Annotated in this window: 37 protein-coding genes (1 of these 37 cut by a window edge); 34 read left to right on the top strand and 3 right to left on the bottom strand. The window is 54.2% G+C overall.

Annotation, left to right across the window (positions count from 1 at the left end; all coding sequences use genetic code 11):
• On the top strand, positions 1–486 hold a 486-nt coding region (locus tag SPV1_RS13840; RefSeq protein WP_009851859.1), incomplete at its 5' end, for a hypothetical protein.
• Between the two features lie 50 nt (positions 487–536).
• Here the strand turns inward: SPV1_RS13840 and SPV1_RS13835 are convergent.
• Entirely contained in the window at positions 537–974 is a 438-nt protein-coding gene (locus tag SPV1_RS13835; protein WP_009851858.1) for a YchJ family protein, read from the bottom strand.
• Positions 958–1,398: a YcgN family cysteine cluster protein gene (locus tag SPV1_RS13830; protein ID WP_009851857.1), complete on the bottom strand. Its 441-nt coding sequence runs from the start codon at positions 1,396–1,398 to the stop codon at positions 958–960. The genes SPV1_RS13835 and SPV1_RS13830 overlap by 17 nt, the downstream gene beginning before the upstream one ends.
• A gap of 329 nt (positions 1,399–1,727) precedes the next feature.
• Here SPV1_RS13830 and SPV1_RS13825 point away from each other — a divergent pair, with 329 nt between their 5' ends.
• From SPV1_RS13825 to SPV1_RS13720, 21 genes are all read left to right on the top strand, one after another.
• The gene (locus SPV1_RS13825) at positions 1,728–2,156 is read left to right on the top strand and encodes a division/cell wall cluster transcriptional repressor MraZ (protein ID WP_009851856.1); all 429 of its coding nucleotides are present in this window, start codon (positions 1,728–1,730) and stop codon (positions 2,154–2,156) included.
• 1 nt (position 2,157) lies between these two features.
• Positions 2,158–3,153, top strand: a complete 996-nt coding sequence (rsmH, locus tag SPV1_RS13820; protein WP_009851855.1) for a 16S rRNA (cytosine(1402)-N(4))-methyltransferase RsmH — start codon at positions 2,158–2,160, stop codon at positions 3,151–3,153.
• Positions 3,150–3,410 (top strand): cell division protein FtsL, encoded by a 261-nt coding sequence (gene ftsL, locus SPV1_RS13815; protein WP_009851854.1) that lies wholly within the window; start codon positions 3,150–3,152, stop codon positions 3,408–3,410. Before rsmH ends, ftsL begins: the two co-directional genes overlap by 4 nt.
• Complete coding sequence (locus SPV1_RS13810; protein ID WP_009851853.1) at positions 3,407–5,275, top strand: penicillin-binding transpeptidase domain-containing protein; 1,869 nt, start codon at positions 3,407–3,409, stop codon at positions 5,273–5,275. Before ftsL ends, SPV1_RS13810 begins: the two co-directional genes overlap by 4 nt.
• Positions 5,268–6,788: a Mur ligase family protein gene (locus SPV1_RS13805; RefSeq protein ID WP_018294299.1), complete on the top strand. Its 1,521-nt coding sequence runs from the start codon at positions 5,268–5,270 to the stop codon at positions 6,786–6,788. The genes SPV1_RS13810 and SPV1_RS13805 overlap by 8 nt, the downstream gene beginning before the upstream one ends.
• Positions 6,779–8,137 (top strand): UDP-N-acetylmuramoyl-tripeptide--D-alanyl-D-alanine ligase, encoded by a 1,359-nt coding sequence (locus SPV1_RS13800; RefSeq protein WP_009851851.1) that lies wholly within the window; start codon positions 6,779–6,781, stop codon positions 8,135–8,137. Before SPV1_RS13805 ends, SPV1_RS13800 begins: the two co-directional genes overlap by 10 nt.
• Positions 8,127–9,197, top strand: coding sequence for a phospho-N-acetylmuramoyl-pentapeptide-transferase (gene mraY, locus SPV1_RS13795; RefSeq protein WP_009851850.1), 1,071 nt, complete (start codon positions 8,127–8,129; stop codon positions 9,195–9,197). The genes SPV1_RS13800 and mraY overlap by 11 nt, the downstream gene beginning before the upstream one ends.
• Entirely contained in the window at positions 9,194–10,561 is a 1,368-nt protein-coding gene (gene murD / locus SPV1_RS13790; protein ID WP_009851849.1) for a UDP-N-acetylmuramoyl-L-alanine--D-glutamate ligase, read from the top strand. Before mraY ends, murD begins: the two co-directional genes overlap by 4 nt.
• Positions 10,558–11,808, top strand: coding sequence for a putative lipid II flippase FtsW (ftsW, locus tag SPV1_RS13785; protein WP_009851848.1), 1,251 nt, complete (start codon positions 10,558–10,560; stop codon positions 11,806–11,808). The genes murD and ftsW overlap by 4 nt, the downstream gene beginning before the upstream one ends.
• Positions 11,805–12,935, top strand: coding sequence for an undecaprenyldiphospho-muramoylpentapeptide beta-N-acetylglucosaminyltransferase (gene murG, locus SPV1_RS13780; protein ID WP_009851847.1), 1,131 nt, complete (start codon positions 11,805–11,807; stop codon positions 12,933–12,935). Before ftsW ends, murG begins: the two co-directional genes overlap by 4 nt.
• Positions 12,932–14,302: a UDP-N-acetylmuramate--L-alanine ligase gene (gene murC / locus SPV1_RS13775; RefSeq protein WP_018294301.1), complete on the top strand. Its 1,371-nt coding sequence runs from the start codon at positions 12,932–12,934 to the stop codon at positions 14,300–14,302. The genes murG and murC overlap by 4 nt, the downstream gene beginning before the upstream one ends.
• Positions 14,299–15,210 (top strand): UDP-N-acetylmuramate dehydrogenase, encoded by a 912-nt coding sequence (gene murB / locus SPV1_RS13770; protein WP_009851845.1) that lies wholly within the window; start codon positions 14,299–14,301, stop codon positions 15,208–15,210. Before murC ends, murB begins: the two co-directional genes overlap by 4 nt.
• Positions 15,201–16,124 (top strand): D-alanine--D-alanine ligase, encoded by a 924-nt coding sequence (locus SPV1_RS13765; RefSeq protein ID WP_009851844.1) that lies wholly within the window; start codon positions 15,201–15,203, stop codon positions 16,122–16,124. Before murB ends, SPV1_RS13765 begins: the two co-directional genes overlap by 10 nt.
• Positions 16,125–16,413: 289 nt before the next feature.
• The gene (locus SPV1_RS13760) at positions 16,414–17,169 is read left to right on the top strand and encodes a cell division protein FtsQ/DivIB (protein WP_009851843.1); all 756 of its coding nucleotides are present in this window, start codon (positions 16,414–16,416) and stop codon (positions 17,167–17,169) included.
• Positions 17,169–18,401 carry a cell division protein FtsA gene (gene ftsA, locus SPV1_RS13755; RefSeq protein WP_009851842.1) on the top strand — a complete coding sequence of 411 codons (1,233 nt, stop codon included), beginning with the start codon at positions 17,169–17,171 and terminating at the stop codon, positions 18,399–18,401. The genes SPV1_RS13760 and ftsA overlap by 1 nt, the downstream gene beginning before the upstream one ends.
• A 70-nt stretch (positions 18,402–18,471) precedes the next feature.
• Positions 18,472–19,647 (top strand): cell division protein FtsZ, encoded by a 1,176-nt coding sequence (gene ftsZ / locus SPV1_RS13750; RefSeq protein ID WP_018294303.1) that lies wholly within the window; start codon positions 18,472–18,474, stop codon positions 19,645–19,647.
• 237 nt (positions 19,648–19,884) lie between these two features.
• Positions 19,885–20,787, top strand: a complete 903-nt coding sequence (gene lpxC, locus SPV1_RS13740) for a UDP-3-O-acyl-N-acetylglucosamine deacetylase (RefSeq protein ID WP_009851839.1) — start codon at positions 19,885–19,887, stop codon at positions 20,785–20,787.
• 215 nt (positions 20,788–21,002) lie between these two features.
• Positions 21,003–22,859 (top strand): HD domain-containing phosphohydrolase, encoded by a 1,857-nt coding sequence (locus tag SPV1_RS13735; RefSeq protein WP_009851838.1) that lies wholly within the window; start codon positions 21,003–21,005, stop codon positions 22,857–22,859.
• Positions 22,860–22,934: 75 nt separating this feature from the next.
• Positions 22,935–23,381, top strand: a complete 447-nt coding sequence (locus SPV1_RS13730; protein ID WP_009851837.1) for an STAS/SEC14 domain-containing protein — start codon at positions 22,935–22,937, stop codon at positions 23,379–23,381.
• Between the two features lie 35 nt (positions 23,382–23,416).
• The gene (locus SPV1_RS13725) at positions 23,417–26,200 is read left to right on the top strand and encodes a cation-translocating P-type ATPase (RefSeq protein WP_009851836.1); all 2,784 of its coding nucleotides are present in this window, start codon (positions 23,417–23,419) and stop codon (positions 26,198–26,200) included.
• A 133-nt stretch (positions 26,201–26,333) separates the two neighbouring features.
• Entirely contained in the window at positions 26,334–28,736 is a 2,403-nt protein-coding gene (locus tag SPV1_RS13720) for a diguanylate cyclase domain-containing protein (RefSeq protein ID WP_009851835.1), read from the top strand.
• 32 nt (positions 28,737–28,768) lie between these two features.
• Here SPV1_RS13720 and SPV1_RS13715 read toward each other — a convergent pair whose 3' ends face one another.
• Positions 28,769–29,491 carry a YebC/PmpR family DNA-binding transcriptional regulator gene (locus SPV1_RS13715; protein WP_009851834.1) on the bottom strand — a complete coding sequence of 241 codons (723 nt, stop codon included), beginning with the start codon at positions 29,489–29,491 and terminating at the stop codon, positions 28,769–28,771.
• 383 nt (positions 29,492–29,874) lie between these two features.
• Between SPV1_RS13715 and rfbF the strand changes: the two genes are divergently transcribed.
• From rfbF to SPV1_RS13655, 12 genes are all read left to right on the top strand, one after another.
• Positions 29,875–30,642: a glucose-1-phosphate cytidylyltransferase gene (gene rfbF, locus SPV1_RS13710; RefSeq protein ID WP_009851833.1), complete on the top strand. Its 768-nt coding sequence runs from the start codon at positions 29,875–29,877 to the stop codon at positions 30,640–30,642.
• Positions 30,642–31,703, top strand: coding sequence for a CDP-glucose 4,6-dehydratase (gene rfbG / locus SPV1_RS13705; protein WP_009851832.1), 1,062 nt, complete (start codon positions 30,642–30,644; stop codon positions 31,701–31,703). The genes rfbF and rfbG overlap by 1 nt, the downstream gene beginning before the upstream one ends.
• A gap of 58 nt (positions 31,704–31,761) precedes the next feature.
• A complete protein-coding gene (rfbC, locus tag SPV1_RS13700) occupies positions 31,762–32,313 on the top strand; it encodes a dTDP-4-dehydrorhamnose 3,5-epimerase (protein ID WP_009851831.1) in 552 nt (183 codons plus the stop codon).
• On the top strand, positions 32,310–33,533 hold the full coding sequence (locus SPV1_RS13695; protein WP_009851830.1) for a class I SAM-dependent methyltransferase: 1,224 nt from the start codon (positions 32,310–32,312) through the stop codon (positions 33,531–33,533). The genes rfbC and SPV1_RS13695 overlap by 4 nt, the downstream gene beginning before the upstream one ends.
• Positions 33,534–33,587: 54 nt before the next feature.
• Positions 33,588–34,511: an NAD-dependent epimerase/dehydratase family protein gene (locus SPV1_RS13690; protein WP_009851829.1), complete on the top strand. Its 924-nt coding sequence runs from the start codon at positions 33,588–33,590 to the stop codon at positions 34,509–34,511.
• Between the two features lie 79 nt (positions 34,512–34,590).
• Positions 34,591–35,652, top strand: coding sequence for a class I SAM-dependent methyltransferase (locus SPV1_RS13685; RefSeq protein WP_196795149.1), 1,062 nt, complete (start codon positions 34,591–34,593; stop codon positions 35,650–35,652).
• Between the two features lie 6 nt (positions 35,653–35,658).
• On the top strand, positions 35,659–36,423 hold the full coding sequence (locus SPV1_RS13680) for a cephalosporin hydroxylase family protein (RefSeq protein WP_009851827.1): 765 nt from the start codon (positions 35,659–35,661) through the stop codon (positions 36,421–36,423).
• Between the two features lie 9 nt (positions 36,424–36,432).
• Positions 36,433–37,929, top strand: coding sequence for an oligosaccharide flippase family protein (locus tag SPV1_RS13675; RefSeq protein WP_009851826.1), 1,497 nt, complete (start codon positions 36,433–36,435; stop codon positions 37,927–37,929).
• 57 nt (positions 37,930–37,986) lie between these two features.
• On the top strand, positions 37,987–38,826 hold the full coding sequence (locus SPV1_RS14050; protein WP_009851825.1) for a glycosyltransferase family 2 protein: 840 nt from the start codon (positions 37,987–37,989) through the stop codon (positions 38,824–38,826).
• 9 nt (positions 38,827–38,835) lie between these two features.
• Entirely contained in the window at positions 38,836–39,657 is an 822-nt protein-coding gene (locus SPV1_RS13665; RefSeq protein ID WP_009851821.1) for an FkbM family methyltransferase, read from the top strand.
• A 3-nt stretch (positions 39,658–39,660) separates the two neighbouring features.
• The gene (locus SPV1_RS13660) at positions 39,661–40,386 is read left to right on the top strand and encodes a class I SAM-dependent methyltransferase (protein ID WP_009851824.1); all 726 of its coding nucleotides are present in this window, start codon (positions 39,661–39,663) and stop codon (positions 40,384–40,386) included.
• Positions 40,387–40,630: 244 nt separating this feature from the next.
• A protein-coding gene (locus SPV1_RS13655; protein WP_040882034.1) for an O-antigen ligase family protein crosses the window boundary here: on the top strand, positions 40,631–41,397 show its 5' portion. Its footprint extends 544 nt past the window's final position; the window shows 767 of its 1,311 coding nt (coding positions 1–767); the start codon lies at positions 40,631–40,633; the stop codon falls past the right edge of the window.

Below are 41,397 nucleotides of genomic sequence, written 5' to 3'. Positions count from 1 at the left end.
ATAGCAGCACACCGCCAGCATGTTGAAGTGCGCCGCTCATTTTATATCGGGCTGCCGCTGCGGTATGACCGGTCGCGGCATTACTATCGGGTGCCGCGCAACCGCTATTTCCGCGGCATCCATGTCTATCGTCTCTACGGTTATCGTTATCCGGGCTTTGGATTTTTCTACAGCGATAACGATGCCTTCCGCTGGCTGGCTCTTACAGCATTGACGCTGAGCATTGTTGATCACCTGGATGAGCACCAGCAGCGCTTGCATGAGCAGGCTCTGATTCGTGCGACCTCGGGCGATATCGGAGACGTCAGCTATTGGCGGGATGGTCGCAGTTTCGGTTCGGTTACCGTTACCGATATCTGGATAGGTAACCTGGGGCGGGAGTGTCGTGAGATTGAGCAGCGTATCACCACGGGTGGCCGGACAGAAACGAGTTTCAGAACTGTGTGCGAAAAACGTGGTGGTGTATGGAAAGTGATGCCTGACTAATCAGGGGATTCACTTACAATGCAGCACAAGCCCCGGTTTTTACCGGGGCTTTAAGTTTGGCTGCAGCAGCGTTTGACTTTTTTGCCGCTGCCGCATGGACAGGGCGCATTTCGACCTGCCTCGTGGACATCGCAAACACCATCGAGATAGCGCCAGTGATTACCGCTCCGGGCAAAACGGCTGGTTTCGTGCAGGGTCATGATCTTGCCGTTTTCGCGGAAGCCGGCAATGAACTCGACGCTGTCGGTTGTGGCCCGGACAATGGTTAGCCCCAGCCATTGGCAGCCGGTTGGGGAGACGCGTGAGGGGCGCGTGTCCGGATGCCAGCTCTCACGCAGATAGTCCCAGCGTCCGAGGGTATAGGCGGAGTAACGGGAGCGCATCAGGGCCTCGGCTGATGGCGCGGCAGCGCCGAGAATGATCGGCTCGCAGCAGCCGGCAAACAGAGAGCCGCTGCCGCACGGGCAAAGCTCAGCCACGAGGGTCATCCGGATCAATAATGTGGCGAATAATATCCTCTTCGGTGATGCCTTCCGGGCTGGTGGTTTTGTGGCGCAGTGAGATGCCTGCCTCGTGCACACTCTGTCGGTCACCGCTGATTAGCGGGTGCCAGTCGAACAGGGGCTTGCCCTCATGCAGCAGGCGATAGGCGCAGGTCTCCGGCAGCCAGGCGAACTGTTTATCCTTGAGCGTACGGATATCCATGCAGTCCGGGATCAGCGTGGTGCGCTGCGGATAATCGGTGCAGCGGCAGGTTGATTCGTTGAATTGTCGGCAGCGTATATCCGTATAGAGGATTTCTCCGCTGTCTTCATCCTCGAATTTCCAGACACAGCAGCGGCCGCAACCGTCGCACAGCGACTCCCACTCCTCATCGGTCATTTCCTGCAGTGATTTGTTTTTCCAGAACATGGGCTCTCCTGTGTGCGGCGACAATCCTACCCACATTCCCCCACAGCGAACCAGTTTCGCAACAGTTGCGTCGAACAGGCCCGATATCAATCGGCTCCGGTATCAGCGGTCACGCTCTTTTTTTCATGCAAAATTGTGCGAAATTGTGATTTATTGCTGCCGGGTTAGGAACGGTTGTGGAAGTGCTACATGCGTGCCTAAACGCCTCGCCTTATAGAATATTGTATTAACAGGGGTTGACACATGTGGATAAGTGGACACTATTGGGGTTAAGTGGGGATTTGTGGGTAACTGCTCCACGTACAGCAGCGGGTGAGGGTCGGAAACGTATGTTTCAAGGCGAATTCAGCAATAACATGGATGACAAGGGGCGCGTCAGTGTTCCCGCCGCATTCCGCGACGTGCTGAATACCTGCCATGCCGATGGAAAGATCGTTATTACCCGCTCTCACAATACGCCGTGCCTGATCGCCTATCCGACACGTGAATGGAATCGTCTGCAGGCTGCGATCAAGGATATGCCTGCCAATCTCAAGCGTAACTTTATCCGTGCTGTGATTACGCCCTCACAGGTGTTTACGCCTGACAAGCAGGGGCGAGTGCTGCTGGCCGGTGTGCTTAGAGAGCATGCCTCACTCTCCCGTTCCGTACATTTTGCAGGCACGGGCGAAACATTCGAAATCTGGGACAAGGAGAGCTGGGACAAGCAGCTGGAAGCGGATCTGCTTGCCTTGCAGGATTTCGAGTTGGACATGTAATGTGGCTACGGATGTGGAATATTCCGAGCATATCCCTGTTCTCAGGGATGCCTTCATTGACGCTATCTTCTCGGACCCTGACGGCTGCTATGTGGACTGCACCTTCGGCCGGGGCGGCCACAGTCGTCAGTTACTTGCAAGACTTTCGGAAAAGGGGCGTCTGCTTGCCTTTGATCGGGATCCGGACGCGGTTGCTGCAGGCGAAGAGTTGGCACAGCAGGATGCGCGTTTTGCCATCGAACATGCTGATTTCGCACGTCTGGGCGAAGTGCTTGATGCAAGGGGATGGTGTCAGGTGACCGGTATCGGGTTTGATCTGGGTGTTTCTTCACCTCAGGTGGACCAGGCGCAGCGCGGTTTTTCATTCAGGCAGGATGGTCCACTGGATATGCGTATGGATACCACGCAGGGGCAGCCGCTCTCGCGCAGACTGGAGCATGTCTCCGAGCGCGAGCTAATCGATATTCTGCGCCGTTTTGGTGACGAGCGTTATGCTCAGCGCATTGCGCGAGCGATCCTCAAAGCCATGCACGATGGCGCATTAACAACGACATCCGACCTGGAAAATGCTTGTTTTCATGCCGTCCCCAAACAGGCTCGCTACGGTTCGACACACCCGGCAACGCGTACGTTTCAGGCGCTGCGTATCTGGGTAAATGACGAGATGCAACAGATTGACGACGGCATATCTGCGGCCGTCGATCATCTGCAGCCAGGCGGGCGTCTGGCTGTTATCTCCTTTCACTCCGGCGAAGATCGCCGTATCCGCGACCTGATTGAGGCGCGGGTGCATGCCTGCACCTGTCCGCCGCAAATGCCTGTATGTGTATGCGGAAAAAAACCGACCATGCGCTGGCTACAGAAGAAGCCGGTTCGTCCTGATGAGGGAGAGGTGGCGGCCAATCCGCGCAGCCGCTCCTCAATGCTACGCGTTGCGCAGCGCTTGACGGATGCCGAAGCTGTCAAGCTGGCCGGCTATGCCGGAGGAGTACATTGATCGCCCCGCGTGCATGGATGTTGCTGGTTCCGGTAATCGCCGTGCTGGCCGGGGGGCAGGTATGGCTGTCGCACCTGCGTTATGAGCTGTCGCTCGATTCCCAGCGTCTGATTGCGGAAAAGGAGTCACTAAAGCTGGAGTCGAGCACGTTGCGGCTGGAGGTTGCCAGCCTGACGCGTCCGGATCGTCTGCGTGAATATGCTCGCAACAAGCTGGGCATGGCGCCGCCAAGTCCTATGCAGGTGCTGCACCCATGAGCGGCAAGGAGCAGGTGTTTATTCGCCGCCGCATCGAATTTGTGGCCGGCCTGCTGGCTTTGGGCGTGCTGTTGCTGGCTGTTCGGGTGGTGGATCTGCAATGGTTGCAGAGCGATCGCCTGAGCGATATGGCGGAGAAACAGCGTTACAGGGAGTACACCACTCAGGCACCGCGCGGCCCAATTCTGGACCATAAAGGTCGTGTGTTGGCCGAGAGCGTTGAGACACCGTCTATCGCCGCCATCGGAGATGAGGTGCCTGCTGCCAGTATCCCTGGCCTGGCGCGTGCGCTTGGCATGTCATCACATCGTCTGAAAAAGAAACTGCACGGACGCAAGGGTTTTGTCTGGTTGGCCAGGCAGATATCGCCAGCCCGGGCGGAAAAAGTTATGGCGATGAATATTCCCGGTGTACGCAGGGAAACAGAATGGCGCCGTTATCAGCCGCTTGGACCGGTTACCGGGCATTTGCTCGGTTTTGTCGGTATTGATGGCAAGGGGTTGGAAGGCATTGAGCGCAGCTGGAATACGCAGTTGAGCGGAGAGGCTGGCATTCGTCAGGTGCGTCGGGATGCGCGCGGTCACTCTCTGCCAGGTGGCGTGTGGCTGCGTGAGCCTACGCCGGGTAAGGCATTCAGGCTGACGCTGGATGCATCAATCCAGAGTATCGCCTATGCCGCATTGGCCGAGGGTGTAAAGGAACAGCAGGCCAAGGGCGGTTCCGTTGTGGTGATGCGACCATCTGACGGAGCGGTGCTGGCGATGGTGAACTGGCCGGGTTATAACCCCAATAACTTCCGTGACTTTCATCCGGGTGAGTGGCGCAACCGGGCGATCACCGATGTGTTTGAGCCGGGCTCAACGATGAAGCCGTTTACAATTGCTGCGGCCCTGCAGTCGGGTCGCTGGCAACCTGATTCACGCGTGTTCTGTGAAAATGGTGCGATGCGTGTAGCCGATTACACGATACATGATGATCATAAGGAAGGCTGGCTGGATTTGACCGGGATTCTGGCGCATTCAAGTAATATCGGTGCGGCCAAACTGGCGATGGATGTTGGTGCTGCTGATATGTATAACATGTTATCACGGGTTGGCTTCGGTAGCAGGACAGGCTCGGGCTTGAGTGGGGAGTCTCCGGGCATTGTGCTCAGCCCCGAACGCTGGGGCCCTGTTGAGACAGCCAATATCGCATTCGGACAGGGGATCGCTGTTACGCCGTTGCAACTTGCAGCGGCATTTTCCGTTATTGCCAACAAGGGTGTTTATACGGCCCCTCGCCTGGTTGCCGATCAGGCCAAAAAGCAAAAACGTGTGATGCCGGCTTCGATTGCAGCCGAGGTCTTGACGATGCTCGAATTTGCGACCAGTTCCGATGGTACGGGCAAGTACGCCGTTCCCGCAGGTTATCGGATTGGCGGTAAAACCGGCACGGCACAGAAGCCCGGGCCGCATGGTAGCTACAGCAAGCACAAGTATATGGCGGTGTTTGCGGGCATTGCGCCGATTAACGATCCGCAAGTGGTGATTGTTGTCATGGTGGATGAGCCACAGAAGAGCATTTATGGCGGCCAGGTGGCGGCTCCGATCTTTCGTCATATTGCCGAAAGTGCGTTGCCTTATCTAGGCGTATCCGCGCGCATTGAGGATCAGACGGCGTGGCGGAAGATGGCCATAGCTGCCGAAGAACCGGTTTTTGACGGAACCTCGCTCAGCGGCATGTCCATGCGAGAGGTCAGGCGTTTTGCGGCGCAGCGCGGCCTTCGTCTGCATGTGCATGGTTCAGGCTGGGTGCAACGCTATAAGCCGGCTGCACCACTGGCATTGCAGCAGGGTGACGCACTGGAGGTGTGGCTCAATGACTAACGCGCAGACAAGAGCGGCAGAATTGGAGTCCGGGTTTTCACTACGGTTGCTGGCGGAAGGGCTGGGTCAGCTGCATGCCGAGAGCAGTGACGATGTACTGATCATGGGCATTTGTGATGACTCACGTTACGTTAAACCGGGTTACGCAATGATCTGTTTGCCGCGTAGTCGCGCGCATGTGGCAGATTATGTGGAAGCCGCGGGTAAGCAGGGTGCGACAGCGATTATTGCTGTGGGTGTCAGTGTGACATCGGATTTGCCGGTATTGCATCTGGCATCGATGCAGCAGGCTGGCCTTTTACTGCGTCGGCTGTTCCGGACCGAGGAGGCTCGCACCCATTTTTATGGTATCACGGGTACGGATGGAAAAACGAGTGTGGCCTGGATGCTGCGTGAAGCGCTTACCCGGTATCAGCCGAAGCCGGTGTGGAGCTGCGGTACGCTGGGTTGGTTGCGCGCTCCCGATGATATTCTTGATATTGGCAACACCACCCCGTCCATGCTCACCATGCATGCCATGCTCTCTTCCGCCAACCTGGGCGGGGTGCATAGCGTTGCCTGTGAAATATCCTCGCATGGTATTGCTCAGGAGCGTATCGCAGGTATCGACTTTCATACGGCCATCTGGACCAATATGGGGCACGACCACCTGCAGGATCACGGCGGCTATGAAACCTATCTGAAGACCAAGGCTGGTTTTGTGCAGGCAACTGCTGCACATGGCGGCAATGTGGTGGCCAACGCCGATCATGCGGATATCCGTGAGCATGCACCGGAACACGCATGTTGGTACGGGCATGGGTTGTATCGTGATGATGTGGATCTGGCGTGGGAGCAGGAGTTGCCCGGGTTGCTGCGACTGAAAAGTGCTGAGGGCGAAGTGGTAATCGAGGACATTCCGCTGGGCGATTTTCATGCCGAGAACGTGGCATGTGTGGCCCTGACACTGATGGTTTCGATGGCGATACCGCTGGCAGACCTGCCGAAGCTGCTGGGCCGTATCAGTGCCCCTCCGGGCCGCATGCAGGAAGTGACAGCAGGTTACGGACAGGTTTATATCGATTATGCACATACGCCTGAGGCGTTGGATCGTTGTCTGCAGGCTGCCCGCAAGCTGACGCGCGCCCGTTTGATGGTTGTCTTCGGATGTGGTGGTGAGCGGGATCGTGAAAAGCGGCCTCAGATGGGGGCGATTGCGGTGGAGCAGGCTGATCTGGTATGGATTACCTCGGATAATCCGCGCGGCGAGATGCCGGCAGTGATCGCTTCAGAGATCGAACAGGGCATGAGTCAGCCCTATGCGGCCGAGGTGCGCCTGCAGCTGGACCGTGACAAGGCTATAGGCGAAGCGATTGCCACTCTGGCTGAAGGGGATCTGTTGATCATTGCAGGCAAGGGACACGAAGCCTATATGGATGTTTGTGGTCAGCGTCTGCCGTGGAGTGATGAGCAGGTGGCGGAAAAATATCTGCATCAGAAGCACAGCCTTGCAGGGGAGGAGATGTGCGCCTGAGCGGAGCGGATATCCAGTGCGCTACCGGCGGCGAGTGGCTGCACGGCATGCCTGAGTGGGTAAGCGAGATTGCTACCGATACGCGCGGCTTCAAGTCCGGTCAGTGCTTTCTGGCATTGCGAGGCCCGCATTTTGACGGCCACCGGTTTGCCGCGCCGATAGCGGACGCGGCTTGCGCTCTGATTGGTGATGCCCGGGGGATGCGTTATTGGGAGTCATTGCCGGTGCCGCAATTGCAGGTAGAGGATACACTGCGCGCACTGGGCGATATTGCCCATGCATGGCGTATGCAGTTGAAGCAGACGACGGTAGTGGCAATTTCCGGCTCCTTTGGTAAAACCAGTCTGCGCTCACTGCTGCAACATGGCTTTTCTGCACTGGGCTTGCATGTTTCTGCAACTACAGCCAATTTGAATAATCTGATCGGCGTGCCGAAAACATTGCTGGCCGTGCCGGCAGATGCGACGCTGGCATTGATTGAGTGCGGTATCTCCGAGGTTGGCGAGATGGAGCGGCTTTCGGCTATTGTGCAGCCGGATGTAGCGGTGCTGACCGGCATTACGAATGCGCATGGTGAAGGGCTTGGTGGACTGGCAGGCGTGGTTGAGGAGAAGGCGGCCCTGTTTAGTCATCTGAATACGGGCGCATGGTGTGCGCTGGGTGAAGGCGTGGCCGACCAGCTGGGGCGGCATCATATTTCGCAGCCAGCGGATCTGCTGGATGTCGAACAGTCAGAACTGAGCTGGCGACTGGATGGACAGTGTCTGCATTTTCAGCGTGGCGATGAACAGTCGCAGATTGAGCTCTCCCTGCCGGCTCGTCACTGGGCGACCAATATGCATTTGGCGGCCTGCATCATCATGCGGCTGATGCCAGAGGCGCGGCTGAACGATGTGGCGCAGGCGCTGGCCTCCTGGCAGGCACCTGCGGGGCGCATGCAGGTTCGCACGGGCTCCGGCGGCTGCAAGGTGCTGGACGACAGCTACAACGCCAATCCGGTATCGATGCAGGCGGCTATTGATACGCTTGTCGCAATGCCCGGATGTCGGATAGCGGTGCTTGGCGATATGGCAGAGTTGGGTGAGGCGAGCCTGGGTGCACACACCGGACTGGATGTCAGCGGTATCGACAAGCTCTATCTGGTGGGGCCGAAGATGCATGCATTGGCCGCCGGTTCGGGTACTGCGCGCTGGTATCCGGATCACCGTGCTGCGGCAGCATCGCTGAGTCGCGAGTCATTTGGTCCGGACGCTACGGTGCTGGTCAAGGGGTCGCGCAGCATGGCACTGGAGACAGTGGTGAACGTGCTTTGTGCCAGTCAGGCCGCGGAGGTGCAGCATGCTGTATAATCTGCTCTATCCGCTGCACGAGGAATACTCCTTTTTCAATCTGTTCCAGTACATCACCTTCCGCACGGTGTATGCGCTGATTACCTCGCTGGTCATCTGCTGGTTGCTCGGTCCATGGTTTATCCGCTGGCTGAAGACGGCACAGGGTAAGGGTCAGCCGATCAGGGATGACGGACCTCAAACGCATCTGATCAAGCAGGGCACACCGACGATGGGCGGGCTGCTGATTCTGCTGTCGCTGACGGTAGCTACGCTGTTGTGGGCTGATCTGACCAGCGGGTTTATATGGTTGGCACTGCTGGTGACACTGGGTTACGGGCTGGTGGGATGGCTGGACGATTACCTGAAGATTATGCGCGGCAACCCGAAAGGTCTTGCCGGGCGCTATAAACTGTTATTGCAGGTCCTCTTTGGTGGCATAGCCGCAGCGGGTTTGATGCTGATGACCGAACCGCTGGTTGATATCCCGTTCTTTAACATGCAGTGGAACATGGGCTGGTTCTATGTGGTGTTTGTGCTGTTTGTGCTGGTAGGTACATCCAACGCGGTGAATCTGACCGATGGTCTGGACGGTTTGGCTGTGGCGCCAACCTTTATGGTGGGATCATCGCTGGCGGTTGTGGTTTATCTGGCCGGGCATGCCAAATTCTCGGCTTACCTGATGATTCCATTTGTGCCCGGAGCCGGCGAGCTGGCTATTTTCTGCGGTGCACTGGTCGGCGGCTGTCTCGGTTTTCTCTGGTTCAACACCTATCCTGCGCAGGTATTTATGGGCGATGTCGGTGCGCTGTCACTGGGCGGTGCCCTGGGTTTTGTGGCGTGCGCGGTGCATCAGCAGCTGCTGTTGGCGATTGCCGGCGGCCTGTTTGTGCTGGAGGCCGTATCGGTCATGGTGCAGGTGGCCAGTTTCAAGCTGACGGGCAAACGCGTGTTCCGCATGGCGCCAATTCATCACCATTATGAACTCAAGGGATGGCCTGAGCCAAAGGTCATTGTCCGTTTCTGGATTATATCGATTCTGCTTGCGCTGGTGGCGCTCTCCACCCTGAAGATCCGATGAGTGCGATGAATATCGGCAATGAAGCCATACGCACGGCTGTGGTCGGGACGGGGCGTACAGGGGTTTCGGTCATCCGCTTTCTGCTGGCAAACGGAATGGCCTGCGATGCATTTGATGAATCGCCGGTTACCTTGCCGGATGGTGTACATGTTCCTCTGCATATCGGAGCACTGGATGGTGCGCGGCTGCAGCAATTTGACCGCGTCATTGTCAGTCCCGGCATCAGCTGGCGCCACCCGGCGCTGGTTCAGGTCCGCGAGGCAGGCATTCCGGTATATGGGGATCTGCAGCTGTTCGGTGAACACTTTCATGGTGACATCATTGCCGTTACCGGTACCAATGGTAAAACCACAACAGTCTCCCTGATCAGTACAATGCTGGATACTCTGCCCGGTGGTATTGAGGCCGGCGGCAATATCGGCAAGCCAATGCTGGAGTTGATCGCCGATGGTGATGTGCCTGAGCGTGTCGTGCTCGAGTTATCCAGCTTTCAGCTCGAACGCGCCGAGCCGATTCACCCGCGCTGGGCGGTACTGCTGAATGTGCAGCCCGATCACGCTGATATGCACGTCGATATGCAGGCTTATCGGGCAGCCAAGTTGCGACTGTTCGCCCGACAGGGTGAGGGAGACAAGGCCACGTTGCCGGGCGATGCCGAGTGGGATGATCTGGCCGCCGAGTTGCGCGGGCGGGGCGCCTATGTACGACGCTTCGGCGTGGGTTCGGCGGAGAGTCTCGACTGCGGTGTACAGATGACTGAGCAGGGGGCATGGGAGCTGTTCTGGCACCATTTCGATACCGTTTACACGATTGATGCGAGCCAGCTGCAGACCAGAGGGCGCCACCAGCACCTGAATCTGGCTGTGGCCGGACAGGCTGCAGCAGACTTCGGCCTCTCTCCGGCCGTGATCAGACAGTCACTGACCTCATTTCGTGGTTTGCAACACCGCTTGCAGTCGTTGGGCGAAGTACAGGGACGGCAGTGGTTTAATGATTCGAAAGCAACCAATCCGGATGCAGCCAGAGCAGCACTGGAGTCATTCGAGCAGGTGATCTGGGTATGCGGCGGCTTGCGCAAGGGGCTGGATGTCAGCGAGCTTAAGGATGCAGTGGCGGCTCACGTGGCGCTGATGCTGGTGACCGGTAGTGATACCACGGCCTTTATTGAGCTGGCCAGACTGGCAGGGGTGAAGGCTCAGACGGTAGGCAGTATTGAACAGGCTGTGGCTGCTGCTGCTGCCGCTCCTGCAGGACTGCCCGTGCTGTTATCCCCTGCAGCAGCCAGTCAGGATCAGTTTCGTGATTACGCCGAGCGGGGCCGTTGTTTTGCCGATGCCGTAACCGCACTGGAGTCGGACGCATGAGCCGGGCAATGAAAAAAGCGACAGGCCGGCTGCTGCCGCCGGACGCCGTGCTACTGGCTTGTGTGCTGGTGTTGCTGTCGTTCAGTGTGCTGATGGTTTACAGCACCAGCGTCAGCGTGGCCGAAGTGCGCTATCACGATCCGCTACGAATTATCGGCCACTGGCTGTTCTATATTCCTGTCGGCCTGGGCATTATGTGGACGCTTTCGCGTATTGATGTGAACTGGTGGCGTGTGATTGCACTGCCTGTGCTCGGTCTGGGTATGGCTTTAATGGTGGCTGTGCTGATTCCGGGGGTAGGACGCGAGATTAACGGCGCACAGCGCTGGTTCTCCCTGTTCGGGCTGACGCTGCAGCCGGTGGAGCTGCTAAAGCCGGCCGTAATTATTTATATGGCCTACTATATGGGTTCATTTCCTGAGCGTTTACAACACTTTTCTTCCGGGCTGGCGCCGATGCTGGTAGTGCTCGGTACAGCGCTGGGGTTGTTGCTGTTGCAGCCGGATTTTGGCAGCGCAGTGCTGTTGTCTGCTGCCTGTTTCAGCATGTGGTTTGTCGGCGGTGTGCCGATCAAGCATTTGCTGATGATGATCGGTACATTTATACCGCTGGCGACACTGGCGGTGATATTCGAGCCCTATCGCATGCAACGTATGGTCAGCTTTCTGGAGCCGTGGCAGGACCCCTATGGCAGTGGTTACCAACTGATTCAATCAATGATTGCTTTCGGCAGTGGCGGCCTGTTTGGTGCAGGTCTGGGACAGGGTGTACAGAAGCTGTTCTATCTGCCTGAGGTGTTTACCGACTTTATTTCCGCCAGCATCGGTGAGGAGCTGGGCATGATGGGCATGCTGTTGATGCTGAGCGTGTTTGCTGTATTGCTCGGGCGCGGTATCTGGATGGCTATTGTGCAGGAAGATATGTTTTCCCGCCTGATTATTCTCGGTTGCATGATGTGCATTGGCGTCGCCCTGTTTATCAACCTGGGCGCGGCCATGGGTATGCTACCTACCAAAGGCATGCCGCTGCCATTTGTCTCTTATGGCGGTAGCGCCCTGATTGGTGAAAGCATGTTGATCGGACTGGTTCTGTCGATACAGCGTCATGGTGCCGGCAATGTGCGGTTGAAGAAGCAGTCGGGCCGCAGGCAGACAGGTCGCGCAGGGAAGAAAAAACATGAGGCGAACACTGTGCCGGCCATGCGCTCAGCGCAGCCTGCGCATGACGGCCTGGAGCATCTGTTTTGAGCCGTACACCTGTTCTCTGTATTGCCGGCGGCGGCACCGGCGGGCATGTGATGCCGGCACTGGCACTGGCCGATGCTGCGCGTGAGCGTTGGTCGGATCTTAATGTGCGCTTTATCGGCGCGGAGCGCGGCCTGGAAGCAAAATTGTTGCCCGAGCGCGGCGAGTCGGTATTGCTGCTGGCCATGCACGGCATCAAGGGAGCCGGCCTGTGGCAGAAGCTGCGTGTGTTGATATGGGAGTTGCCGAAGTCGGTATGGACGATTCGTCGCCACTGGCAACGCGAGGAGCGGCCTGACCTGCTGGTCGGCGTCGGCGGCTATGCCAGTGTGTCGGCGGTGGCGGCAGCACTGCTGGCGCGGGTGCCGGTGATCTTGTATGAACAGAATGCCATGCCTGGTTTGGTTAATCGGACCCTTGGTCGCTTTTGCCAGCGCATGATGCTCGGTTTTGCAGCGGCATCGGAACATCTTGGCGGCGGCGTGAAGAGTGAGGTGACCGGTAATATCGTGCGTGAAGCGATTGTGCGCACGCAGTGGCAGCCACACCAGCCGCCACGCCTGCTGGTTCTGGGTGGCTCCCAGGGCGCACGCATCCTGAATCAGAGCGTGCCGGAAGCTTGTGCCATGCTGGCCAGAGAGGGGCGCGTGTTCACGGTGACGCATGTTGCCGGCAGTGATAAGGCGGCGCGGGAAGCTGCTGTTGATACCTACGCTCAGGCTGGAATCAATGCCGATGTGTTGCCGTTTTGTGATGATATGCCTTCATTTTATGCGGCAGGCGATCTGATGATTGCGCGCTCCGGAGCCATGACCGTCAGTGAGGCTGCCGTATGTGGCATGCCATGTATTTTTGTGCCGCTGCCGCATGCCGCAGATGATCATCAGCGCCATAATGCCCGCGCACTGGCCGACTGCGGTGGGGCGCTACTGATAGATCAGCAACAGATGACAGCGGATTCTCTGGCAGCACAGATAGATTCCTGCCTGTTTGACGCGGACCTGTTGACGACGATGAGCCGCGCGACCGAAGCTGCCGCACCGCTTAATGCGCGTGACAGGCAGCTGGATGTGCTGGCGGCGTTTTTGCCAGCAGCCCGGAGTCTTCAAGGCCGGGAGGTATGCTCATGAAGGCGCGTGTGAATCATATTCACCTGGTCGGCATCGGTGGCATCGGCATGAGCGGGATAGCTGAGTTGTTGCATAATCAGGGCTTTATTGTGACCGGCAGCGATGCTGCGGAGGGGCCGAACGTGGTTCGTCTGCGCTCTCTCGGTATCACGGTTACCATTGGCCATGCCGCCGCTAATGTCAGGGATGCGCAGGTTGTTGTATTGTCTTCCGCAATCAATCCGGCCAATCCGGAAATTGCTGCTGCTGAAAAGCGTGGTATTCCGGTGATTCCGCGTGCCGAGATGCTGGCTGAGCTGATGCGCATGAAACAGGGCGTGGCAGTGGCCGGTTCGCACGGTAAAACGACGATGACCTCGCTGATTGCGCATGGCATGGAAGCTGCCGGCATGGATCCGACCTATATTATCGGCGGGCGTCTGACCGCAACCGGCAGCAACGCCCGACTTGGCGCCAGTCCCTGGCTGGTGGCCGAAGCGGATGAGAGCGACGGATCATTCCTGCGCCTGTCGCCTACCATTGCTGTGGTCAGCAATATCGATCCTGAACATCTGGATCATTATGGTGATTTCGCGACCCTGCAGGAGGCATTCAGGACCTTTGTCAATCTGGTGCCCTTTTATGGACGAGTCGTCTTGCATCACGAACACCCGCATGTGGCAGCACTGCGACTGGGCCTGCATAAGCCTGTGACAACTTACGGCAGCTCCTTGCAGGCAGACCTGCATCTGTTGGAAAGCCGTGCGGGCAGCGAGGGGCAGTGCTTTACCGCAGCAAGTCGTGAGCATGGCAATCTGGGTGAGTTCCATCTGCCCATGCCGGGTCGCCATAATGCCGAAAATGCATTGGCCGCGATGGCTGTGCTGATGGATCTGGGCATTGATATTGAAACTATCCGCAGCGCGCTGGCCTCATTTGAGGGGATTCAGCGGCGCTTCCAGCGCACAAGCTGTGGTACGGGGGTGATGGTTGATGATTATGCCCATCATCCACGCGAGGTTCTGGCAACGCTGGTGGCCGCGCGCGACTGCTGGCCGGAGCGCCATATCAGCGTGATATTTCAACCGCATCGCTTTACTCGTACGCGCGATCTGATGGACGATTTTATGGGAGCCTTCGATACCGCCAATGAAGTATCGCTGCTGCCGATTTACGCGGCCAGCGAAGCGGCCATAGAGGGTGTTAACAGCCAGGCGCTCTGCCAGGGAATGCTGGCACGCGGCCACCGGCATGTATCACTGCTCGAGAATCTGGACGAAGCAGCGGCAGCCGTGCGCGAACAACTGGCGGCGGGTCATATCGTCCTGCTGATGGGGGCCGGCTCCATCGGCGCTCTGGCAGCCCGGTTGCGCGAGGAGATGGCATGAGCGCGCTGAGACAGAAAACTCCATGGCAGATCGCGCTGGGCGAGCTGGGTGCACTGCGCGAGCAGGAGCCGATGTCCCGTCATACGACACTGGCTGTAGGCGGGCCAGCGCGCTGGTTCTTCCGGCCGACCGACCGACAGGCGCTGCTGACAGCTGTCAGCCTCTGTCCTCCGGACCTGTCGATACTGCCACTGGGGCGGGGCAGTAATATGCTGATACCCGACGGTGGTCTGGACAGTCTGGTCGTGGATTTAAGTGATTTGAATGAGCTTACATTTGATGGATATAACGTGCGCGCAGGAGCAGGCGTACGCATGAGCAGGTTTGCCCGCTTGTGTGCCGAGCACGGTCTCTCCGGCTGTGAATTTCTGGCCACGGTGCCCGGCAGCATTGGCGGCGGGGTCATGATGAATGCCGGCGCATTTGCACAGCAGTTGTCCGATACGCTGGTGACGGTGGAAGTGTTGATGCGCAGCGGCGAAGTGAGAGAGATGAAGGCTGTTGAGCTGGGTATGTCTTATCGTCACAGTCAGTTGCCCGAGCAGAGTATTGTGCTTGTGGCCGAGTTCGTTCTGCATCCGGATCACCCCGACCATGTGCGTGAGCGCATGCGCACCATGCGCAGACGTCGCTCGGCCACACAGCCGCTGACGCTGCCTAACTGCGGCTCCGTATTTAAAAACCCGCCGGGTGATCATGCCGCCCGCCTGATTGAGGCGGCCGGGCTGAAAGGTTTGGCCATTGGTGGAGCACGTATCTCCGAGCAGCACGCAAATTTTATTGTCAATGAAGGCGAAGCCAGCAGTGCTGATATTGTTGCCCTGATCGGGCGTATCAGGCGCGAGGTGAAAGAGCGTTTTGACATCGAGCTGGAGCCGGAAGTACGCATGCTGGGGGAATGGTTGTGAGCGGCATCAATATGCAACGCTTCGGTCGTACAGGGGTACTGATGGGAGGTACCTCCGCCGAGCGCGAGGTCTCCCTGCGCTCCGGCGCGGCTGTGCTGGATGCGCTGCGCGCAGCAGGCGTGGATGCCGTCGGTATTGATCTGCAACAAAACTGGGCCGATCAGATCGCCAAGGCTGCCATTGATACAGCCTTTATCGCCCTGCACGGGACGCTGGGTGAAGATGGTTGCGTACAGGGTCTGCTGGAAATTATGGGCATTCCCTATACCGGCTCCCATGTGATGGCGTCGGCACTGTGCATGAACAAGCGGTTGTGCAAACAGGTGTTGGGTCAGGCCGGCCTGAGTACGCCGATGGATATTCGCATCGAGGTGACCGGCCCCGAGCGCTATCCGGTATTTGTTAAACCGGTGGCGGAAGGCTCGAGTGTCGGCCTGCACAGGATTAGCTCGCAGCAGGAGTGGCAGGCGCTGAATATTCAGTCACCGGCTGCGTGGATGGCTGAAATGCCGGTGAACGGGGTGGAGATTGCTGTATCCGTACTGGCAGGTGTTGCGTTAATGCCGGTTGAGGTGGCGCCGAAATCCGGCGTTTATGACTACGCTTCCAAATATACTGTCGGAGCGACCGAATATTTTTGTCCTGCCCGGCTGCCGATGGAAACCGTACGCTATTGCATGGATTGTGCCGAGAAGGCGGTTGCCGCGTGCGGATGCACCGGCGCACCGAGGGTGGATATGATTGTCGGTAGCGGTGGTGAGGCTGTGATTCTCGAGATCAATACCTTGCCGGGAATGACGGCAACAAGCCTGCTGCCCAAGGCTGCCGCTGTGGCAGGGATAGATTTTCAGACACTTTGCCTGCGCATCCTGGAGACAGCCTCGCTTGAGTACGGACAGGGGGTGAGTAAGTGATAATTTTGCAGGATAGCAAAATTACACCTGCGCCCGTACGCCCGAGGGGTGGAGCACAAAAAGGCAGGAGCACTTTTTGGACGGCTGAAAGCCGCCTGCAGGGTGAGGGGCATGGATGCTCCGAATCACATGGAGATTGCGGCATGACAATGATGCAGGAGAGCATCATTACACGTACGAACGTACGCCCGAAGGGTGGAGCACAAAAAGACAGGAGCATTTTTTGGACGGCTGAAAGCCGCCTGCAAGGTGAGGAGCATGGATGCTCCAAAGCACATGGGGGTGCGACATGACTCGCGGTAATCAACACCGTACCGATCCAGCCGTGAAGCGGGCTGAGCAGCGTCGGATGCTGGCCCGCATCGCTCGCATTCTGGTCACTGTGCTGTTGTTTGCCGGGGTTGTCGGAGGCGGGTGGTGGCTGAACCGGACACTGACTGTGAGCGAATGGACGGTAACGGCGCCTGAACCGATCAAACAGGCCATCGAAAGCCGTTTGCAGGCGATGAATAACCGTGACTTTCTGCATACCCGACCGGCTGCTCTGCGCGAGCAGTGGCTGGTAGAGATTCCGGATATGGAAGATGTGCAAATTGTGCGTCACCTGCCGCATGCCATGCAGATCACGGCGGTTGCGCGCAAGCCGGCCGCGTTGTGGCAGGACGAGCAGAACAGGTTGCATCTGTTCGACAGCCGGGGTCACGTGTACCGCCTGCTCGGCAAGGATGAGTCGCCTGACCTGCCACTGTTGCGTGTGCGTGAAGAGCAGTTGCCGGCGATGCACCGTCTGTTGCAGGCGTTGGCCGGGCAGCAGGTGCACAAGCTTAGTGACCTGAGCGAAATTCATGCCGGTAGCAGTGACTGGAAACTCTACTTCTCGCGGGGCTCGGCATGGATCCTGTCGCAACAGGATGCATCGGGCACGATCAAATCGGTAGCGCTGCTGTTGAAACAGCCGCGCTGGCGTCAGGGGCAATGGACTGTGGATACACGAATACCGTCCCGCTGGTTTATCCGACCAGCCGGACACGGAGGCATAATCTGATGGCGAAACATGACCAGGTACTGGTCGGGCTCGATATTGGTACAAGCAAGATTGCCTGTATTGTAGCCGAGGCCGGGCCGGACGGAAAAGTAGATATCATCGGCATCGGTACGCATCCGTCCAGAGGCTTACGCAAGGGCGTAGTGGTGAATATCGAATCGACAGTGGAGTCGATACGACTGGCTGTGGAAGAAGCCGAGCTAATGGCTGGTGTGGATATCCAGTCTGTCTTTACCGGCATCGCCGGCTCTCATATCCGGGGCTATAACAGTCATGGTGTGGTTGCCACGCAGAACAATGAGGTGACGCAGGAGGATGTCGACCGCGTGATCGATGCTGCGCGGGCGATGAACATCCCGGCCGACCAGAAGGTGCTGCACATTCTGCCGCAGGAATACATTATCGATAATCAGGATGGCATCCGCGAACCGATCGGCATGTCCGGCGTGCGTCTGGAGGCCAAGGTGCATGTGATCACCGGCGCCGTCTCCTCGGCGCAGAATATCGTCAAGTGCTGCAACCGCTGTGACCTGGATGTGTCCGATATGGTGCTGGAGCAGGTGGCATCAAGCGAAGCTGTTCTGATGCAGGATGAACGGGATATTGGTGTTGTGCTGGTCGATATCGGCGGTGGAACGACCGATATCGCAGTGTTTCTCAATGGTTCAATTCGCCATACGCATGTGATTCCGATCGGTGGCGATCACCTGACCAATGATCTGGTAATCGGCCTGCGCACCTCCGCCCGCGAAGCGGATCAGTTAAAGCGCAAATATGGTGCTTGTTTGACCTCGCTGGTGCCGCCCGAAGACCAGATTGAAATCCCCAGCGTGGGTGGCCGTGCGCCGCGCCCGATGCCGCGTCAGGTGATGGCCCAGATTCTCGAACCGCGCGTGGAAGAGCTGTTTGAGATGATACGCGACGAGTTGCAACGCTCCGGTTATCAGGAGCTGGTTGCTGCGGGGATGGTGTTGACCGGTGGCTCATCCTTGCTTGACGGCATGGTGGATCTGGCGGAAGAGATATTTGACATGCCTGTGCGGCTTGGTCGACCGCAAGGTGTGGGCGGGTTGGTGGATGTTGTATCCAGCCCTATGTATGCCACCGGGGTAGGGCTGATTCTGTATGGCCAGCGTTACCGTCAGAACCCGATGAAGATGAAGTCAACCGATCATAATCTGTTTGCACGCGTATGGATGCGCATGCGGGGCTGGTTTGGAGATACCACGTAAGATGAATCAGAAAATAACTACACACGTAATAACTGAAAACAAAATAAAAAAAGAGCAGGAGGAGGGTACCATGGCACTATTTACATTTGAGGATACAGCAGGACTTTCAGCCAGAATCAAGGTGATCGGCGTTGGCGGCGGCGGTGGCAATGCGCTGAACAATATGATTACTCAGAAACTGCGCGGGGTAGAGTTTATCGTCGCCAATACCGACGCACAGGCGATTGAGCGCAATCATGCGGAAACCAAGCTGCAACTGGGCGCGGATATTACCCGCGGTTTGGGTGCAGGTGCGAACCCGGGTATTGGTCGTGAAGCGGCGGAAGCCGAACGCGAACGTATTCGTGAATTTCTGCACGATACGGATATGGTGTTTATTACTGCAGGCATGGGCGGCGGTACCGGTACGGGTGCGGCACCGGTGATTGCAGAAACAGCCAAGGATATGGGCGTATTGACGGTGGCTGTGGTGACCAAGCCGTTCAGTTTTGAAGGCAAACGTCGCATGCGTCAGGCTGAAGCCGGAATTGCCGAACTGCGCAAATCCGTTGATACGCTGATCACCATTCCAAACCAGAAACTGATTGGTGCAGTCGGCAAAAATACCAGCATGCTGGAAGCTTTCCGCAAGGCAGATGATGTACTGTTGCAGGCAGTGCGTGGTATTGCCGAGCTGATTACCCACACCGGCTACATGAATGTCGACTTTGCCGATGTGAAAGCGGTGATGAGTGAAACACGCGGTGTGGCCATGATGGGTTCAGGGTCCGCTTCGGGTGAGAGCCGTGCCATTGAAGCGGCAGAGCGGGCTATTTCATCTCCGCTGCTGGAAGATATCGATATACACGGCGCTCAGGGTATTCTGGTCAATGTCACCGGTAATGAGGATATGACACTGGCTGAATACGATGAAGCGGTATCCATTATTCACAATATGGCGGATGAGGATGCCAACATCATTTGCGGTATGGTGTACGACCAGGATGCGGCCGAAGAGATCCGCGTAACGGTTGTAGCTACCGGTCTTTCCGGTGATTCGACGATGCGCCTGGCCGCATCCACGCATGATCTGGAAGCAGCACAAGCACCGCGTATGCCTAATATTCAGACCGGAGCGATTCCGATGCAGAAGAGTGCCAATCAGCAGCCATCGCCGCAGAAAGCGCCGCCGATGCCGTTTGATCAGCCAGGTTTCAATGATGATGAATATGCTGTGCCGACCTTTCTGCGCCGCCAGGCTGATTAATGATTGATGGCCTGACGGGACGCTGTTACAGGCTGGAGATACGGGCGAAGGAACGCCTGTCTGCCGGCTATGGCGAACCGCCAGGTGCCAATTAGTTTGTAATATGGCTTTATTGTGGCATCCTTGCGCGTTAGTTTTGCCGGGTGATATCAGTGATGTGGGTCATGGTTGTGATTTTTGTACCCGCAAGTATTGGCAGTCACGATGCTTTTTTGCCAGTCGTGAAAGGAGACATGCATGATAGCACAGAGAACCCTGGATCATTCGATTCGCTGTAGTGGTATAGGTCTGCATTCCGGTCGCAAGATTCAACTGGTGTTGCACCCTGCGCCAGAGAATAGCGGCATCACCTTTGTTCGCTCCGACCTGGGCGTTGAGATTCCGGCCAGAGCAGATTGTGTGACCGATACCCGTTTGTGTACGACGATCGGTCAGGGCAAAGCCAATATCTCTACCGTTGAGCATCTGTTGTCCGCGCTGGCAGGCCTTGGCGTAGATAATGCTCGTATTGAAGTCAGCGGCCCGGAAGTACCGATTATGGATGGCTCATCCGCCCCGTTTGTCTTTCTGATTCAGTGTGCGGGTATTCGCGAGCAGTCGCAGGCCAAAAAAGTAATGCGCATCCTCAAGCGCGTTGAAGTGCAGAATGGAGACAAACGCTGTGCCCTCTACCCCGCCAGCGGATTCAGTGTCTCCTACCTGCTGGATTACGATCATCCACTGCTGCGCAAGCGCAAGGTAAAAATCGATTTCTCACGTCAGGCCTATACACGCGAAATAAGTCGCGCTCGCACATTCGGCTTCCTGCATGAAGTTGAAGCGTTGCAGAAGGCGGGACTTGCTTTGGGCGGTTCACTGGAAAATGCCATTGTGCTGGATACCCACCGGGTTGTGAATGAAGGCGGCCTGCGCTATGAAGATGAATGCGTCCGCCACAAAATTCTTGATACACTGGGCGATCTGTCGCTGTCCGGCTATCCGATTGTCGGGGCATTTGAAGGTGAGTTGACCGGCCACGATATGAATCATCAGCTGGTAATGACACTGCTGGCCGATCCGTCCAGTTACCGGATCGAAGAGTTGCAGGCTGAAAAAGAGTCGTCCGCTGTTATAGCTGCCCAACGGGCACAGACGGCGTAAACCGGGACCATTCTCCCTGTTTTTCTATATCTACAGGCCGGCATTTTGCCGGCCTGTTTGTTTTTTGCTCATCCCCCTCGCCCTGTAATCGGTAAGACGTTGCCGGTTTTTCTGTTTTTCAGCGTGAAGTGGCCCCTGATTTGCTTTGGGCGATCATGAACAAATTTCCCCGGAAACTATATATCTCGAGTGACGCTGTCCGGGAGCAATCAAGCGTGGCTGACTATCCCTTTTCAATTCGCCTGCGCGTGATGCTGATTGTTGCTTTCGCGGTCCCGGGTATTCTGGCCAGCGGTTATTTGCTGACCCGTTACTATCTTCAAAGCGAAATTCAGGAGGTCTCTTACCAGCAACTTAATATCGTCGGAGAGAGTTTGAAAACCATGATCGTCGAGATGATGAAGTCCGGGGCGGATGACCAGGCGCTGGAAGCTGCCTATGCACATGTGGCCGAAAAGCAGCCAGCGGTGCTGTCGTTGCGCGTGTTGCATGGCCATGCAGTGAACCGTCAGTTCGGTGTTCATAAAAACGAGCTGGCTGAAACCGACCTCGAAAGGCGAGGGCTGGAGAGCCGTAACCCTCTGATGGAGGAGCAGAGCAGTGACGGGGGACAGCAGACGGCATTTATCTATCCGTTGTTTGCCGAGCAGGTATGTCTTTCCTGTCACCAGGCCAAAATAGGCGAGTCGCTCGGTATAGTGTCATTGCGGCTGGACAGCAGTGGTGTACATGAAAAAATTGAAGATGAAAAAACTGAACTGCTGTTGCTGAGCCTGCTTGAGACGTTGCTTCTGCTTCTGCTTTTGCTCTGGACGCTGAACCGGCTGGTGTTCTATCCGCTGGTCAGACTCGGCGAGGGTGCAAACACGATGGCATCGGGGGACCTGGGCTCTGACATCGAGGGTGAAGCCCGCACGGAACTGGGCGTTGTCGTACAATCATTCAACCATATGGCAGCCAAGATTCGCTCCCTGCTGGGTGATCAGGAGAAAGTGATCGAAGAGCAGACGCTCGAGCTGACCCACCTGATGGAAACCAGTCAGCATATTGGATCGGAGCAGCCTCTGCCCGAAGTGCTCAGCCAGTTCTCCATTACGCTGACCGATGTGCTGAAGGTTACCACCTGCCGTATTCTGATGCTGGATGACAATGACACTCTGGATATGACCGTAGAACATCCGATCCGGGCGATTTCCGAACAGTCGCCGCCGTCCGGTAACAGGGATAGCTGTCCGCATCTGTGGGAGGTGATCCGGCTTAATGATTACATCCATATCCACAGTGATGACCCTGTCAGTGAGGCTGAACGGGCGCTGCTGCGTCTGGATCAGGCTGAGTCGGCACTATGTATGCCGATTGCAAACAAGGGCAGGGTTTTCGGTGTAGTCGTGCTCAGCGAATTTCGCTCCCATGAGCGTGATCCGATCGATATGCGCAAGATCCAGCTGTGCCGCGCTCTGGTTAGCCAGATGGGCGTGGCTATCGAGATGGCCAAGCTCTATGAGCGACTGGTTGAACAGATGATGGAGACCGTGCTGGCCATGGCCGAATCGGTGGAGAAGAAGTCGCCGTGGACGGCCGGTCACTCAAGGCGTGTGACCGGATATGCGGTGCTGCTGGCGGAGGCGCTGGGCTGGAGCGGAGAGCGGCTTGAAGAGTTGCGCATAGCAGGTCTGCTGCACGATCTGGGTAAAATAGCTGTGCCCGGATCGATACTCAACAAGCAGGGCCGGCTTAGTGAGGAAGAGTACAATATCATCAAGCGACACCCTGAGGACGGGGCGCAGATACTCTCCAAAATCAGGATGCTGCATCCGCATGTGCCGATTATTCGTTATCATCACGAGTGGTTCAATGGCAACGGTTATCCTGCAGGGCTGCGAGGCGACGAGATTCCGATCGGGGCACGCATCATGGCGGTAGCGGATGCGTTCGATGCGATGACAGCAGATCGTCCCTATCGCAAGGGGCTGGTTGCGGAGCAGGCAATCATGCGACTGGAAGAAGCTGCAGGTACCCAGTTTGATCCCGAGCTGGTGAAAGTATTCAAAGGTTGTCATTGCCAGTTGTAACGGCGGACGATACGCGTCAAAAATCAGTGTATTCAGTTTGGTGTATGCAACATCATTGTCTATAATCAGAGGCATTTGAATACAGAGGTTGCCAATGCACCTGTTCGCAAGCATATGAGTGTTGAGCACACCATAGATCATGATGCCCGTCTGATTATCACAGTCTGGAAAGGCGCTGCTTCCGGGCAATCCCTGAGCAATGCTTTGCGCAACTATCAACAGACAATAAAAGTCTCGCCCGAGTGTCAGCATTACAATGAACTGGTGGACTTCAGTCTTATCGGGGGCGTGGATTTGAGCGCCAGAGACATGATGTCGCTGGGCAGAGTTGCGCAACAATCGGATCAGAGCGATGTACGGACAAGGCTGGCGCTGCTTGTCGCTTCGCCGTTGGTGTTCGGATTGGCAAAAATGTATGTGGCATATCGCAGCCTTGTGCCGGGTTCGCATAAGGACCTGGCTGTATTCAGGAACAGAACCGAAGCTCTGGCATGGTTGAGTGCCGATCAAGAGGATAGTTGATACGGAGCGTTGACGGTGCTGCGGGCCGATTCATAATGGATGGGCATGAGTCGCAGGGGGGCAAGATGATTGATCAACGGGAAGACCCTGCGAATATCGGCGAACAGGACATAAACCCGGATCTGTTTGCGCACACGATGCCGGCCGATGCGGTGCTCACAGCTCTGGGCAGTTCGCTGCATGGTCTTTCGCAAGCGGAAGTAGCGGCCAGATTTGTCCGCTTTGGCGCCAATGAACTGCCTAAGCCCGAAACAGCGGGGGTTTCCCGACTGTTTCTCGCCCAGTTCTTAAGCCCCCTGATCTATGTGCTGTTGGCGGCAGCAGCTGTTTCTCTGCTGCTCTCCGAGTTTGCCGATGCAGGGTTTATTTTTTCAGTGCTTGTGCTCAATGCCATCATCGGCACGGTGCAGGAGTTCCACGCCCAGCGCAGTGCCGAGGCGTTGCGTAACATGATTTCCACCGGTGCCATTGTCATGCGTGATGGCGAATCATTCGAGGTGGACGCAGCTGAGCTGGTGCCTGGTGATATCGTCCTGTTGGAGAGTGGCGCCAAAGTGCCTGCCGATATCCGGCTGATACAGGAGTACGATCTGGAAGTAGATGAGTCGCTGCTGACCGGCGAGTCGTTACCGGTAGAGAAGAGTACCAATAACCTGCTGGAGAAGGAGACGCCGCTGGCGGATCGCATAAACATGCTGTATTCCGCGACACTGGTTAATCGCGGGCGCGGGCGCGGCGTGGTGACTGCGACGGGTAGCAGCACACAGGTGGGACGGCTGGCGGCATCCATGCAGTCAGGCGATGTTGCAAAGCCGCCGCTGATCCTGCGCATGGAGCAGTTCACTCTGGGGATTGCCATGGCACTCGGAGCCGCGGTGCTGGCACTGGCTGCTGTTGAGATCTACAACGGCACAGGCTGGCATGAAGTGTTCATGATTTCGGTGGCGCTGGCGGTCTCGGCCATTCCCGAAGGACTGCCTGTTGCGCTGACGGTGGCTCTGGCCATTGGTATGAACCGTATGGCGCGACGCAATGTGATTGTGCGCAGGCTGGTGGCTGTGGAAGCGCTGGGCTCATGCACGGTGATTGCATCGGACAAGACGGGTACGCTGACGATGAATCAGCTCACAGCCAGAGCTGTAGCGTTGCCGGGAATGCCTGCCTGGCAGGTGAGCGGCGATGGCAATTCGCCTGAAGGATCTGTACTGAACAGCGGCAGGCCGCTTGATAGCAACATGATTGCCCGGCTGGATGATATTGTGCGTGCGGCTCTGCTATGTAATGAGGGATTTTTCGGCCGCCGCAATGATGAATGGGTTAGTCATGGCGATGCTGTGGATGTGGCGTTGCTGGTTCTGGCACGCAAGCTTGGCCATTCTCAGAGTGATATGCTGGGAGACTGCCCGCTTATTGCCTCGGTTCCCTACGAATCCGAGTTTGGTTATGCCGCCACGCTGCACAGACTGGATGACAGGTACCTGGTTCTCGTCAAGGGGGCTCTGGAGCGGCTGCTGCCGATGTGTGAGCAGATGGCTGATCAATCGGGGCAGCGCCGGCTTGATGCACCTTTGCTTGAGAGCCAACTGGAGTTGATGGCCGGCGAAGGGTTCCGGACACTGGCTTTTGCCCATGCCTTTCTGCCGGCAGACAGTGATATTGCCGATTTTGGTCGTGAACATCTGCAGGGGCTGACCATGCTCGGCCTTGTCGGTATGATTGATCCGTTGCGTAACGAGGCAAAAGCGGCCGTTGAGGCGTGTCATCAGGCTGGCATCCGTGCCTGCATGATTACCGGCGATCATCCCTCGACAGCCTTTGCCATTGCCCGGGAACTCAATCTTGCGGCGCAGCCCGAGCAGGTTGTGACGGGCGGCCAGATCCGTGACGCGGAAGTGCTGGGTGATGTGGAAGTAGAGTCACTGGTACGGCATGCCAATGTCTTTGCACGTGTGGAGCCGAGCCAGAAGGTGACGATTGTGCGAGCACTGCAACGGGCAGGGCACTTTGTTGCGGTTACCGGAGACGGAGCCAATGATGCGCCGGCGCTGAATGCATCGCATGTCGGTGTTGCCATGGGCATGCGTGGTACGGATGTAGCGAAGGAGAGTGCTGATCTGGTCATTGCCGATGATAACTTCGCCTCGATCGTGGCAGGCGTGGAAGAGGGGCGAATCGCCTATCGCAATATCCGCAAGGTGATCTTTCTGTTGATTTCAACTGGTGCGGCGGAGTTGGTACTCTTCTTCCTGTCGATGGCTTTCGGACTACCGCTGCCGCTGACAGCGGTACAGCTGTTATGGTTGAATCTGGTGACTAACGGCATCCAGGATGTAGCGCTGGCATTTGAGCCGCGCGAAGGTAACGAGATGCAGCTGCCGCCGCGGCGACCAAGCGAGCCGATCTTCAATCGCATGATGGTGGAGCGCACGCTGATTTCGGCACTGGTGATCGGCCTGCTGGCATTTGTTACCTTCCAGACTCTGCTTGCCGGCGGTATGGATGTGGATGGCGCACGCAACAGCACACTGCTGTTGATGGTGCTCTTCGAGAATGTTCATGCCTTTAACTCCCGTTCAGAGAGCAAGTCGGTGCTGACGCATAACCCTCTGGTCAATCCGCTACTGTTTTTCGGCACTATCATTGCGCAGCTGATTCATATTTCGGCGATGTATGTGCCGGGGCTCAATAGCGTGTTGGATATGCAACCGGTTACGTTGCTGCAGTGGCTGCAGTTGGTGCCTGTGGCGCTGACCATTCTGCTGGTGATGGAGCTGCACAAATGGGCGCGCCGCAGCTGGCCAGTCTCTGCTGCTGCCTGATCACTGCTTTCCCCTTTTAAATAGCACCTGTTGCGGAGGCACAGCCAGACATCAGTTGCCGGTTTGTGTTGCTGTTGGTCCGGGGGTAGGGTAATCACAGATACACTTTTCCATTGTTTGCAGAGAGGGAAGCATGCACAAGGTGAGCCTGAAGAAACGCATTTTCCTGCCGCTGATCGTAGTCGGCCTGGTTGTCGCTGTGACCGGCATCTTTTTCGTTAACCATCTGGAAGAGCATCAGAAAAACGATGTCGTATTGCAGGAGGCTGAATCCATACAGAGCCACCTTCAGTCGGCGCTGGACAGCAAGGCTGAAGTGATGGCAGCGAGTCTGGGTTTTATCGTACAGAACAGAGATATTATCGCTGCCCTGCGAGCAGGTGATCGCCAACGACTGCTGAAGCTGGCGGCACCAATATACCAGCGTTTGCATGCACAATATAACATCACGCACTTCTATTTTCACAATGCCCAACGCGTCAATCTGCTGCGCGTGCATAAACCGGAAAAATATGGCGATACGATTAATCGTTTCACAGCACTCGGTGCCGAGAAGAGCGGTGCCCTGTTCTCCGGTATAGAGCTGGGACCGCTGGGGACCTTCACGCTACGTTCGGTACTGCCCGTATTTGATAGCGGGAAGCTGATCGGCTACATGGAGTTGGGGCAGGAGATTGATACTCTTATTCAGCAAACGCGTGCCATGTTCCATGTGGATTTGCTGATGCTCATTGATAAACAGTACCTGGAGCGGGGGGCATGGGAAGAGGGAATGCGTATGCTGGGTCGTCCATTCGACTGGAATATGCTTGCTAGCAAAGTGCTGATCTCACAAAGTCTGAATGAGATCCCTGTCACGACATTGAACAGGGTGGCTGCTGTTCCTGCGCAGGAGGGCATCTCCATAGGGCAGGATATCATATTGCATGGACGAACCTACTGGGCCGGGATCATTCCCGTGCATGATGCCGGAGATCGCCCGGTAGCTACGTTGGTCGTGTTGCGCGATATGACGCAGATCATCGCCCGTTTGCACACAGAGTTTCTGCTCTTTAGCTCTGTTCTTGCCGTCATGGGGCTGTTTGTTTTTTCGCTGTTTTATCTGATTCTGGGGCGTACCGAGCGGGCGCTGAGCGAAAGCGAGGAGCGGTTTGAGAAGATCAGTGAATCGGCTCAGGATGCGATCATCTGCATGGATAATGATGGGAATATTTCCTTCTGGAATCAGGCGGCCGAAACGACTTTCGGTTATGCGCAAGAGGAGGTTATGGGGAAGAACCTGCACACATTGATTGTGCCGGAGCGTTTTCGTGATGCTCACCTCAAGGCATTTCCTCTGTTCCAGTCTACAGGACAGGGGTCGGCTCTCGGTAAAACATTGGAGCTGGCAGCTATTCGCAAGGACGGTACGGAGTTTCCCATTGAAATTGCGCTTTCATCCACCCGTATTGCAGGTAAGTGGAATGCTGTTGCTGTGCTGCGGGATATTACCATCCGTAAGCAGGCTCAGCAGGAGATTGAGTTGACGCTACATGTCCAACGTGTCCTCGATACAATACTGAATATCTCGCTGCCACCCCTTACGCTAACGGAAGTGACGCTTAAGGCGCTTGATGCCATTCTTTCTATTCCTGCCTTTTCACTGTTAAGCCAGGGATCGATTTTTCTTGTTGTTAAAGGTGAGAGAAAGCTGGAAATGGTTGCGCAACGCAACCTGCCAGATTCCCTGTTGCAGTCATGCGGGATGTTGCCATTTGGTCGTTGTTTGTGCGGCAAGGCTGCAGCTACCCGCCAGCTCATTTATGTAAACCATCTGGATGAGCAGCATGAGATAGTCTATGACGGCATTCAGCCACACGGCCACTACTGCATTCCGATTGAGACAGAGGGAGAGCTGTTTGGTGTGTTGAATATCTATGTTGATGTGGAGCATGTCAGTGATGAGAGTGAGAAGAAGTTCCTGAAAACCGTGGCTGACACACTTGCTGTTGTTATTGAGCGCAAGCAGAGCGAGGAGAGGCTGCAGCAGCTGGCCCATAATGATATGTTAACCGGCTTGCCCAATCGAACGCTGTTTTACGACCGTTTGAATCAGGCGCTGGCGCTGGCACAGCGGCACAAGCAGGCGTTTGCGGTGATGTTTCTCGATCTGGATCACTTCAAGGAGATCAATGATACATTGGGTCATGATATGGGTGATCTGCTGCTCAGGGAGGCAGCGACCCGCCTGCGTTCCTGCGTACGCAGTATGGATACGGTTGCGCGTATGGGTGGCGATGAGTTCACCATTATTCTAACCGAGACAGCAGTGCGTGAGGCTGTAGAGAAGGTGGCTGAAAAACTGCTGCGGGAGCTACAGCAGCCGTTCAGCCTCAATGGCGAGATTCGCCATGTCGGCTGCAGTATCGGCATCGCCCTCTATCCGAAGCACGGACTGGATAGTGAAACACTGATCAAACATGCGGATATTGCCATGTACGATGCCAAGCGAGAGCGGAACAGTTATTGTTTCTTCAGCGACAAGCGGTTGTTATAGGTTATCGCTGCAGTATCATTTTTTAGTGCAGTTTAATCATCCAGCTCTGCATTGTGATAGACCTTCTGTACATCGTCACAATCATTGAGTGCATCGAGAAATTGCTCAAATACTACCGCATCATCGCCACTGATATGGGTCAGCGTCTGCGGCTCATAAGAGATCTCCTCGACTTCAAATTCGATCCCCGGCATGGCTTCGTTTAGCGCAGTCTTTACCTTGAAAAATTCGGTGTTGGGGGCAAGCACGGTGATCATGCCATCTTCGCATTCGATGTCGGTGACATCAACGTCGGCCATCATCAGTGTTTCGAGGATCTCATCTTCATCGTCACCCTTGAAGACAAATACAGCCTGATGATCGAACATATGGGCAACAGCACCCGGTCCGCCCAGTTTGCCGTCATTTTTGGTGAAGCACTGGCGCACATCGTTGTATGTGCGGTTATGGTTGTCGGTAAGGCAGTCGACGATGACCATGCAACCGCCGGGTCCGAATCCCTCATAGCGCGCACCGACGTAGTCTTCACCGCCGCCGCCTTTAGCCTTTTCAATGGCGCGTTCAATCACATGGGTCGGAACCTGATCTTTTTTTGCCCGCTCAATCAGGGCGCGCAGCGCAAGGTTGCCATTGGGGTCGAAACCGCCGTTTTTGGCGCACACATAGATTTCCCGACCATACCTGGAGTAGACCTTGGTCTTGGCCCCGGCGGTTTTAGCCATGTCTGCCTTGCGGTTTTGATACGCTCTTCCCATATGAATATCTCTCTCTTTGATTCTGATAACTTTTATCCGGACAAGGGCACAAGAGCCCTGCTCATCAGATGACGGGCGCAATGTTAGTCAAGAATGACACGGGATGGTACCGGTTGATTTTTTTCACCTTTCCCTGTTCGGAGTGCATGCCGATTCCAGCTGGGAAGCAGTAGAGCAGTGGTTAGGTTCTACGCGGCTTTATAGTTATTGAACCTGCCGGGAGGATGCAGGATAAATATGTTGTTTTTTGGCTTATAATTTCGGGGAAGTGTTGAGTTATACTTGCCGTTATCAGGGCAGTTTGTAAGGGTATGCCTTGCTCGTAGTTGCGTGTGTATTTTGGCTGGAAGTACAGAAACGGTAGTTGGACCAAGGGAGTTTTGATGAAAGCTGTGATTCTGGCCGGAGGGTTGGGTACAAGGATCAGTGAGGAGACCCACTTAAAGCCCAAGCCGATGATTGAGGTCGGCGGCAAGCCGATTCTCTGGCATATTATGAAAACCTACAGCGCTCACGGTATCCATGACTTTATCATCTGCTGCGGATATAAAGGGTATATGATCAAGGAGTATTTTGCCAACTACTACCTGCATACCTCTGATGTGACGTTTGATATGGCCAACAACGCGATGGAAGTGATTCAGAATACAACCGAACCGTGGAAGGTGACGCTGGTGGATACGGGTGAGGACTCGATGACTGGCGGGCGCTTGAGGCGGGTGGCCGACTACCTGGGTGATGAGGATTTCTGTTTCACCTATGGTGATGGTGTTTCCGATGTGAATGTGTCTGAGTTGATCCGCTTCCATAAAGCGCAGGGTTGCCTAGCTTCTGTGACTGCTGTGCAGCCACCCGGTCGTTTTGGATCACTGGATATGAGCGGCCATAAAATTGTTGATTTTGAAGAGAAGCCACACGGCGATGGTGGCTGGATCAATGGCGGTTACTTCGTACTCTCACCAAAGGTAATTAAGCGGATCGATGGCGATGCAACCTCATGGGAGCAGGCTCCCTTGAGGGGGCTGGCGGCCGATGGTGAGCTGGCAGCATTCAAGCATGATGGTTTCTGGCAACCGATGGATACCCTGCGCGACAAAACACATCTTGAGGAGCTATGGGCGTCAGGCGAAGCACCCTGGAAGGTTTGGTGATGACACCTGAGTTTTGGAAAGGGAAGCGCGTCTTTGTAACCGGTCACACAGGCTTCAAGGGTAGCTGGCTCTGCCTGTGGCTCGAGTCACTGGGGGCAGAGGTCACCGGTTATGCATTGGCTCCTGCTACTTCTCCCAGCCTGTTTGATGCAGCCAATGTCGGCGACGGTATGGTGTCTGTGATTGGGGATATTCGTGACAGGCATGGCTTGACTCAAGCCATGCAACAAGCCCGTCCTGAGGTGGTTATTCATATGGCGGCTCAGGCGCTGGTGCGCTACTCCTATCACCACCCGGTTGAGACCTATGAAGTGAATGTGATGGGTACCGTCAACCTGCTGGAGGCTGTTCGCGGCTGTGACTCTGTGAAGAGTGTGTTGGTGATTACCAGCGACAAGTGTTATGAAAACAGGGAGCGGGAAGCGGGCTATCGGGAAGATGAAGCCATGGGGGGCTTTGACCCCTACTCGAACAGTAAGGGGTGTGCCGAGCTGGTTGTATCTGCTTACAGGCAGAGTTTTTTTGATGAAGGTAACAACGTGGGGCTGGCAACTGCCCGGGCAGGAAATGTGATTGGTGGCGGAGACTGGTCAGCTGACAGGTTGATTCCCGACATGGTGCGTGCTTTTACTGCAGGTGAGAGTGTTGTGATACGTAACCCCGGTGCAGTTCGTCCTTGGCAGCATGTGTTTGAGGCGTTGCATGGGTATCTGTTGCTGCTGGAGCAGATGGCTGTTCAGCCTTCTGTATTTTCGCAGCCCTGGAATTTCGGGCCGGCTGATGCTGATGCGCGCGATGTGGCCTGGATCGTCGGACAGTTTGTGCATACGTGGGGCAATGCCGAGTGGCGGGTTGAGCCGGATGCGGCCAACTTGCACGAAGCACACCTGCTCAGGCTTGATTGCAGCAAGGCCAGGCGTGAGCTGAACTGGGAGCCGAAACTGCAATTGGAACAGGCGATAGCGGGGATAGCAGAGTGGTATCGAAGTTTTTATGAAGGTTGTGATATGCGTGCGCTCTCTCTGGAACAGTTGAGTGAATTTCAGGGTCGGACTGACTGACGGTGACTGATACTTTCAATATTTCCTCCGTTCCTTTTGACTCTGTGAGTCATTGCATATGAACCTGCTTCCTACAAAGATAGCTGGTGTTCAGGTTGCTGAAACAATCCGGATTGCAGATCAACGTGGAGCATTCGCGCGTTTCTTCTGTGAGAATGAACTGGCGCCTGTTTTGGGTGAGCGGCATATTGTGCAGATCAATCATTCACGAACGAGTCAGCCGGGTGCTCTTCGCGGCATGCACTATCAGCATGCTCCGCATGCCGAAATGAAAATGGTGCGCTGTATTAAGGGGCGGGTGTGGGATGTGGCGGTAGACCTGCGCCGGGATTCACCAACATTTCTGCAGTGGCATGGGGTTGAATTGTCGGCAGAAAATGACCTGATGATGGTCATTCCCGAAGGTTGCGCGCACGGTTTTCAGGTTCTGGAGGCGGAGAGTGAACTGCTCTATCTGCATACGGCCCGTTATACGCCGACATGCGAAGGTGGTATGCGTCATGATGATCCGCTGATTGATATTGCCTGGCCGCTGGCGGTCACTGATATCTCTGATCGGGACCGGTCACACCCGTTGTTAGATGAGCATTATTCCGGAGTTAAATTATGAATTGTCGTCATTGCGGCAAAGTATTGCAGCATCAGTTTCTGGATCTTGGGTTCGCGCCGCCATCCAATGCCTATCTAAACCCGGCGGATCTGCATGCGCCTGAGCTCTATTTTCCGTTGAAGCTGCATGTTTGTGATAGCTGCTGGCTGGTGCAGACCGAGGATTATGCGCGTTCGGATGAGCTGTTTACTGAAGACTACGCCTATTTCTCATCGACCTCTTCCGGCTGGATGCGGCATGCAAAGGAATATTGCGGCATGATCAGCGATCGCCTGCAGCTGAATGAAGAGAGCTTTGTGATCGAAGTGGCATCAAACGATGGCTACCTGCTGCGCAATTTTGTCGAGGCGGGCGTTCCCTGTCTGGGGGTTGAGCCGACAGCCAGTACTGCCGATGCAGCAGAGCAACTGAATATCCCTGTGATGAGGGAGTTTTTCGGTCAGTCACTGGCTGAGAATCTTGTTGCCGAAGATAAGCAGGCTGACCTGATTCTGGGCAATAATGTCTATGCCCATGTCCCTGACATCAATGATTTCACCATGGGGCTAAAAACTGCGTTGAAGCCGGGCGGCACAATCACACTGGAATTTCCACACCTGCTCAATCTGATTCAGCTTAACCAGTTCGATACGGTTTACCATGAACATTACTCCTATCTGTCGCTGTATAGCGTACAGCGCATTTTTGAGCGCGCAGGTTTGGTTGTATATGATGTGGAGCAGCTGCCTACCCACGGTGGCAGTCTGCGGATTTACGGTTGCCATGCTGATGCCGGTTTCGAGGTCCGTGCTGCCGTGCATGCCGTTCTGGCTGCAGAGCTTGCTGCCGGCATGCGTGATCTGGATGTCTACCTGGCTTTCCAGCCGAAGGCTGATCGTGTGAAAAACGATTTGTTGTCGTTTTTGATTGAGCAGAAGCGCTCGGGGAAAACGGTCGCCGCTTATGGTGCTGCGGCCAAGGGTAACACATTGCTTAATTATGCCGGTGTGAAGCCGGATTTGTTGTCATTTGTCTGTGATGCGGCTGCCGCTAAGCAGGGTAAGTACATGCCAGGCAGTCACATTCCTATCCTGTCCCCCGTAGCGATGGCTGATTATAGACCAGATTTTGTTGTCATCTTGCCGTGGAATATCAGTGAAGAGGTCATGCGCAATAATGCCTTTGTGCGTGAGTGGGGCGGACAGTTCGTGACCGCAGTGCCGGAGCTAAAGGTTCAGTGATATTGCAGCTTGAAGATAGCCCTTTGATTAGCTCTGTCGCTGGGACTTGATGAGGTGAAACGCGTTATTGTTACCGGAGCGAGCGGGTTTATCGGTCGTTATACACTGCCGCAGCTGGTTCAAGCCGGTTTTGAAGTGCATGCGGTGAGTCGGCATCCTGACCCCGAGCCATGCGAGGGTGTGTTCTGGCATCATATCAACCTCATGGATGAACAGTCTGTTGCAACGCTGTGCTCAAGCATAGAGGCCAGCCACTTGTTGCATCTGGCGTGGTATACCGAGCATGGCGAGTTCTGGCATGCTGACGAAAACCTGGATTGGGTAGCTTGCAGCCTGCATTTGCTTAAATATTTTGTGCACCATGGTGGCCAGCGTGTAGTGATGGCGGGCAGCTGTGCCGAATACGACTGGCACGGGGTGGGGCTATGTTCTGAGGAACAGACACCTTGCAATCCGGCGACGCTGTACGGTGTAAGCAAGCATGCACTGCATCAGGTTGCAGCAGCTTATTGCTCTAATCATCAGGTAGAGCTTGTCTGGGGGCGTGTGTTCTTTCTCTATGGGCCGGGTGAAACAGGCAGTCGCTTTGTGCCTGCAGTTATCAATGGTCTTCTGCAGCAGGAGATAGTGCCGTGCTCCAGCGGGCAGCAGGTAAGGGATTTTATGCATGTTGCAGATGTGGCAGAAGCATTTGTAGCTCTGCTTGCCAGTGAGGTGTGCGGAGCTGTTAATGTCGCTTCCGGAGAGTCATGTAGGCTGAGGGAAATTGGTGAAGAGATGATGCGTCAGATCAGAGGGCGTGGCGTTGTTGAGTTCGGTGCTTTGCTGGATCGTCAGGGCGATCCGGCCGTATTGACAGCTGATGCTACCCGCTTGTGCGATGAGCTAGGCTGGAGACCAACCTATTCACTGGAGCAGGGCTTAGCTGAAACAATTGCGTGGTGGAAGCAGAGACAGGAGAAATATGATGCAAATTAATGGCTGCCCCTTGTGCGAGTCGCGCAATCTATCGCAGTTTTTATACCGACCTGATGTGCCTGTGCATCAGAATCTGTTGATGAGGAGTCGCCAGCAGGCCAGAGATATTGTGCGTGGTGATCTTGCCATGACTGTCTGTGCCGATTGCGGTTTTGTATTTAATGCCGTATTTGACCCTTCAAAACTCAATTATGGAGAGAGTTACGATAACAATCAGGGGTGCTCTTCCAGTTTTCAGCGACATCTGGATGATCTGGTTGGTCTGCTGATCGATAGCAAGGGCGTCCGTGACAAGCAGATTGTTGAGGTCGGTTGTGGCCAGGGGCAGTTCCTTCAGCGTCTTGTGCGGGAGGGTGGAAACAGCGGCGTCGGCTTTGATCCGAGTTATACCGGGCCAAAGGAAGTGCTGGAAGGTCGCATGCGCTTTGAGTCGCGATATTATGATGAAAGTTGTACGGCTGTGCCTGCTGATGTGGTGATTTGCCGGCATGTCATTGAGCATGTGCCTGACCCGGTGGCGCTGCTCAGATCGGTACGTGCCGCTATCGGTGAGCGCAGCAGTGCCAAGGTCTATTTTGAAACACCGTGCGTGGAGTGGATTTTGAGTAATGGTGTGGTATGGGATTTCTTTTATGAACACTGTTCCCTGTTTACTGCAGAATCGCTTTCAACCGCATTCGAGATCGCTGGTTTCCGTGTAGATGAGGTGCGACATATTTTTGGCGGGCAGTATCTGTGGTTGGAAGCAAGTCCGGTTGCGTCTGTAGTTACGCTGGATGGGGCGAGGATATCGGAGCTGGCAGCCTCTTTTTCCAGCGAGGAGAAGCTGCTGTATCGTGACTGGCAAGGTAGAATTGCGGGCTATGCCCGAACTGGACGCGTAGCCTTGTGGGGTGCTGGTGCAAAAGGTGTTACATTCGCCAATCTTATTGATCCGGGATGTGAGCTGATTGACTGCCTTGTTGATTTGAACCCAAACAAGCAGGGAAAGTATGTGGCGGGAAGCGGTCATGCTATAGTTGATCCGCTGCAGCTTGGGGAGCGGGGAGTGACGGATGTGGTGCTGATGAATCCGAACTACCGGGATGAGAATCAGATAATTTTAAAACAGGCTGGAATTAGCCTGAATATGATAGAGTAGGGTGCTATGAAATTAATCATTGATACAGACAACAATACACTGACCCGCGAGGAGAACGGTGAGTCCGTAGAGCTGCCGTTGTACAGCAAGAAGGCCTTTGAAGAGATCAGCCGCCAGTGGGTGCGCGTTGGCTGGAACGAGAAGTACCAGTACAGCTTTAGCTGGATGGGGCGCCCTATTATCCAGTTGCCGGAAGATATGATTCGTACCCAGGAAGTGATCTGGAATGTTAAGCCGGATGTGATTATTGAAACGGGCATCGCGCATGGCGGCTCCCTTATTTATAACGCCAGCCTGTGCAAGGCGATGGGCAAGGGGCGTGTCATTGGTGTGGATATTGAAATTCGCCCGCATAATCGTGCTGCTGTTGAGGCACACCCGATGGCTGAGTTTATTACCATGATTGAAGGCAGCTCAACAGCCCCAGATATTGTTGCCCAAGTGAAGTCGCTGGTTAAGCCGGGAGAAACCGTACTTATCATTCTGGATTCCTGCCACACCAAGCAGCATGTGGCGGATGAACTGGAAGCATACCATGAGTTGGTGACTCCAGGTTCCTATATCGTGGCGACCGACGGCATCATGTATGATCTGCATGATGTGCCGCGCGGTGAGACTGACTGGGACTGGAACCACCCTACAGATGCAGCCAAGGAATTTGCCGCGGCTCACCCTGATTTTGTAGTTGAACAGCCTGCTTGGCCGTTTAATGAAAGTGAGCTGTCTGAAAATATCACGCATTGGCCGGGAGCTTGGTTGCGCAAGAGGTAAGCTCCTCGCATGTCCCTGGTCAGGAAGAATATCATCGCCAACCTGTTAGGAAGCAGCTGGGTGGCCTTGATGTCTATAGCGTTTGTTCCTCTATATATCCATTTTATGGGGGTGGAGTCTTACGGGTTAGTTGGGTTTTATCTGACTCTGCAGGCTGTATTTGCTGTTTTGGATATGGGTTTGACGGCAACAGTGTCCCGGGAGCTTGCTCGCTTATCTGCTACAGATGACAGGCAGGATATGCATGACTTGGTGCGCACGCTTGAATTGGTGTACTGGGGCATTACGATTGTCATTGTTGTTCTCATTGGCTTGCTGGCGCCGTGGATTGCAAGAGAGTGGCTTAATGCCAGTACATTGTCGGAAGAAACTGTACAGCTATCACTGATGTTGATGGGGGCAATGATTGCCCTGCGTATGCCCTATGGCTTCTATGGGGGCGGATTGCTTGGGTTACAGCGACAGACGTTGCTAAATGTAATCAAGGTGGTTGTGGAGACATTACGCAGTGGTGGTGTTGTGTTTGTACTCTGGTTGGCGAGTTCGTCGATTGTGGCGTTTTTTCAGTGGCAACTGGCTATCACGGCTGCAGGTACAGTGTGGGTGGCTGTGGCGCTATGGAAGAGTCTTCCGCTTGCTGCTTTAAAGGCTAGCTTCCACTGGTCCATTTTTCACCGCTTATGGCAATTTGTTGCAGGTATGAGTGTCATAGCAATATTGTCCGTTGTCCTGATGCAGTCAGATAAAGTTTTATTGAGCAAGTTGTTGCCTCTGCAGGAATTCGGTTATTACATGCTCGCATCTACAGTGGCGATGGGGTTATATGTGATTGTCGGACCTGTTTTTGCAGCTGTGTATCCACGGTTTTCTCAGATGGTATCAGCTGGTGAAGAGCAGGGTTTGATTCGGTTATATCATAAAAGCTGTCAATTTATGACAGTGCTTGTGATGCCCGTAGCTGCTGTAGTGTGCGTTTTCTCGACTGATTTGCTTTTGATTTGGACTCAGAATGAAGAGATTGCACACAAGGCGGCTCCTATTTTGAGCCTGCTGATTATCGGTACATCATTGAATGGAATGATGAATATTCCCTACGCACTCCAACTGGCGTATGGGTGGACAAGGCTGGTTGTATACATAAATGGGGCCGCACTGATTGTATTGATTCCGGGATTGATTGTTGCTGTGAACGCACTTGGTGCTATAGGCGGTGCTCTGATCTGGGTGTGTCTGAATGTAGGCTATATACTGTTTGGACTTATTTTTATGCATAGGAAAATAATGACTGATGAACTGGCTAGCTGGGTGATCGAAGATTTTGCGGTGCCTGCGCTGCTGTCATTTGTGGCTGTTATTTTTAGTTGGTGGGTAATGCCGGATACATTAGTGCAATGGCAGCGAATTGTTTGGATTCTCATGACGGGATTGCTTTCTGTATCCGTGGCATTAATGGCCGCCTCGGCGGTGAGAAGAGATTTGATAAGATGGTACCATAGCACTGTTTAACCCGAATCTTATTTTTATGCTAAGGTGGTATTGTGTTTCAATTGGAGTTGGTTGAAAATGTCTAAAATACATAGTATTTCTATCGGCATGCCTGTTTATAACGGCGAAGCTCACTTGGTACAGGCTATAGAATCGCTTCTCGGTCAAAGTTTTACTGATTTTGACCTGATTATTGCGGACAATGCTTCGACTGACAGAACGGATGAACTTGCGGTGTCGTTGGCAGCTAAGGATTCCCGGATTCGCTATTACAGGCATGAAACGAATTTAGGTGCAGTTGCAAATTTTGACTTTGTCTTAAAGCAAGCGACAGGTGAATACTTTATGTGGGCTGCTTATGATGACATTTGGGATTCACACTGGTTAGAAAGGATGGTTAAGGGCTTTGAAACACAGGGAGTCGTATTGTCCTTTGGCAAGGTAGTAGCGGTTAATGAGACTGGAAGCACAATCCGTGATTGTGGTACGTATGTGTTTTCGAAGGATCGACTACAAAGGCTTATTAAATATTTTTGGATGGAAGAGTATAGTGGCAAAGCCTGCCTGATATACGGCCTGTTCAGGACCTCTTTCCTGAATCAAAATAAATCCTTTGTTGATTTTAATGTGAATAACTTTTCTGATATGTTGTTTGTATTCCACTGTTTGAATTACGGTACGGTACATATTGATCCGTCTACAGTGTTTTATAAGCGTATGCCGCCGGAAAATCAGGGAAAATTTTCTTTGAGAACGAAAGTTCTGAATTCAGTCTTAATGATGGATCGAATAAGATATTATGTGGGCCATATAGCAGAAGCCAGCCATGTTATTGATAAGTTGGTTATAGTGTTATTGTTGCCCTTGAAATATGTGAAAGCAGTCGTTTCCAATATTTTTCGCATGGTGGTTCGATGAAGGTTGAATATGCAAAAGCTAGTTGATTATCGTTCAAACATTTACTCCCAGTTTGGAGAGGATGGTATTATTGAGCGAATTTTCGAAACTATTGGTACGAAGTCGAAGCTGTGTGTTGAGTTTGGCGCCTGGGACGGTTTTCATATGGCCAACACTGCGAATCTCTGGACAAAGTCCTGGAGAGGGGTGTTGATTGAAGGCAATCAAAGGCGTTATAAACGGCTGCTGAAAAATGTTAGTGAATATAACTGCAGCTGTATTTGTGCATTTGTGCAGAGTTCGGGTGATTCAACTCTGGAAGCCTTATTGGATAAAGAAGGGGTCACGGAGCAGATTGATCTGCTTTCCATCGATATTGATGGCAATGACTACTATATCTTTGAGAGCCTTAAAACGATTCGCCCGAGAGTGGTTGTGTGCGAGCATAATCCAACTATTCCAGCTGAGATTGATCTGGTCGCGGCAGAAAACAACTACTTCGGATGTTCTGTTTCTGCGCTGGTCAGAGTGGGAGAGTCGAAGGGATATAAGTTGGTTGCAGTGACCGAAACGAACAGCTTCTTTGTATTGAACGAGTATGAGGAATTGTTTGCAGATTATGAAACGCGTTTGGAAAAAATAAAGAATGACCGCTACGTTACATACTTCATCACCAGTTACTCAGGTGAATATGTTTTGTCTAAAACAGATTTAGCTTATGGTGCATCCTTTCCTTACAAAGGGAAACTTATCGGAGAGCATACAAGAATCAGCTTTCACTCTACCCTGTTGCGGCCGGTATATGACCTGATTAGAAAGGCCAAGGACTTTGTGCGGGAGCAGTTGAAGTAAGTGATGGAACCATATGAAAAGGCCTATTACGACTACCAGACCCAGGCACGAGGTCTGCTGACTGAAGATAGTTTGTTAGCCCGATTCAGGAAGCTGGGAAAATGGTATGACGGAAGATTGAAGCGCTATTTGCCCGTGGATAAACAGGCCAGGTGTCTGGATGTGCCGTGTGGCTTTGGGAATTTTCTTTACTTCCTGAAAGGCAAGGGATATCAAAATATTCAGGGCATTGATCTGGACTCAAAGCAGGTGGAGCTGGCGAAACTGGTTGGCTTACCCGCCGAACAGGGCGATGCCTTTCAAATCCTGTCCGGTGAAGGAGCTTCGTTCGACTTGGTCACTTCTCTTGATTTCATTGAACATCTGGATAAAGGCAAAGTGCTCGAATTTCTATCACTCATATACGATGGTCTGAAGCCAGGCGGGACAATAATCCTCAGGGCGCCGTGCGGTGATGGTCCATTCGGTGCCCATGATGCATGGAATGATCTGACCCATCAGTGGGGTATGACCTCCAATGTTGTGCGTACCCTGCTTGAGATGCATGGTTTTGAGCAGGTAAGGATTCTTGATGAACGGCCGCAACCGGGGGGTATCGTGGATACCCTGCGCTGGCTGGTCTTTTTCCCGGCAAAACTGCTGGCAGACGGTTTCTGCATTGCACTGGGTATGCGTCCTCCGGCAACCTGGTCCCGTTCGATGATTGCTATTGGTTATAAGCCGAAATGAGCTTTGCCATTACGTACATATGAAAGTCCTCTGTGTCTTCGGGAAGAAAAATTAATTATGAGGTGCCGAAACATTAATGCAGTGGCAACTATTGACGGCATTGATGGGAACTATAGTTGTAAGAAAATATACTGTTAACTATACTCTTAAGCTATTTGAGTTCAGAAGGCTTGTTGTCAAAGGCTAGAAAGATAAACAAGCATGTTTTGCGTTTTCCAAAATCGCGTTGCATTTAGGATGATTAATGAATTTACATAATTGGCTTGAAATAGCTTGGCCCGTACGATGGTCTGCTTTGATCTTAGCTGTTCTTGTTTGTATTTTTCCCTTTCTTGGCATGGTGTATCTGGTTTTTGGTAACTCTCCTGCTCAGCCATGGGTAACTCGGACGGTTATTGTTGTGTGTTTTGTTGTTTGGTTTTATAAAACCAGACCATATAAATTGCAGGGTGTAAAATGGACACGGTTTGATAGTGCTATGCTGCTGTTCTTTGTTTTTGCCCTTGTTGGTTACCTTCGTGTAGATGGGACAAGTAATATATTACTTTATTTTACGGTTCTGAATTTGTTGCCATATCTTATTGGGCGATTCACGCCAGCAGAAGAGCAGGATTCGGCTTTTGTGTATATTGCTTTGTTTGCCTTATTGGCCTTAGTCTTCTTTACTGTATCTTTGCCGGAGTTGTTTTATCAATGGGAATCCATGCCATGGTTACAGCACCCCATTTTGTATGGGAAAGTAAGTACAGTGGGGGGGATGGACGTTGTCATGGGAAGTCTTTCTATCTTGGCGACAGGCTTAATTCTGTTTACTTCAATTGTTAAGAATTATCGAACATTGTTTGTCGGTCTGTTGAGCGTTATTGCAGCCACAACCAGCCTGTCTCTACTGATCTCTTCCAGATCGGTAGTGTTTGCAATGATTGCGGTTATATTATCAATGATGGTGTTGCCTTGGAGGCGGGCCGATAACGTTAATAAACTTTGGATTATTGCTGCGATTATAGCTGG

The sequence above is a fragment of the Mariprofundus ferrooxydans PV-1 genome (genome assembly GCF_000153765.1).
Classification (GTDB): domain Bacteria; phylum Pseudomonadota; class Zetaproteobacteria; order Mariprofundales; family Mariprofundaceae; genus Mariprofundus; species Mariprofundus ferrooxydans.
This window is presented reverse-complemented; position numbering and strand designations above follow the sequence as displayed.

Bases quoted from the DNA above. Each gene is read 5' to 3' on its own strand.
- SPV1_RS13835 (WP_009851858.1), bottom strand. From the start codon at position 974: ATGACCCTCGTGGCTGAGCTTTGCCCGTGCGGCAGCGGCTCTCTGTTT.
- SPV1_RS13830 (WP_009851857.1), bottom strand. From the start codon at position 1,398: ATGTTCTGGAAAAACAAATCACTGCAGGAAATGACCGATGAGGAGTGG.
- SPV1_RS13825 (WP_009851856.1), top strand. From the start codon at position 1,728: ATGTTTCAAGGCGAATTCAGCAATAACATGGATGACAAGGGGCGCGTC.
- SPV1_RS13810 (WP_009851853.1), top strand. From the start codon at position 3,407: ATGAGCGGCAAGGAGCAGGTGTTTATTCGCCGCCGCATCGAATTTGTG.
- SPV1_RS13805 (WP_018294299.1), top strand. From the start codon at position 5,268: ATGACTAACGCGCAGACAAGAGCGGCAGAATTGGAGTCCGGGTTTTCA.
- mraY (WP_009851850.1), top strand. From the start codon at position 8,127: ATGCTGTATAATCTGCTCTATCCGCTGCACGAGGAATACTCCTTTTTC.
- murD (WP_009851849.1), top strand. From the start codon at position 9,194: ATGAGTGCGATGAATATCGGCAATGAAGCCATACGCACGGCTGTGGTC.
- ftsW (WP_009851848.1), top strand. From the start codon at position 10,558: ATGAGCCGGGCAATGAAAAAAGCGACAGGCCGGCTGCTGCCGCCGGAC.
- murC (WP_018294301.1), top strand. From the start codon at position 12,932: ATGAAGGCGCGTGTGAATCATATTCACCTGGTCGGCATCGGTGGCATC.
- murB (WP_009851845.1), top strand. From the start codon at position 14,299: ATGAGCGCGCTGAGACAGAAAACTCCATGGCAGATCGCGCTGGGCGAG.
- SPV1_RS13765 (WP_009851844.1), top strand. From the start codon at position 15,201: ATGGTTGTGAGCGGCATCAATATGCAACGCTTCGGTCGTACAGGGGTA.
- SPV1_RS13760 (WP_009851843.1), top strand. From the start codon at position 16,414: ATGACTCGCGGTAATCAACACCGTACCGATCCAGCCGTGAAGCGGGCT.
- ftsA (WP_009851842.1), top strand. From the start codon at position 17,169: ATGGCGAAACATGACCAGGTACTGGTCGGGCTCGATATTGGTACAAGC.
- ftsZ (WP_018294303.1), top strand. From the start codon at position 18,472: ATGGCACTATTTACATTTGAGGATACAGCAGGACTTTCAGCCAGAATC.
- lpxC (WP_009851839.1), top strand. From the start codon at position 19,885: ATGATAGCACAGAGAACCCTGGATCATTCGATTCGCTGTAGTGGTATA.
- SPV1_RS13725 (WP_009851836.1), top strand. From the start codon at position 23,417: ATGGATGGGCATGAGTCGCAGGGGGGCAAGATGATTGATCAACGGGAA.
- SPV1_RS13720 (WP_009851835.1), top strand. From the start codon at position 26,334: ATGCACAAGGTGAGCCTGAAGAAACGCATTTTCCTGCCGCTGATCGTA.
- SPV1_RS13715 (WP_009851834.1), bottom strand. From the start codon at position 29,491: ATGGGAAGAGCGTATCAAAACCGCAAGGCAGACATGGCTAAAACCGCC.
- rfbF (WP_009851833.1), top strand. From the start codon at position 29,875: ATGAAAGCTGTGATTCTGGCCGGAGGGTTGGGTACAAGGATCAGTGAG.
- rfbG (WP_009851832.1), top strand. From the start codon at position 30,642: ATGACACCTGAGTTTTGGAAAGGGAAGCGCGTCTTTGTAACCGGTCAC.
- rfbC (WP_009851831.1), top strand. From the start codon at position 31,762: ATGAACCTGCTTCCTACAAAGATAGCTGGTGTTCAGGTTGCTGAAACA.
- SPV1_RS13695 (WP_009851830.1), top strand. From the start codon at position 32,310: ATGAATTGTCGTCATTGCGGCAAAGTATTGCAGCATCAGTTTCTGGAT.
- SPV1_RS13685 (WP_196795149.1), top strand. From the start codon at position 34,591: ATGAGGAGTCGCCAGCAGGCCAGAGATATTGTGCGTGGTGATCTTGCC.
- SPV1_RS13680 (WP_009851827.1), top strand. From the start codon at position 35,659: ATGAAATTAATCATTGATACAGACAACAATACACTGACCCGCGAGGAG.
- SPV1_RS13675 (WP_009851826.1), top strand. From the start codon at position 36,433: ATGTCCCTGGTCAGGAAGAATATCATCGCCAACCTGTTAGGAAGCAGC.
- SPV1_RS14050 (WP_009851825.1), top strand. From the start codon at position 37,987: ATGTCTAAAATACATAGTATTTCTATCGGCATGCCTGTTTATAACGGC.
- SPV1_RS13665 (WP_009851821.1), top strand. From the start codon at position 38,836: ATGCAAAAGCTAGTTGATTATCGTTCAAACATTTACTCCCAGTTTGGA.
- SPV1_RS13660 (WP_009851824.1), top strand. From the start codon at position 39,661: ATGGAACCATATGAAAAGGCCTATTACGACTACCAGACCCAGGCACGA.